Below are 57,671 nucleotides of genomic sequence, written 5' to 3'. Positions count from 1 at the left end.
GTGTTTGAGGAAGAGGCCAAAAAGATTGGCGCAGTTGACTTCCTTGCACAGGGAACAATATATCCTGACGTTGTAGAATCAGGACTTGGCGGTGAGTCAGCCGTTATCAAGTCACATCACAATGTCGGAGGACTTCCTGATTTCGTTGATTTCAAGGAAATCATAGAGCCTCTTAAGACTTTGTTTAAGGACGAGGTTCGTAAGGCAGGACTTGAGCTCGGACTTCCCGAGTATCTTGTTTTCCGTCAGCCCTTCCCGGGACCCGGACTTGGTATCCGCATCATCGGTGAAGTTACTGCCGATAAGGTTCGAATCGTTCAGGATGCTGACTACATCTACAGAGAAGAGATCGCGGCAGCCGGATTATCCAAGCTTCCGGACCAGTACTTCGCAGCTCTTTCAAACATGCGCTCCGTAGGCGTTATGGGCGATGAGAGAACTTACGATTACGCAATCGTTCTCCGCGCCGTTGAGACCGTAGATTTCATGACCGCCGAGGCTTCCGAGATTCCTTTCGAAGTCCTCCAGAAAGTCATGAGCAGGATCATCAATGAGGTTAAGGGCGTTAACCGCGTAATGTATGACCTTACATCTAAGCCGCCGGGAACAGTGGAGCTGGAGTGATACCGGGTGGCTTGCGGGTAAAAACTAAAAAGCAGTGATTATAGGCTTCTGATGGCGTAAACATGCGCTTTCAGAAGCTTTTTTGTTTACACGTGTGATAACATTTTGATAACAGGATATGAAGTGACGGGTACATCATGGGTACGGAAAGATTCGTTTCAAAGCGCATAATAAAGCGCAGTACTATAAAATTGCGCATTATCGTATTTTGCATTTTGAAATCAATATATACGTTGACAACGTACGGTAGTAGCTCTATACTTTATTAAAGTATGAAATTTACGGAGACTATGTTATGGATATTTCAGCTAGAATAAAGGAGTTACGAAAGAAAACGGGATTATCACAAAGTAAGTTTTCTGCAAAATTTGGAATCCCTGTAAGAACTCTTCAACAGTGGGAGCAGGGGATAAGCGCCCCTCCGGAGTATTTGGTAAGAATGATGGCGTATATTATGCTGCTTGAAGAAAAAAACCATATACAAGACGAAGAACCGATAAGGGGGAAAAATGCAGATGGCAAATGATAAAGTTCAATTATTTGAAGACCAGCCGATAAGGACTGCATGGGTTGAGGATGAGGAAGAATGGTATTTTTCGGTTGTGGATGTAGTGCAGGCATTAACAGAAAGCGCGGATGGAAGAAAATATTGGAATAAACTAAAACAGAGACTTAAAGAAGAGGGCAGTCAGTTGGTGACAAATTGTCACCAACTGAAAATGAGATCTCCGAAGGATGGAAAACGATATAATACTGATGTGGCAAACACAGAGCAACTGCTTCGCATTATCCAGTCGATTCCATCAAAGAAAGCGGAGCCGTTTAAAATGTGGCTGGCCCAGGTAGGTCGTGAACGAATAGAGGAGGTAATCGACCCGGAGTTGACTATAGAGAGGGCCCTTGAGACCTATGCAAAAAAAGGTTATTCGCGAGAATGGATAAATCAGCGCCTGCAGGCAATTCAAGTAAGAAAAGAACTTACAGATGAGTGGGATAAGCGTGGCGTCAAGAAAGGCATAGAATATGCAATCCTGACAGATGAAATAACGAAAGCCTGGTCCGGAATGACAACACGACAGTATAAGAATCATAAAGGTTTGAAAAAGGAAAATCTCAGGGATAATATGTCCACATTGGAGCTGGTGCTTAATATGTTGGCTGAGGCCACTACCACAGAGATTTCAAAGCAAAAGAAGCCAGAGACTTTCGAAGAAAATCGAATGGTTGCTATTGAAGGTGGAGAAGCCGCGGGAGAAGCACGATTGGCGGTGGAAAAGAGAACCGGAAAACCTGTAATCACGAATAAAAATGCAGCCCAATTGCAAGATTTAGTTACAGGTCTCATTGAAACTATAAATGACAAAAGCGATGATCAAGAAGTGGAATGAATAAACTAAGAAACTGCACCCTATAATTATAAGAGATGAGGAAAAATGAGTAAATCTTTGAGTGTTTTAGTTTTGCTACCGATGGATGAGTATAATAGTTTTGATACATATCGCGAGGATGATCGGCTTAAACAAATATATAGTGAAGTTCCTAAAGCAGAGAATTATTTCAAAACCCTAAGGATTCGTTCGTTATATAGATAAAATACCGGGAGGATAGCAGTTTTGGAAGATTACAGTAAACAACATAAGAAAGCCTGGGAGGTTGATGCATATGATTTTTGGGTAAGAACCGCCGGGACTCCGGAGGAAAGAGCATCAAAGGATAAAGAAAACCCCAGGAAGATGCTAAAGCAGTATGCGAACTACTTTGATTCTTTTGAAGGCGTCAAGGTAGCTAATATCTGCGGATCCTGCGGCAAGAAAGCAATTCCGCTGGCTCTTTTGGGAGCAGAGGTTACAGTATTTGATATATCCGAAGCCAATAAGAAATATGCCATGGAAACAGCTGAGGCTGCAGGCGTAAACATTGGCTATGAAGTTTGTGATATCATGGAAATCGATATGGACAAGTATGCCGGCTTTTTTGATGTTGTCTTTATGGAGGGTGGAATCCTTCATTATTTCCACGATATAGATGTTTTTATGAATGTTATGAACGGATTGCTTAAACCCGGTGGAAAGATGATCTGCAGTGACTTCCATCCATTTACTAAGATTTCCGATATACTTGGGCTGCAGCAGCCAAACATGAGTTATTTCTCAACAGATATCTTTGAAGGTGAGATGGCGCACGCAAGATTTTACGATGAGGAGATCCGTAAGCAGATCCCTAAATGCCATTACAGGAAGTACACAATCAGCGAGATCATCAATTCTATCATCGGGAGCGGATTTACTTTGGAGCGTTTTGATGAGCATCCTTCATGGGAGAACGAGAAACTTCCGGGAGAGTTTACTGCAATTGCAAAAAAGATATGAAAGGCGCAGATAAATTAACGAGAGTTTTTCTGCGCTTTCCTTACGTTGTGGAATCTCAACTACGCTTTTGATAAAGCGCAAAAAAGCATGCTGACGGATCGAGAGCATATATTGTTGCTTCTTAAAGAAAATCCTTCATTAACGCAAGCAGAACTGTCAGAGATGATGAACAAATCAAGAAGAGCGGTGCAAATGTTAATGAAGGAATTGCTGGACGAGGGCGTGATTGAAAGAATCGGATCTAAGAAGACAGGCTCATGGCTTGTGAAATAGTGGGGGATTTTGATATTTGAAAGTAATTATAATACGACATGGACCAGTTGCTTATGACTGGGAAAGAACGTATAGTTCCTGTGAGTTTGATAAGGCTTGTACTCAGTATGACAAGGCACCAATTATGCGGATGTCTTATGATATTCCTGTTTTTAATCTAAAACGAGTATACGTTAGTACCTTGCCTAGAAGTCGGGACACTGCAATAGAAATATTTGGGAATAAGGATTTTATATGTACTGAACTTGTAAGCGAAGTCCCGCTTGGGTCAAGTTTTGATTGTAGGATGGAGTTACCATTGTGGTTTTGGAATATAACGGGACGAGTTCAATGGTTCCTTAACTCCAATAGGCAAGCAGAAAGCAGAAAAGAGACGAAAGCAAGGGCAAGTAAATTTGTTGAATTGTTAAATAATGACGACTGCGAGAGTGTGGTGGTCACGCACGGTTTTTATATGCATACCTTGGTTAAAGAGATGCAAAAGGCGGGATTTAGAATCAGTAAATCGATGAGAAATTATAAAAATGGTGACTATGTAGTTGCTGAAAAATAGAGGAGCTTAGATAAAGAATTATGGATGAACTCATACTTGTTGAACCAAGTCTGGAATATGCCGAGGATCTATGGGCGTTCAGACAGGAAATAATAGATAAAGATGCTGATAATGAAGATCAATTTGCTGGATGCATGTCACTGGATTCAAGTAGTTCTGCTGACGAATGGATCCGAATATGTTCTCTTAGAAAAGACGAAAAAACATGTGAAGAAGTAGGAACGACAGTTCCTTCACATACTTATCTGGCAATAAGGAAGAAGGATAACAGAATTGTTGGTGTAATAGATCTTCGTCATCATATTGATCATCCCATCCTTGGTACTTGGGGTGGACATTGCGGATATTCGGTTCGTCCTTCCGAGCGTAGAAAAGGCTATGCCAAGGAAATGTTACGCCTGGACAAGTTAAATGCAAAAGAACTTGGGATCAATAAGATGCTTGTGACCTGCGACGAGGGAAATGATGCCAGCGAGAAAACGATTCTTGCTAATGGCGGGGTATACGAGAAGACCATCGATGTTGATGGCGATAAAATAAAAAGGTTTTGGATAAGCATATGAGCGTGGAAATATCAGTTATGACATATGGTCATCCGCTTTGGGACAAAACAATTTCCTTCGCGGAAAACTGTTCCTGGAAGGCCGGACCGTATCTTGCCAAGATGATGCGTAACAAAGAGTTCTCGGAAACAGAGCGCGTGTTCGTTGCTAGTGAGGGCGAAGAAATCATCGGAGTAAAGGAGCAAAGCCCGCAACCTCTAGTATTTATAGGGAATGCGGGCTCTTTGACGCGAGGCCGAAAACTTGTGGTTGCTTTTTTGTATGTGTTGGAGTATATTCTTATTCAGTTTCAGGATTTCTATAATTTTTCTTTGAGTGGTTATATTTGTCTTACCACGAAAATCCTTGATATGTGATGTGTTGTGATTTTAGTGTTGCGTGCTGAGAAGCCGAGATTGAGGGTGCTGTTGGAAAAAGCACATAAGCTTTATATATGGCGGCGGAAAAGCTATTTTTTAATATTCCGCTGTCGGAAATTAAGTAAATAAAACATCTATGACAGCGGAAAAAGTAGGTTTTTATAATCTCGCTGTTAGAAAATGCGAATGATGATTATATACGGCGGCGAAAAAGCAATTTTTTAAAATTTCGATGTTGGAAACTAGGTAGATAAACAATTTATGACAGCGGATAAGCCAGCTTTCATAATCTCGCTGTTATAAAAAGTAAATGATGATTATCTATTGCAACGAAAATTCCATTTTTCACAATTCCGCTGTCCGAGCATGAAAGGCGTGATTGACAAGTGGCAGAAAAAACGAACAACTTAGCTGCATGGTACAAGCTTTTATAATTTTATTTGCAATTTAGACTTTTATAATTCAAGTCTTTTTATATTTTTAAGGAGGAATCATTACGAAGAAGCAACAAAATTTATTAACGACTAAATATACCAATCTATATTCTGAAGCAAAGCGGAGGTACAACGAGCTGCTTTTGATCAAGAATTCAAAAGAGGAAGCATTAGAAAAAGCGCCGCCGGGGAAAATACATGTGAGCAGAACTGCGCATGGAGTCCAGTTTTATTTGCGAAGAGAAAGTTCGGAAAAATCCGGAAAATATATTCATAAATCTGAAATATCTATGATTAAACAATATCTTCAAAAAGCTTATGACGAAAAGATTAATAAGCTTGTCACGGTAGAGGTTCAATGCCTGAAAAAACTCATCGACAAATCGGAAAATACAATAGAAAAGATTCAAAAAGCATATTCATCGTTTCCTACTGAAGTGAAAGAATTAATAACACCTATTGATGTCTCGGACGAGGACTATGTGCAACTCTGGTTAAAAGAGCCATATCAAAGAAAACCTATTCCGGAATATCTTCCTTTTTTTGAAACTAAACGAAAAGAAAGGGTTCGATCAAAGTCAGAACTCAATATAGCCAATGCACTTGCGGACAAGGGGATTCCATATAAATATGAATGTCCATTAAAACTAAGTGGCGGGGGAATAATTCATCCTGACTTCACTGTTTTGGATGTCAAAAGAAGAAAAGTATTATATTGGGAACATCGTGGCATGTTAGACGATAAAGAATATGCGAAGAATTCAGTACAAAGGTTAAAATCTTTGATGAAGGAAGATATTTTTATCGGAGTAAATTTGATAATTACAGAGGAAACATCAATCAGTCCCTTAGGAACTAATGAGATTGATGCTATAATAAAAAAGTTCTTTCACTAAGTATGAATATGCATGAAAATATGGAATAAGCTTGATTAAGGAGCAACGATGGACTTTCAGACGGCATTGAAACAAGAAAAACTTGATGATATCCGCAAATGCCCAAAGGCGGATCTACACAACCACTTTGTACTTGGCGGAAGCAGGCGATTTTTGAAAGAACAGACAGGAAAAGATATACAACCAATCACAGAGCCGCTTAATTCCATGGATGAAATGCATGTTTGGAATGCGCAGAATATAGGAGAATACTTTAATTCATCTGAAGGGCGTAGAATGTTGATACGGGCTACATTTGTGCAGGCAAAGGAGGACGGTGTCAGCGTACTTGAAATAGGAGAAGATGTCTGGGGGCTGGGTGAGTTTTTTCATGAGAATATAGATGAACTTGTTGAAGCGTTTGAATTATCACATAAAGAAATCGCACCGGAAATTGAGCTTAGGCTTCAGATTGGGTTATCCAGGCATTGTGATGTAGCGTATTTGGAAGATTGCCTTTCTCATTTCTGGGGATGTAAAGCGTTTTATTCAATTGATCTGTATGGAGATGATGTGTTGATCTTTGATTCAGATGTATCTAAGGAGTATCTGAGACTATATCAGAGCGGTTGCCTGAATGCAGAGGAATTGGACAACATTAGAAAGAACGGATTGAAAAAAGGTATAAATCAATTGCGGGGGAGTTTATGAAAAAAGCATCAGGAATAGATGGTTCCAGAGATTGGGGATTGGAAAAGGTATATTTACATAGTACAAGGCAGAACCTGTGGAATAATGATTATTTTGAGTTCCTTGTAAAATGCGTATGGAAGATAGATAAGCCGGTGAAAATAATTGATTTTGGCTGCGGATATGGATTCTTGGCGCAGATGCTGTTGCCGTTAGTCCCGAAGAAAAGCTTATATAAGGGTGTTGATATATCTGAAAATCTTATCGATGAAGCGCGTGAAATCTTTTCTGGCAGCAAGGAGGTATGCTTTGAAGTTGCAGACTTAAATGAGTATGAGCCTGATGCTGAATATGATATAGCTATATGCCAGACTGTACTTCGGCATGTTACAAAACCGGAAGATATAATGAAGAAGATGATCGGGGCTGTAAAAGAGAACGGATTGGTAATATGTATCGAACCCAGCAGGCGTATGGAGAATGCAGGGATTTATATAGACAATAGGATATATGATCCGTTTGAAAACGATGATTTTCTAAAACAGAGGTGGCTATCAGAGGAACATTCCGGTGGAAGAGATTATCAAATTGGGATGAAAGCGCCGGTCTTTATGGAGAAACTTGGGCTAAAGAATATTGGAGTCAGAATCAATGATTATGTTGATTTCGTTAGTGCAGGTACTGATGATTTTAAATCAGAGCAAAGAAGATTCATTATTGATCATGGAGTAGATGAAAAATATGCTGATTCAAATGGTTACGTGGCTGCGCGATGTCATGTGATTTCTTATGGTTATAAAAAATGAAATTGTTTTATTTGTGAGGTGACATCCATGAGAACAAAAAATGTAGTAGTGCTTCCGTATGATGAGAAGTGGAAGCAAGATTTTATAGATATAAAGAATGAGCTGTCGGTGGTGCTTGGCGACGTTGCAATTTCTATTGAACATGTTGGAAGCACATCCGTTGAGGGACTGGCAGCGAAGCCGGTTATTGATATTGACGTAGTTGTAAAGCTAAGTGACCTCAAAAAGGCAATCGCAGCGCTTGAGACCATCGGATATACCCACGAAGGAAATCTTGGAATTGAAGGGCGCGAAGCCTTTGCATATGAGGGAAAAGAGCATTTGCAGACACATCATTTATATGTATGTCCGGAAGATTCTGCAGAGCTTAAAAGACATCTTGCGTTCAGGGATTATTTGAGAAGTCATCCGGACGACAAGGAAAAATATGGAAATATAAAACTTGAGGCAGCAACGCTATACCCTGATGATATAGATAAATACATTGAGCATAAATCGCCGGTAATAGAGGAGATTTATGCTGCTATAAATTGATTTTTTTTCCATCCTTATAAATTCCTTATAATTACCATCTATCCTGTATTCAACAGGAGGATGACGGAAATTTTATTCGTTAGATCTTACATCACTGCGACTAAGATACAGGATAGAAATCATGATAAACGCCACAATAAATATCACAGACGAGAGCGTGAATGTTCCTATATTCGCATTTCCCAATTCCCGTTGATTCATGGCAAGGTCGAACAAGGAGAACGGTGTCAGGTAAGGCATATCCTTTGCAATACAGGAAAGACCTGCGAAACCGCCAAGGAATGCGATAATTATGGGAAGGACAAAGTTTCTTATAACAAGCGAAACAAGAACCTGGAAGGCGCAAATAACCCACGAACTAAGGATTCCCAAGCCTATCCATTGAATGATTCCCGAAGGTAGCTCACCGTCTATGTGCATTAGCGAGCCGGCAATAAGGTACAAGACTACGACCCATATCAGCGAAACAGAAGTGATAAAGCAAGTGGCTGCGTATTTGCCGAGTACTATTTTTGCAGGTCTTTGATGAGTCATTAAAAGGTTCATATTTGTTCCGCTGTGTTCAACGCGCCAGATGCAACCTGTAAAGATTCCGATTATGACAGGCATGAAGAAATAGCATAGAAACAGCGTGTGCTGAGTCCACAATGAGTACCAGCCTTCTTTTAAGATGCTCAGATTACTGATGTAGTTTACGCTTCCTATTGCTGCCGAGATTGCAGGAACTATGAAAAAGGCAATCCAAGCAGGTGATCCCTTCAATTTCAGGATCTCAACAGGACGTCTGTGTAGCGCTATCTTCGTTGTCTTTCGCTTGCTTTTTATTTTTTCCGCCTCTTCAACACCGGATTTCTTGAGCAGCATAAGTGTGATACAGGTTAAAAGGACTATCCAGCCGATACAGATAAATACAGAGGTGAGGTCCGGTTTGTCCAGAAAGTACTTTACTTCTCTTGTGTTGCGATTCCAGTCCATTTTAACAAAGCCCGATGTCACGAAAGTTGCCCAGGGAAGGAATTTCTGGATGACCGATTCGGGAAGGACCAATGAGAAAAATGCAGTGAAACTTCCAAGAATTCCCACTGAAATACTAAGAGCCTGATTCCTGTAAAAAAATGACAAAAGCAGGTGTATGCTTAGCAGAGTCATGCAGGTTATATAAGTGATCGCCCCGTGTATAAGCAGATATTTAAGCGGGAAGTTGCTGTCAAAACCTAGAATTCCGCAGCAGAGTATGATCGAGCCGCATTGCATTGCGACCAGGATAAGTGTGCATATCGCTCCATAAAGATATTTTGTGAAAAAGATCTTTTGCGGTGTGGAGAAGGTGTATAGGCATTTCAGCATCTCGCCCTTGTGCTCAATGTCCATTAGCCTGGAAGCAAATCCAGCGATCGCAACCGGGAAAAACACGCAGTTTATGATGGGAATATTATAAAAAAGCATCATCCATCCGTCCGCAGAGCCGTCCTTGCCGTGACAATTTCCGTATAAAAATGCCATCTCCGCAACAATCACCGCAATAAATAACAATAGATTACAGCGGCGTTTATGTTTTTTGAGTTCGATAAAAAGATTTCCTATAATGCCCATTTTTAAGCTCCTTTTGTCATTTCGAGGAAGACTTCTTCAAGAGAAGCATCTCCGATTTCAAGTTCCGATAAGAGTCCCTGGTAGATCATTTTTCCTTTATTTATAATGCCAACATAATCGGCAATCTGCTCAACTTCAGAGAGAAGGTGGCTTGAGATAATGACTGTTGAACCACACTTTTCGGGAATGCTCTTTACAAGATTTCTGATCTCGTTTATTCCTGCGGGGTCAAGCCCGTTTGTCGGCTCGTCCAATATGATAAGCTCGGGTTTCCCCATAAGAGCCATTGCGATGCCAAGTCTTTGCTTCATGCCAAGCGAATAGTTTTTTACTTTGTCATCTTTTCTGTCATAGAGACTGACTGTGTAAAGAGCCTCTTTTATGTCAGCGGTGCCAAGATTCTTATAACGAGCGATTATCTCAAGGTTTTCCTGTCCGGTGAGATGCCCGTAGAATCCGGGACTTTCTATAAGGCTTCCCGTTCGCATATTTATATCGAACCTGTTTCTTGGAGACATCTTTTGACCAAGAATTTCTACAGTTCCGCCATCGGGCTGTATAAGTCCCAGAAGAAGCTTCATTGTTGTGGTTTTACCAGCGCCGTTGGGGCCTAGAAAACCGTAAATGCATCCTTGGGGAACCGCCAGATTTACATCTTTTACCCTGAACTTATTCCCACTCTTTTTGCAAAGATCGTAGGTTTCGATTATATATTTTTTCATGATTCTTCCTCCGCATATTGTTGATAAATACAGTATAAAAAGGCAAGCTTACCTGAACATGACAGCAACATTACATTTACATTACGCAGTGGGCGCGGCTGTTTCATTGCTATAGATATGTGTGTATACTAATTATTGATAAGAAAAAGAGGGTAAAACTATGGTATTAACGGATTGCAGCATCCTTCTCGTAGATGATGAAAGGCAGATACTGGAGATTAACGACAGGCTCCTTACAGAGAATGGATTTAAGAATATATTGCGCGCTTCCAATGGCAAAGAAGCAGATGAGATTATAGGAAAAAATCAGGTGGATCTGGTTGTGCTGGATATAATGATGCCTGATATCAGCGGACTTTCGCTCTACGAGCAGTGGACAAAAAGAGGACTTAATATACCTGTGATTTTTCTTTCCGCAAGAGATGAGGAGACAAGCAGGTTAAAAGGACTCGGACTTGGTGCCGATGATTATGTGACAAAGCCCTATACGCCTGAAGAACTGCTCCTTAGGATAAAAGCAGTTTTGCGAAGGACGTATCACCTGACTGAGAATAAGAGTGTCAATCTCGGGGCTGTGAGAGTGGATCTTTCCTCGGGAATCGTGATAAGACCTGACGGCGAGGCGGAGCTGACCGCAAAAGAGTTTCAGCTCTTTTCCAAATTATATGACAATCAGGGGAAAATTGTGTCGCTGAATGTCCTGATGGATACGCTTTGGCCGGACGGGAGCTATGGGCTTGAGAATTCGCTGATAGTGCACGTCAGAAGACTTAGGGAAAAAATTGAAGAAGACCCGTCGAGTCCCGCGTATCTGCAGACGGTTCGTGGACTTGGATACAGGCTGAATATTAGAGGAAGAAAGTAATGAAAAAAATATCCGGATACATCTTTTCCATGATGCTGGTTCTGGTGTCGCTTATCGTGGTCGACATTTTTGTCATGTTCTTTATATGTGTGCAAAAAGAGAAGGAATATCTTGATACGTATCGAATAGAAAAAGTATCGGAAAAGATTGTGAACGAAGGCGGTGTATATAATGTGGACAGGTCCGTATATGACCGTTTGGACAGAACCGGCTCTTTTGCTATGATAATCGATGATTCGGGGAGCGTGATCTGGAATTATAATAAGCCGAAGGATATTCCGGATTCATATGGGATAAAAGAGGTGGCTTCTTTTTCGCATTGGTATCTGAATGATTATCCTGTGTATAACTGGGCGAGGGACGATGGCATTCTGGTGGTCGGACATCCCAAGGGCAGCATATGGAAGTACATTTTGGAAATAAATATGGAAACCATGGACAGCATGATCAGATTTGGTCCGTATATGTTCATTGCAAATATGCTAATTCTGTTTCTATTGCCCGTTCTGATAACGCGCAAGTGGATGCTTGCAAGAGAGAAAGCAAGGACTGAGTGGATTGCCGGAGTTTCGCATGATATAAGGACTCCGCTCAGCATAGTTATGGGCTCTGTGGAAAAAGGGAGCGTAGAGGAAAAGCAGTGCTTCAAGATCAGAGACCTTATAGGGAATCTTAACACCGAGAACAAGTTGGAAGCGGGAACCGGTAAATGGAGCAATGAAAAGATAAATCTCACATCGCTCTTGAGAGAAATATTGTGCGATTATATAAATACTTATGAAGATTATTCTTTTGACCTGGAAGTGGATGAGCAGCTTGAGAACTACAGTATCCAGGCGGACGTTACGCTGATCAGGCGTATGATTGAGAATCTCATTACCAACTCGATAGTTCATAATGAGAAAGGCTGTGAGATAAATGTTGCGCTATCCGAGCGTGGTAAAGATAAGGCAAAACTTGTCATATGCGATAACGGACAGGGCGCACCTGAGCAGAAGATCAAGGTGCTTAACGAAAGAATAAAGAATGCATATCTTCCAGAGCACGGCCTCGGAATCCGCGTTGTTAAGCAGGTGGCGAGAAAATACAAATACGCTGTGAGGTTTTCGGCAGAGGAAAATGAATACTTTAAATGTGAAATAGATTTGTGATAGTATAGCGGCCTATATTTTTTATGAAAAAATATTGCATAAAAAATATAGGCCGCTATAATATAATATATACCGTACTTTTTGTGGAGGGTTATACGATGATTATAGAGATAAGGGCAAAGAATTGTTTCGCCTTTGATGAACAGATTACATTTTCAATGAAAGCAGATATGCGAAACAAAAAATTCGCTTCAAATGTGCATAAAGAAAACAACTTTAATGTTCTTAAGGCAGTTGGTATTTATGGACCTAATAATGCAGGAAAAACATGCCTAATCAGGTGTATTAAGGCTATAAAAAATGTGCTACTTAATAAAACGAATGGACTTATGTCCAATATTTTTACCGAAAGCGATATATGTGAACTTGGAATCACTTTTTTAAGTGCCGGAAGAAAATTCTCGTATGATTTTAAGTATGATGTAGAAAAAGAAGAATTTGTATATGAGTCTTTTGATGAGATACTAAAAGACCAGTATAACAATGAGAAGGAAATATGCTGGCTCAGACGTGATGCTTTGAAAGATGAATATACGTCTGCCGACACGGAATTACTTGCAATGATACCTGTTGTTGCAAAGAACAACGTTATTTTTCATCTGATTGATACAAGTAAGTTTGAACATACAGATGAAATGAAAAAAATACTAACCGGTTTTGCAGAAAAAATCGACATTATCAACATGAACAATATTCCAATGGAACACACGATTGAGCTTATGAAAAATAAGAATAAGCTTCAGGAAAAAGTTGTTGGTTATATCAAGAATGCAGATCTTTACATGGACAATTTTGAATATGTTGAGATGAGCAATATAAAGTTTAATGGTGGTGATGTGGGTGAAAAGCCTGAGGAAGACGTATTGGATCTTCCTGAAAAGATTATGGATCAGATAAGGTTGGTATCAACATATAAGGGAGTACCGGTTCCCAGTATGCTTTTTGATTCTACAGGAACGAAGAAAATAGCAGCTATGGCAAGTTACGTTATAGAGGCGCTTGAGCAGGGAAGGATACTTGTTATAGATGAACTTGACAGCAGTATACATTTTAAACTGACAAGGGCAACTGTTGCGATGTTCAATAATGAGCTTAATACAGATGCACAGATGATATTTACGGTTCATGATATAAACCTTATGGATTGCAAGCGGTTGTTTAGAAAAGAGCAGATATGGTTCGTGGATAAAGATGATAATGGCGTATATGTATATTCACTTGCTGATTTCACTGCTGAGAATGGAGTTAGAGATACTTCGGATATTATCGAAAAATACAGAAAAGGAGCTTTTGCAGCTTTGCCTGAGCCAGAGTTGATTGATACTCTTTTAGGTATAAAGGGAAATGTTAAGGAGGATGCGTCTGATGGCAAATAGACTTCCAAGCATTTCATATAAGCATAAAGTTTGCATTATCTGTGAGGGAAACGAAGAATACAAGTACCTTGAGAGGCTTAAAGAACTTCATGTTTGGAATGATATTTATGACATTTCTTTGGTAAATGCAGAAGGTAATGGGAATATTCCGGCGCGTTATCAGGACAGATATCAGAATGGATCATATGAAGCAGTCTTGGTGTTTTGCGATACAGAGAAAAAACCATACGAGCAGTATGAAGACATAAAGCGAAAAATCAATGAGTTCCATGGCATAGATAACGCTGCCGAAGAAATCGTAATATTTGCAAATCCTTGTACGATGCAGATTGTATCAAAACATTGGACAGATGAAACTATTAAGTCTCCTGCAAAGAAAGTTAATGCACCGCTTATAGAGAAGTATACCGGTGTAAAAGACTATAAAGGCAAAGCGGCTCAGATTGACGAGCTTATGAAATATGTGACTGATGATAACTATGATGTGATGAGAAAAAATATCAGTAACGCAATAAGTGATGAAAAACTTGTTGGGAGTACAAATTTTAATAAGCTTATAAATTATCTTGATAGTATGGATTCAACGTGGATAGCAACATTGAATCAGGTATTGGAATAACAGATTGAAATAATTCTCTAAAGATTATAGATCAAATGGAGGAAAGGCATATGAAAGAAATCGCGGCAAGACACAGTATCAGGAAGTACAAGGCAGAGGCGGTTAATAAGGATGACATAAACAAAATCCTCGAAGCAGGTATTCTTGCGCCTTCTGCGAAGAACAGGCAACCGTGGAAATTTATAGTGGTTGAAGGGGATAAGAAGGCGGAAGCTCTTGATGTTATGGAGAAAGGGCTTGAAAGGTCTCGCGAAGAGCTTAAAGAAATGCCCGGAATGGATGCGCTCATTTCGGATGCATTTAATACTTTGAGTATAATGCGCGAAGCTCCTGTGGTTATTTTTGTGGAAAACTCCAACGGAAAAATTCCTTTTGTGGATATCAACATTAATGACAGAATTACGGAGATTTGTGATTCGCTTTCCATAGGTGCGGCAATTCAGAATATGCTTCTTACCGCAACGGAGCTTGGATATGGAACACTTTGGATTGCCAATACAGTTTATGCTTATCAGGAACTTGTGCAATGTCTGGGTATCAGCGGACAGCTCATCTGCGCCGTTGCATTGGGAGTTCCCGATGAGACACCGGATCCAAGACCGAGGAAGAGTTTTGATGAGGTGGTGGAATTTAGATGATAGTACATCCGATACCGCCTCTTTTTGACAAGCCCTGCCAATGCGGCTTGGAATGTGGATAAACTTGTCGAGGTGTGGAAAACTATAAAGAGATAAATGATACAGCAGAAAGGATTACTATAATGGAATATAAAATAGCGACACTTGATGATATTGAGCTTTTGACATCTTCTCGAATTGAGGTGTTGCGCGCAGCCAACAAGCTTGATGATTCTGTAGATATGTCAGAGGTGGAATTTTCGTCAAGAGACTATTATAAAAGAGCGATGCTTGACGGAACACACACCGCAATTCTTGTTATGGACGGAGACTCTTTTGTCGGAGCGGGTGGAGTAAGCTACTTTGAAGTCATGCCGACATATCACAATCCAAGCGGCAAGAAAGCCTATATCATGAATATGTACACCAATCCCGCATATCGCAGGAAGGGTATCGCGATTAAAACCTTAGATATGCTTGTACAGGACGCCAAAAAGCGCGGAATTACTCAGATTTCACTCGAAGCAACAGACATGGGCAGACCACTTTATGAAAAGTACGGCTTTGTTCCTATGAATGCGGAGATGGAGCTTATATAAATTATAAATCATCAGGGAGGACACCATGGTACTACTTGTGATCGACACACAAAAAGGGATAACGGACGACAGGCTTTATGAGTTTGACAAGTTAAAAGCCAACATCAAGGAGCTTATTGCTCTTGCAAGAGATAACAACAAAGAAGTAATCTTTGTTCAGCATGATGACGGCCCCGGAACGGGATTTAGCGAAGGCGACGAAGATTATGAGATCTTCGATGAATTTGCACCAAATGACGGAGAAAAGATATTTGCCAAGAGCGTGAACAGCGCACTTCATCCGTCAACGGGACTTTTGGATTATTTGAAGGAAAAAGGCGTAAAGACTGTGATGATGGTAGGTATCATGACCAACTTTTGCATTGATGCGACGATCAGGACAGGATTTGACAACGGTTTTGAGGTTCTGGTTCCCGAATATACCAATTCAACTTCTGACAATGAGTTTATGGACAGAGCAACTTGCTACCGCTACTACAACGAATTCATGTGGCCGGGAAGATATGCCAAATGCATCACGATGGAAGAAGCGAGAAACCGCATAAAGAGTTGATGTAAAATATAAAATATCGATAAAGTATACAGTAATTATTCGTTATAAAGCCTAAAACGTGCTAAAATATTTACGAAAAGTTGACTATTTCTTCTTTATCTTGCGTTTTTAGGGTGACAAAATGAAGCTGTTTTTTCTTAATCGGATTTTGCAGTTTATTCTATAAATTTATGATATGCCAAGAGATGGATAATGTATTCTTAGATTTCATATCTGAGAATATAGATATTTGTACCATCTTTTGGCATTTTGTGTTTTTTGGAGGTACAGGGGTTGAAATTCGCTTTGCATAAAATGGGTCATCGACGGTTGCTTCGAGTGACTGCGACTATGGGCGGAATCTTAATAAATGTGCTATGGGCGCTTCTTACGAATGCGTATGGACTCCCGGTTTATCTGGATACTACAGGAACTATGCTTGTTGCTATGGTTGGTGGTCTGTTTCCGGCCATAACGACAGCGGTTCTGACTAATGTAGTGATTTCGCTGTTTAACGGTGAGGCAATCTACTTTGGTTTTATCAATGCGCTTGTAGCCATTTATACAGCCTGGTTTATAAGAGAAAAAAAGTTTGATCGGATAAAAAAAGTACTGATATATATTTTTTCGTTAGGATTGATCAGCGGTGTAGTTAGCTTTTTTATCCAGTGGGGAGCTATGGGAAAGCCGCATATCCAGTCGGTAAATGCTCTGGTTGAAGCTTTTGCGTTACAATATAACCTCACTGATGCTGTGTCCTTCTTTATCGTAAATATAATACTGACAATACTGGACAGAGGTATTTCTTTTTGCATGGCGCTGCTATGCATGTATTTTATTCCCAATAATGTTTGTGAAAAGATAAGAAACAGCGGATGGAAGCAACGCCCGCTTTCTTTAAGTGAAGTAAAAAGAATCGGTTCCCTCAGTTTTTCTACGGCACATTCCTTGAGAATAAGGATAACGGCCATGCTTCTTGGGTGTTCTACGGCGCTTACGGTGATAATGGGCGTTGTCGGTGTAACACTGTATTTCAAGAATGCCAAAAATGAGAAGGGAGATATTGCCGTAAATGCAGCGCGTTTTGCGTCTCAAGTGATAGATCCCGATATCGTAGATGATTGCGCAACTTATGGACGAAGTACCAAGGTATATGATGATACGGAAGCGGAGCTGACTCAGATCAGGGAAGGTATTAACGGAGTTGACAGGCTCTGTATCTATAAGATAAGCAGTGATGGATGGTTGGTTGCATTTGATATTACTTCGAACGAGGATGACCGGCATGAGCCCGGTGAAAAAATAGAATTCGGAGAAGAGCTAAAACCCTATATCGGTACGCTGTTCAAGGGCGAATCGGTAGAGGCGGTTGAGAGCAACGGTATAAGAGGCTGGGTAATGTCCGCATATTATCCGATCATAGACAACAGCGGAATCTGTACAGGTTATGCGGCAGCAGAAGTATCCCTTAAGTATGTTTCGGATTATATGTGGGATTTTATGTTGCGCGTTTTATTTATAATGCTTTCGTTTTATATCCTTATAAGTGCGTGTGGTCTGTGGGTATCGGGAACCGGAATGGTTTACCCGATCAATAGCATAGAAAGAAGCGTAGAAGCCTTTATTAATGCCGGCGATAATCAGAGGGAACTTGATGAAGCCGTAAGGAATATGAGGGCTATCGATATTCAGACCGGAGATGAGATTGAGAAAATGTACAGGATCATCTGTGATATGGCGCTTAACCAGACCGAGAAGATCCGCAGCGTAAGAAGATTTTCTGAGGAAACGATGAAGATGCAGGACGGTCTTATCATTACAATGGCGGACCTTGTAGAGAACAGAGATTCCGATACCGGCGCGCATATCCAGAAAACTTCGGAATATGTAAAGATTATCGTGGAAGGACTTGAAAAGAAAGGGTATTATCCCGAGAAGATCAGCGCCAAGTTTAAATCTGATGTAGTGCGAAGCGCTCCTCTTCATGACGTCGGCAAGATAAATATATCGGATAAGATTCTCAATAAACCGGGAAAACTGACAGATGAAGAGTTTGAGATAATGAAGACCCATACAATTGCCGGCCGGGAGATTATTGAGAAAGCTATAAATACCGTAAAGGGTGAAGTCTATCTTAAGGAAGCAAGGAATATGGCGGCGTATCACCATGAACGCTGGGACGGAAAGGGATATCCGGAAGGACTTCACGGAGAAGTGATACCATTGTCTGCAAGAATTATGGCTGTTGCAGATGTTTTTGATGCGCTTTCATCAGCACGTGTCTATAAGCCTGCATTTCCGCTTGAGGAGGCTTTGGACATAATCAAAGAGGGCGCGGGAACCCAGTTTGATCCCAAGTGTGTAGAAGTATTTTTGGATGCACTTCCTGAGATAAAGGTAATTCTTAGCAAATATAATCAGAATGTTTAATGGAGGTTGCCTGTGAAAAGAGAATTCAAAAAAATAGCTCTTTTGGCTATAGTAACAGGCTTAATTACGATACTGTTGCATACAACAGCATATGCTGAAGAAGATACAGAGAGCGATGAACGTCAGGTATATGGCGGAGGATATGCAGTTACCGGACAGATCCCCGATGTATCTTATTCAGCAGAGATATATGATGCATCAAACGGGCTTCCGACGTCTGACGCAATGTTTCTTATGGGTGCAAGCAACGGTTATATGTGGGTCGGCGGTTACAGTGGCGTTTTCCGCTATGACGGATCGACTTTTGACAAGGTGGATTCTCCTTCATACCTTACCAGTGCAAGATGTTTTTTTGAGGACAGTAAGGGAAGAATATGGGTGGGTACCAATGATAACGGCGTAGTGGTTCTTGATGGTTCGGAAAACAAGCACTATTCATATAAAGACGGCCTGACATCCTCGTCAATTCGTATCTTTGAGGAAGATATGAACGGCAACATTTTTGTTGGAACAACTTCGGGCGTGGCCTATGTCGATCAGGCCAATATGATGAAAAAACTTCCAAATGAGACGCTTTCCGAAGAACGTGTTCTTAAACTTGACAGAGATGCGGAAGGAAGAATATTCGGGCAGACTTCGAACGGGATTATTTTTGCGATAGATAATTGCAAGGTTACAGAATTGTATGAAAGCTCCGAACTTGGAATGGAAAAGATCACTACTATCATGGCAGATCCCGAGAATCCGGGGAAGGTATATCTCGGAACAGACGGTAGTTTTATTTATTATGGTGATTTTGGGGCAAGTGTCGATGAGATGGAAAGAATCTCAGTGGAGCCCCTAAGTAACGTTCATTGGCTTAATTACGATTGTGACAGAGTGTGGGTGTCTTCGTCCGATATGATCGGTTATATTGATACCGACAGATCTTTTAAGCCGCTCAGAAATACATCTTTTGAAAGCGGAATCGAGATGGTCACGACAGATTATCAGGGAAATCTGTGGGCTGCATCTTCAACGATCGGAGTAATGAAAGTTGTTGCCAACAATTTCATTGATATAACAGATCAGGCAGGAGTGTATGCGGGTGTTACAAACGCAGTGGCTTTGTGTGACGGCGATATATACATCGGAACCGAGAATGGTCTTAAGATCATCAAAAAAAATGGCATGATAATGCAAAATGAACTGACTGAGTACTTAGGTGATGCGAGAATAAGAAATATCGAAGAGGATAATGCCGGGAATATCTGGATTGCCACATATACACATGATCTTGGACTTGTCTGTCAGGGACAAGACGGTACGATAACTTCTTTTACAACTGACAACGGAATGCCGAGTAATCAGATAAGAGAGATCACTACGCTGGAAGACGGACGGGTACTCGTGGGGACAAACGGCGGACTTGCTGTAATAAAGGATGGAATGATCATTCAAACGGTAGGTGCTTCCGATGAAATAAAAAATACTGTTTTCCTTTCGGTTGTAGAGTCAAATGAAGGTGTCATCCTTGTGGGAACTGACGGTGACGGAATATATGCCATAGAAGGGGATCGTGTCAAAAAGATAGGCAGAGATAACGGTCTTACCAGCGATGTTGTCATGAGGATCGTAAATGATGAAAAAAGAGGAATCATGTGGATAGTCACATCGAATTCCATCGAATACATGAAAAACGGACTGGTAACTCAGGTTACCACGTTCCCGTATAACAATAACTACGACATCTATTTTGATGATAATGACAATGCGTGGATATTGTCTTCTTATGGTGTGTATGTAGTAAATGCCAATGAGATGGAAAAAGATGCAATATCGGACTTCAGGATATATACAATAGCAAACGGACTGCCTTATGCGATAACCAGTAATTCATTCGGATGCAGGGATGATGAAGGCAATCTGTACATGGCCGGCAGAAACGGTGTGATAAAGGTTAACATAAATAAATATTTTAACGAAGATGCTGAAGTATTGATGGATATTAAGTCCATCTATTGTGACAATGAAAAAGTTCTTCAGGATGAGAACGGCGTATATCAGATACCGGCGTCGGACGGACGTGTCCAGATAACGGCTTCCATCATGGATTATTCGATGATGAATCCCAATGTACATCTATTTCTGGAAGACGGTCCCGATGACGGAATACTTATGCAGAGAAGCAAGTTGTCTTCTCTTGAGTATACCGGTCTTTCGTACGGCAATTATAAGCTCCATATCCAGATTCTGAACGGTTCGGGAAAAGAAATTCTTCAGGAAGCGGTATTTAACATCAGGAAAGCACCGCGACTTCTGGAACTATTGGTTGTAAGGCTGCTCCTTATGATATTGGTTGCGTCGTTGGCGGGATTTATTGTGTGGCAGGTAATGCGACTTACCATTATCAGAAAACAATATGATGTGATAAAGAAGTCAAAAGAAGAGGCAGAGAATGCCAATACTGCAAAATCAAGATTTCTTGCAAATATTTCCCATGAGATCAGGACGCCCATAAATACCATCATGGGAATGAATGAGATGATAATGAGAGAAGATCCGACAAATGTACCTAAGGGCTACTTTATGTCGGTTATGAATTATGCATTCGATATCAGAAATGCTTCGGAATCACTGCTTGGTCTCATCAATGACCTACTTGATATATCCAAGATAGAGTCGGGTAAAATGCACCTTGTTGAGCAGGAATATGATACGCAGGAGACACTGCGCTCTATTGTTTCGATGATACGTATAAGGAGTACGCAGAAGAATCTTAGTTTTGATGTCGTAGTTGATGAGCTTTTGCCAAAGAGATTGTACGGAGATGCGGAAAAGATTAAACAGGTTGTGCTGAATCTTCTTACAAATGCCGTAAAGTATACCGCAGTCGGAGGCTTTTCACTCAATGTGACGATGGAAGAGCGCAATGACAAAGAGGCTGTTATCCGAATCTCGGTAAAAGATACCGGAATGGGAATAAAAAAAGAAGATATGGACAGGCTCTTTACCGCTTATGAAAGACTGGATGAAGAGCAGAACAGTGCTATACAGGGAACGGGCCTTGGGCTCGATATCTCAAGGAAATTTGCTGAGCTGATGGGAGGAAAGCTCTTTTGCGACAGCGTGTACGGAGAAGGCTCTGAGTTTATCTTTATATTATCGCAGAAGATTGTCGATGCAACGCCCCTTGGCATATTTATCGAGCATGACGAAAGCAAGGCAAGCGGACCGTACGTTCCAAAGTTTATTGCGCCCGATGCGGATATTCTGGTTGTTGATGATAATCCGATGAATCTGAGTGTGATAAAAGGACTTCTTAAAGCGACCAAGGTGTTTGTTACAACAGCAGAAAGCGGAGCGGAAGCGCTGGATAAGATACGGGATAATAATTATGATGTAGTTCTTTTGGATCACATGATGCCGGGACTTGACGGAATAGAGACTCTTGCGATCATAAGGACAATGAAGCCTGAGCTACCGGTATATGCACTTACGGCTAATTCGGTTTCGGGCGAAGATTTTTATTTGGAAAAAGGATTTAACGGATATCTTCCTAAGCCTGTAGATACGGAAACACTTGAAAATACTCTTATTAAGCATATTCCGGAAAACAAGATGGAAAAGGCGAGTGAAGAGGATGCTGTCGAAGAACTCACGGAACTGCCGGAGGATATGCTTTGGATAAAAGAAATAAAAGATATATCGTTTGACGATGGACTTAAGAATTCGGGAGGAGTTGCATCTTACCTGTTCGGTCTTGATCTTTTCTATGACACCATAGATGAGAACTCCAAAATAATTAATAATGCATATGCGGAAGGAAATATAAGGCTGTTTACCATAAAAGTTCACGCGCTTAAAAGCTCTGCCCGTATTATAGGCGCGCTCAAACTTGCAGAACTGTCTGAAAAGATGGAAACTGCGGGAAATAACAACGATATGGATTATATAGCCGGCAATAAAGATACGCTTATGGAAGAATATGCTTCTTTTAAGGAAAAGCTTGGACGGATGAAGAAGGCTAATTCGGAGGATGACTCGAAAGAGATGATACCGGATGACAAATTAAAAGATGCATATGAAGCGCTGAAAGAACTAATTCCGCAGATGGATTATGATTCAGTTGAAATGATCTTGAAAAGTATATCGGAATATTCGCTTCCCGATAAGGATGCAGGATTTTTTGAAGAACTTGGTAAGCTGTTAAAACTTTTTGATTGGGACGGAATGGAAGCATTGATCGCAAAAGCAAAATAAAGGAGCAAGATGGGAAAAATCATATCAGGGAAAAAGATCATATTCACCGGAGAAAAAGAGACTTTTATTCTAAGGGCAATAATTGAGAAAGTGCGGGCAATAGGACTTGAGTGCAGATTTGTGCCGTTTAATGTGGACGAACTTAATAATGCCGTAGAAGATACAGTACTTTTTGTTATCTATATGGATGAAGAAGTTAAGCCCAAGGAAGATGTCCTTCATTTTCTGAACGATAAAATGGAAGAACAGGGGAGCAAACTGATCCTTATAGGAGAACAGAACGATATTATGAATATGGCAAGACATATTAGGAGTGACTTGCTGTATAAAACATTTTCGCGGCCTATCAATAATGATGCGTTTATCTATTCGATAAGAGATTTTTTTGATAAATCCGAATCGGGAGAATACAAAAAAAGCATATTGATAGTTGATGACGATCCGCAGTATCTCTCGATTGTAAGGCTTTGGCTAAAAAACAGTTACAGAGTATTTATGGCAAGCTCCGGTCTTCAGGCAATCAAATATCTCGGAAAGAGCAAAGTGGATCTTATATTGCTTGATCATGAGATGCCGGTAACAAGCGGCCCGCAGGTGCTTGAGATGCTTAGGAGCGATCCCGAGACATCATCGATACCTGTAATATTCCTTACGGGTAAAAGTGATAAGGAAAGTGTCATGGCGGTTGTGGCGCTGAGACCTTAGGGATATTTTTTAAAAGATATTACGAAGGAAGAACTTCTTGAAAAGCTGAAAGAGTTTTTTGTTCTGCATAACGCATAGTGACAAGGAGCAGATGGAAATGTTTGAGATTATAAGAAGATACCAAATGGATATTATGCTGGGACTTTCCTCTGCGTGTATAGCATTTGCTTTTTTGTTGTTTTTCACGCAGTTCTTGGCCAGAAGAAGAAAAGAAATTCTCATTTTTATGGAGTTTGTAGCGACTTTTCTTCTCTATTTTGACCGTATGGCATATCTGTATTCCGGAGATACCGGCCATAAGGGATATGTAATGGTCAGAGTCAGTAACTTCTTTGTGTTTGTATTAACTGCTGCTATCGTGCTTGGGCTTGATATGTACATTGCAGATCTTATCAAGGTTGAGGCTAAGAAAACTACGATTCCCAAAAGGCTGTATTTTGTAGGTGCGGCGGCTATATTTGAGATGTTTCTTGTAGTGCTGTCGCAATTTACGGGAATGTATTATTACTTTGATGAAAACAATGTGTATCACAGGGGACCGCTCTTTTTGGGTTGCTATGTCATTCCGGTTCTCTGTCCGCTAATACAGTATTCCGTTGTCAGAAAGTACAAGTCAGCTATGAGCCGATTGGTCTATTATTCTATAGTAGCTTATATTTTTGTTCCTATCATAGGCGGGATTATACAGATTTTTGCCTATGGGATATCGCTGGTTAATATGATGATGGTAATGGTTTCTATCACCATGTATGTGTCTGTTTACATTGATATGAACAAGACGGTGGTGAGGGCACATAAGATTGAAATCGGTGAACTCAAGGACGGTGAACAGCGCATGAAGCGTTTGTTTGACCAGACGACATCGGCATTTGTAAAGGCGATAGAGAACAAAGATGAATATGCGCAGGGACATTCTAAGCGAGTTGCGGATGTGGCAAAAAAAATCGCAGAGATGTCGGGAAAAGATGAAGCGAAATGCGATGAAGTTTACTATGCAGCTCTTTTGCATGATATAGGAATGGTAGGTATTCCGGACAGTATTATACAGAAGCATTCTGAACTTACAGAAGAGGAGCGGAGAGTATGGCAAAAGAAGCCGATAATAAGCGGAGAGATTCTTTCCGATATTACGGAGTACCCGTATCTGAAAGACGGCGGACTTTACAGCAATGAGAAATATGACGGAAGCGGATATCCGAAAGGTTTAAAAGGAGAAGAGATTCCGGATGTCGCAAGGATTATTGCTATAGCTGATGCGTATGTTTCGATGACATCGAATAAAAGATATCGTGAAGAGTTGCCGTATATCATGATAAGACAGGAATTTGTCGAGATGGCGGGAACGCAGTTTGATCCTGAATATGCCAAGATAATGATCCGTATAATGGATAAAGAAAATGCGAATAAAAAAGATGAGAGAGTCATAGAGACTGAAATTCGCTGTAAAGAATACAAAGAAGCGGTCTCACTTGGCGTTCATGTGACGGAAGCTTTTACAAAGGTGTCTTTTGATGCGGATGAATATGAGATGGCAGCAGGAGATTATTCGTCGCCGTCCATAGTTTTGTTTGATTCATATGACAGACGATTTCACAGGGGGGCCAGATCGATAGATGCATACAGGTATCAGGAGTATGGAGAACTCTGGCCTGACGGACACTATGTTTCCACTGCGGCTCAGAATATGAAAGTCGAAGTGGAAGAAAATGTCGATGAAGCGGGTAATCCTGTAGTCGATAAAAGTAAAAAGGTGCAGTATGAGATCTGTGCGGCAAAATATGACGATCATATCACACTTGAGATGAAGGACGGTGTTCATAAACTCAAAGCTGTGATTGCACTTTCCGATAAGACAAAAGATGCGTATATAGGAATTACAGGTGAACATTGTCATATAAAAAATATTGCTGTTGAAGAGACTGATATAAAGATCGGAGAAGGCGATATAGAGCGAATCTCTGATGTTATCAGCTATACCGACAGAATTGAATCCGATCTTCCAAATCTCCAGATAGACAGGACAAGATCCGCGTCGACGGACGGAATCAAGGTAGAGGAAGAGCTTAGGCTTTATTTCCATTCAATGAGTCTTCCGGTTGCAAATCTTGTCTGGCACTGTCCGTATATTGTCATTTTCTTTTCGGAGGACGGAAAAGTCGGCGGCAAGGGCTATCGTGAATATGCTCTGATAAAGATAAACGGAGAAGTGTCCGGTGATGAAACATATGCCGAGAACAAAGTGTATATGAAGAGAAAGGAAACTTTCACCGGCTGGGAAAAATGGAAAGAAGCGACAAAGAAAGGCATGGAATGCTTTGTATTATTTGAAAGGAGCGGAAATAAGATCACGACTTCAACAGAAAATCTCGGAATCATAATAGAAAACACAACTATTTTCCACGACGAACATCAGGATGTTTACGTTGCGCTCACGGGAGATGAAGTGGCACTCACAGATATTCGTATAATGAAATAAAATGTGATTTGCATGATAAGAGATAAGATGTTCTAAAAATTTAAGATGTACATAAGTGCATGTAGTGTTAAAATGATTTCGCAGATTTTATGAAACAGTGCGGGATTTGGATTTGAAAGAGAAGTTAGAAAAAAACAGATTAAAAGAAATGGATATATTTAAGGCTATAGCGATCGTTGCGGTCGTATATGGCCATGTACTTGCAAATACAGCGGGATTATACACAGGCTTTATCAGTTTTGTTCACATGCCGGTATTTTACTTTGTAAGCGGCTTTTTCCTCTATAAAGAGCTTAAGAAGTATTCGGAAAAAGAACTGATAAAAAAGAAAAGCAGACGTTTGCTGGTTCCGTATTTTGTATGGTCGCTGGTCGCTTTTATGGCAAGCAATGCGCTGATCGTATTGCAAAAGGGATTCGATATCGGAGTAGTCCTGGATGAGGCTGTACAGGTTTTTATTTATTCGAGAAGTGTTTGGTTTTTTATTCAGCTTTTTTTTGCGCATAGTCTTTTTATACTGATACATAGGATTACCGATAAAAAGGAACTCAGGGCAGTGATAAATGTGGGCGTATGGGCGGTCTTGATTGTCTTTTGTGACACAGAGCTGTTTTGCATGTGGAAAATTAAGTGGCTTTACGGATTTTTGCTTCTTGGCTATATTTGCAGTGAATATGAAATCCTTACCAGGCTTAAGAGCTGTAAAAAGTTTGTGCCGGTAGTTATGTTTATTATCTGCGCGGCGTGCTGGATAGCAGTTACATTGCTCACTTCGGGGGCTTATGCGACGGATCTGATCTACGGTTTTGATGACATGGCTTTTTCCGCAGAGACATTTGCGGTTGAGCTGTCGGTCTGGTTATGTGGTCTGACCGGCATGGTGACGATATATTTGGTGAGCCTGTTTATTGCAGAATTCAGCAAACTTGATATACTGTATCGGTTGGGAAGTTATACTTTGGATTTATATGTAGCGCATATGATGATCATATCTTTTATAAAAATGATACCTGTACCTCAGAATCACGCGTTTGAAGTATCTTTTGTCATCGCGGTTTTTGTTATCATTGTGCCTATATATTTATTGGTGAAATATATTCTTAGGAAAATAAAATTATACAGAATGGTCACGTAACTGCCGATATATTTGGGGAGTTAATGATTTTGAAGTAAGAAATACGGTTGGGGAGCCGTTTGTTTTAAAGGAAAGGGTGATATTATGTTTAGGACAGAAAATAAGAAGTATGGTGTCAGTCTGCTTCTTGTATTTATGATGATTATGTTTGCGCTTACGGGTTGCGGAAGTGGAAGCGGTGAGGCGCTTGATATAAGTAAGGTGACTTATGTTAAAAGTCCCGGAAATCAGCAGAATATTGAGATGTATGTTATCTCATCGGATTGCACAGTGAAGCACTATGATATAAAGCAGACTTCCGACAAAAAGATTGTTATAAAAGATCTTTTTGAGGGTAAGTTACCTTCATCGGAAGAATATACTGTGGACAACAGCAAGGTTTCTCCGGAGGGCTGGCAGCAGCTTGAAAACAAGCTTAATGAAACGGAGTTTATTTATCTGTCCGGTGATGTTTCGTATACAGATCAGCTGATGGATGAAGGAAGCTTTTTTGTGGAGATACAGACAGGGATGATAAAGCATCTCGCAGGCGGATACAACGCAGGCCGCGGAAAAGATAGGGACAATAAGAAGTTCAGGAGCGTTACAGATATTTTGGATAATATCCTGGCAGATGCTGGTTGATTGGTGAATTTCTCACAATAATATAATGGATATCAAAGGAGGTTTTGGGTAACAATACCTCCTTTTTTGTTATGTACATTTATGAGATTGTGAAAATATACAATAAAACAAAATATTATGTTTGACTGAATGTGCATGTTTCATATATCATAAATCTATATGCAAGACATAATATACAAGGAGGAGAGCAACTTATGGAGCAAAAAACAATGAAGGGGTTTGCGATGCTTAAGATCGGTGAGGTTGGCTGGATCACCAAAGAGGTACCAAAGTGCGGACCGCTTGATGCAATCTGTAAACCACTTGCTATTGCAATTTGCACATCAGACGTACATACGGTTTGGGAAGGTGCTGTTGGTGATCGTCACAACATGATACTTGGCCATGAAGGTTGTGCGGAAGTTGTGGAAGTTGGCGAACTTGTTAAAGACTTTAAGCCGGGGGACAGGGTTCTGGTACCTGCGATCACACCCGATTGGAGTTCACTTGAAGCTCAGGCCGGCTATTCAATGCATTCCGGCGGAATGCTTGCAGGCTGGAAATTCTCTAATTTCAAAGATGGTTTGGATTCTGAATTTTTCCATGTTAATGATGCAGACGGTAATCTCGCGCATATGCCCGAGAATATCAATATTGTAGATGCATGTATGCTTTCCGACATGGTTCCTACAGGATTCCATGGTGTAGAGCTTGCAGATGTCCAGTTTGGTGATACTGTCCTTGTAATCGGTATCGGCCCCGTAGGACTTATGAGCGTAGCCGGAGCATCTCTGCGCGGTGCATCCAGGATTATTGCGGTAGGTACTCGTCCTAAATGTGTTGAAGCAGCAAAGAAATACGGCGCTACCGATTTCATAAATTATAAAAACGGGTCTATTGAAGATCAGGTTATGGAATTAACTTCAGGAAAGGGTGTGGACAGAGTAGTCATCGCCGGCGGTAATGTTGATACTTTCGAATCAGCAGTTAAATCTGTTAAACCCGGCGGACTTATCGGAAACGTCAACTACCTTGGAAGCGGCGATTATATCAGCATTCCCAGAACTGACTGGGGTGTTGGAATGGGACACAAGCAGATTCGCGGAGGACTTATGCCCGGTGGAAGACTTCGTATGGAGAAACTGGGAGCTCTGGTATCTTCCGGAAGACTCGATGTAAGCCCGCTTTCAACACATATATTTGAGGGATGGGATCACATTCCCGAAGCATTGCAGCTTATGAAAGATAAGCCTGCAGATCTTATCAAACCGGTTGTTAAGCTTGTAAATGAATGATGTTTAGCTTTTATTAAGACAATAGGGCAGTCGCAGATTTTGATATAAAATTTGCGACTGCTATTAAAATACTTGAAGAAGGAGATAACGTCGGCACACCGGCGATAATCATATGAGAGTTCTGATAGTGACAGGCTTTTTGGGAGCAGGTAAGACAACATTTATAAAAGAACTACTAAAACATACAAAGCGCTACACTGCTGTTATGGAGAATGAATTTGGCGATACAAACCTTGACAGCCGTGAAATATCAGGCGCGGCAGATAATAAGGACATGCAGGTCCTTGAGTTCATGGAAGGCTGCGTTTGCTGCAGTAAGAAGGATTCTTTTTTGTATTCAATACTTACTGTATCAACGGGTATAGCACCCGAGTATCTGATTGTAGAGCCTTCGGGTGTTGCAAAATTAAGCAATATCCTTGCCGGGCTTGAGAAAGTACGCTACGAAAAAATAATTCCCGTTAGTCCTATTGTGATTGTGTCCGCGAAGTCTTTTTCTGCAAATATGCATGAATATTGCGAGCTCATGGAAGATCAGATACTAAACGCAGGGCACGTTATCTTTTCCAAGACAGAGGGGATGGATGCTGATGAGCTTGAAGAGGTAAAGAGGCAGATACATGAGATAAATCCTGAAGCTAAGATAACGGAATCTTACCGGGATGGTAAGAGTAAAGAGTGGTGGACAGAGGTCATGTCCGATGAGGAAGTGCATCCAGCTGTTGGAAGAACCGGCTATGGTGCAGCAGGTGGCAACGGTTATGGAGCGGGACTGGAAGATGGAAATGGTTATAGCTCGGGAGGGGGCAATGGCTATGAATTTACCGGTGACAAAGACTATGCCAATGGAGATAGCGACAAGCAGCCTGCTTTTGAGCAAATGACATTTGATCTCATGGAGTTTAATTCTGTCGGCGCACTTACCGTTTTCTGCGATGATCTCCTTAGGAAACAGTACGGCGATATCGCCCGCGCCAAAGGCGTTGTCAAAGTTGGCTCTGATGCGCTCCGCTTCGACATTGCCGACAATTCTTACGTGATCACCGGCGGAGAAGAGCCCTTCCAATCTGTGTTTATCGGGCAAGATATAGATCGCGAGAAATTACTGGTGGGTGTTTGCAAGTATGAGCGCCCTAAAAAGATATCGAGGCGATATGTAGGAAAGGGTGCAGATGGTGGTTGTACAAAGATACGACCGAGGTGATGAAGCGTAGGAAAGAGCATTGATGGAGTGTTGGAGTAAGGTCTATACGCGTTTAAAATCAAAATTCCTTTTATGAAGTCTATACGAGTCTACAAAACATAGCATTTCAATATTGAAGTAGCTTTACGGGCATTAGAATCCGAAAATGATGTGTACACGTAGAAATAAGTGAATGTGGGAATGGCTTTACGGGCATAGAATCTCAGAAATCGATTTGTACACGTAGAAATAAGTGCATATTGGAATGGCTTTACGGGCATAGAATCTCAGAAATCAATTTGTGCACGTAGAAGTAAGTGAATATGGGAATGATTTTACGGGCATAGAATTCCGAAAATTGATTTATACCCGTAGAACTAAGCGAATGAGAGATGGATTTTACGGGTATAAAGTTTGTAATTGAATTTGAGTAACGTAGGGAGAGGACAAAAGAGCTTCGGAAATGATGAATTCCGAAGCTCTTTTAATCATAGGAAATTGCTTTCCTATGATATAAAAACGCTCCGCTATGGATGCGGCCGATGCGCAGATGAATTATGCAAGCTAAAGCTTGCGCGCATCGGCGCGCAAAGAGTTGCAAAGCAACTCTTTGTTATCAGCGCACGTTTCTATAAATAATCTATATAATTGTCAACGAGCCAATATATGGCTATAGTTCCCATAAGTATAAAAAACAGAAATAAATTATAGAGCATGGCATTAATCCTCGCTTTCTGTAATGGCGTCAAATTCAAGAATCACCTTAAAGAAATCTCCGTCTATAAATATATTCATTGTTCCGCCCATAGCCTGAGTGAGACTGTTTGCTATAGACAGGCCGAGTCCGTTTCCGTCTGTATATCGTGACTTATCACCTCTGACAAATCTTTCCATAAGTTCTTCGGGGGAGATGTTTAATTGTTCGCGTGATATATTTCTGAAAGTAAATTTGAGCCTATCGCCATCTTTTTCAAGGTCTACGTAGGCTCTGGTATCTGCCTGGGCATATTTGACGATATTACTCATAATATTATCGAATACTCGCCACAAATACCTATTATCTGCCATGAGGTACATTTCACTGTCACAGCTGTTGACAACGACCTCAATTTTCTTTTCCTTTAGTCGTTCCGAAAATTCTCCTATAGACTGATCCAGAAGCACTTTGGCATTTACTTTCTCCATATTTAGTTCAATATTTCCGCTGGAGATTTTGGATGCTTCAATAATATCTTCAACAAGCTTCTTAAGGCGAAGTGACTGCCTGTTCAGGACTTCAAGATATTCTTTTGCATTCTCATTTTCAAGGTTCTCTTTATTGAGAAGATCAACATAATTTATTATCGATGTGATGGGCGTCTTGATATCATGAGATACATTCGTGATAAGCTCTGTCTTCATGCGTTCACTCTTTGTGCGCTCCGCCAGAGCAATCTCGATTCCCGCCTGAATATCGTTGAGCGCTGTTCCTGTTTCTTCCATAAACTGCGGCATTCCTGTTACGTCAACACGCGCTGTTGTATCACCTGCCGCAAGATTTTCTACAGATTCTTTTATCTTTGAATAACTATGCATTCCCCAAGATAAGAATAGTGCGAGTATGACCATATCCACTATGAAAACAGGAAATACAAGAGTACTGTCTATACTATTTGCAAATAATGCCGGTATCAGCATTATCAGGTATAAGATCCATAGCCTTCTTTTCCATTTTATTTTCAACAGCGTCTTTGCACATAAAGTATTTTTGTGGAGTCTGCGCAGTTTGAAATTAACAGCCAACATTGAACACAAACACAGGCCTGTTATCATTGCAAGTATAAAGATTACACCTATGCCCAATGCTGCTAAATATGATGGTAATTTATATTTCAAGGAAAGTGTCATTGCAAAAAATACACATTCCAAAATTATTGTCACAACAAATGCCAGGTCTATCGGAATCTTATCAAGCGGACTTTCTACGATTTCTTCACTCTGTTTAGTATGGCCGGCAGCTTTTAAGAATAGAACAAAACTAATCCATATCATTACAATAGAAATAATGCCGATTATCGGAATAATATATTTAATCGTATTTACTATTCCGACAAATTTCCTAGCTTTGGCATAATAATCATTTACATGACCTTTGGTTTCAAGTTTTGTTTCATTTGGAAAACAAATGAATGTATAATGCTTGTTTCCGGGATTTTCAATTTCTGCCCGGATTGTTGGCATATCCCCTAAAGAAGTAAACCTGGTTCCAATAGATTGAAAGGGATATATTTCTTTTAATCTATTGTGAATCGGAGATAAATCTGCAACATAATTTCCATTCAATAATCCTCTTTCATTATTGGAAATCAAACATAATTGAAAACCTTCTATTGCAGTTGAGATTGGATCATATCCATTGCCTGCTATATATAGCTTTTCATTTTCTTCAGAATTGTCTTCAATACTTTGTTTATTTGTGTACCAAATCGCATTAAAAATACTATCAACGTTTATGAGTTCGTCGTCGGAATAATAATCATCTTTTACATACCAAAATGCATCCAGCGCATAGAACTGGTCATTGGAATATACATATGCCTTTTTTCCAATGTCATCGTATCCTATTCCTTGTACTTCAATTGATTCTTCGCGTCTACCTTCATCTGTACGGATGTAGTTTAATTTATCTGCTCCGAATATTCCTAAAAATTTATCACTACTCGAAAAGATAGAGTCATTATTGACAACATATGATTCAATAAAATAATCATTGTAGAGGGGAACATTAATACCATCAAAATTTCGATATAAATATATGCTGTTATCGTTCAGATCGGTATCATTCGTTATATCTCCTTCAATAACTCCATAATAGCAGTTCATTTTGTCCAAGAGTTCGGAAGTGAATCCGGAATCATATTTAGAAAGAACCTGTACAGCATATGCATTTCCAGCATCATAGTATGCGTCTAATTCAAATTTGGGCACGTCGCCGTATACACCGTCGCGAGCTGTATAAACAGTATTTTTTAATATATAGGTTGCAGCTGAGCATACGAAAAAACATGCTGTAAAGAAAATACATGCTATTGCCAATAAAATTTTAGCTTTCTTACTGTAAAAACGTTTCATGGTTTCCTTTCCCGAAGGGGCGTCCCTTCCATCTTGTATCCTCGTCCCCAGACAGCTATCAAATATCTGGGATTTGTACTGTCATATTCCAATTTTTCTCTAAGGTGTCTGATATGAACAGCCACCGTACTTTCGGCGCCGATCATGTTTTCTTTCCAGACACTTGTATAAATCTCTTTAGGAGATAAAACTTCACCGGGATGTGTCATCAAAAGCTTTAATATATCGTATTCCAGGGGAGTGAGCGAAACAGGATTTCCGTCCAGAGTTACTTCTTTTGCCTTATCATTTAATTCAATACCGCCGATGGTGATCATATCGGTATTTGCAGGTTTCCCTAAAGTCCCTTTAGCTCCAAGCATCGTATAACGACGAATCTGTGATTTAACCCTTGCCATAAGTTCTACCTGATTAAACGGCTTGGTAACATAATCATCAGCTCCGACCGTCAGCCCCACAACCTTATCTGCATCCTCGCTTTTCGCGGTAAGCATGATTATCGGCACATTCGATATCTTCCTGATCTCCGCCATTGCAGCAATCCCGTCCATCTCCGGCATCATTACATCCATAAGAATAAGATGTATGTCATCCCCAATCGGACTCTGCATTATCTCAACCGCTTCCCTTCCGTTTGAAGCAGCCATAACGCTCATCCCTTCGCATTCAAGATAAATGCGAAGCGCAGACACAATGTCCTGTTCATCGTCACAAATAAGAATCTTGTTCATTTTCTCTCCCGTATATATTCAATGATTAATCATAGATATATTGTATTGAAAAAAATTTTAAGTTCCAATAGGGTAAATCTTTAAGAATTGTTTAAGATGGGGTGTTACGGTATGCTATAAGTGGGAATCGTTTTATAGAGGAGACAGAAAATGGATAATCAGCATATGAGTTTAGAACAAGTTTTGGCAGCACTAAATAGCTGTGGAATAGATCCTGAAAAATACGGATATAATAGCCGCGGGGGCATTTATGACGGTTATTTTATTGAGGATAATAAATATTTCCGGTCATATCCGGATGATTTTGACAGACCAAAAAAAATAATCATAAGAGAAATAGAATCTGAAGAGCAGTTCATTATAAAATTTCTTGTAAATATCAAACTGCACAACGAAAAACTGCATGATTGTGTTTCAACTTTATTATGTTTGTACAAAGGAGCAGATAAGAATACCTTAGAAATAAATCATACAACCCTGTTCGAATTACATGATCCGTTGTGGAGTATATGTAAGCGGGCGGGTTATGAAAGCATGTGGAATTTTTGCATAATAACAGAGCCAAACCAGTTATTTAATCAAGTATATAGTTACGGAATAGGCTTTATTGATGGAAAATATATTGTTGAATGCCAAGATGCGCCGGCTTCGGGTGACAGACCTCACGCGTGGTACGAAGATTACAGCTACGACAATTACAATGATGCCTTTGCAAAAATTAAACAGTACGCTCAACGAGATATCAATGAGCGTCGTAAAAAACTCTCTAGTTGTATTAAGTCTTATATTATGGACAAAGAAGAACATAGTAAGGCCAAGGAACTGTGCGAAATCTTAAATAAGAACTCCGCTAAAAATCCAATATTCGAAATGCTATCAGGCAATACATGCAGCATATTATACGTTCGCGATTGTGGATATTACTCATATCTGCCGGAGAATGATAATTATTCCATAGAATTTCATGGCAATGGCGAAATTATGGACGTTGCAATAAAGAGCTGTGAAGAAATTCAAATTGGCAGAAAGAAACCCCTTTATTTTAAACCGAAGTTCTAAGTGAGAGTAAACTGTTGTAACCATGCCATTTTATCAGAGTGGCTATTTCAGCAGTCTGTTTATTTGCCATTTAAAGTTAGAGAGATAATCGGCTATAGGGCTGGGAGTGTCAGTATTTGAATAAGTTGTAACATTCAAGAGCTTAAAAATATGTAATCGTCCATTCTGTTTTCGCTCCACCTGTTTGAGCGCATTTATGCGCGAGTTTGGAGCGAAGAATGGACGATTACATATTTTTATGCCTTGAATGTCAACGAATTCAACCACTGACACTCCCAGCCCTATAGCCGATTATCCCCTCCCTTAAAGGCACAACCCTACGCTTGAAACACCCCCTGGCCAAGCTTGACATTTCAGCGGCCAATGAACTAAACTTGAGGAAGTTTTAGGAGAAGTTAAGAATGGAGTTTAATGGCGCGGAGAAGAAATATAATAATGAGCGCAGAGTGGTAGCGGTTTTGTTGGCTGTAGTACTCAGCTTTACCATGCTCTTTTCCTCGTACTATATACTTAAAGAGCAGCACCATCAGTGCCACGGCGCAGAATGTCCTATCTGCCGTAACATCGAAAGATGCGAACAGTTCTTAAACCAGATCTCTACAGGTATTATTCATCTTGCTATAAGTGTAATTGCCGTAATGATAGTTGCTGTCATTACGACCAAGACAAATGAGAACATTTCTCATCCCACACTTGTCAGCTTCAAGGTACGTCTCGATAATTGAAGCACCCTCTTTTTGTGTAGCAGAATTCTGCTACATGATCATATTTTTTCCATATTAAATAAAAATGAATAAGAAAAGAGGAATATTATGAAGAAATATATTTCAGTTATAGTTGCAGCCGTAATGGCGAGCAGCATTATTTGTGCATGCGGAAATCAGAGCGCTCAGAGCGCATCTGCAGCAGGAACTCCGGAAGGAAGCGCATCAGAGGCAGTATCTGAGGCAGCAGGCGACAGTGATATCAGTATCGTGACAACTATTTTCCCTGAATATGATTGGGTAAAGAATATCGCAGGAGAGAATCCTGCAAATGCAGAGATAACAATGCTTCTTGACAGCGGTGTTGATCTTCACAGCTATCAGCCTACAGCAGAAGATATCGCTAAGATCGCAAACTGCGACATGTTCATCTATGTTGGCGGAGAGTCTGATGAGTGGGTAGATGATGCACTCAAGGAAGCAACCAATAAAGATATGGTAGTTATCAATCTTCTTGACACACTTGGCGATGACATCAAGGAAGAAGAGGTTGTCGAAGGTATGGAGGCCGAAGAAGAGGAAGGCGAAGAAAGCGAAGAGGGTGAAGAAGTAGAGTACGACGAGCACGTATGGCTTTCACTCAAAAATGCAGCCAAGCTTTGCAGCGCCATCAAAGACGGAATGATCGCTATCGATGAAGCTGACAAAGATGTTTATGAGAAGAATGCAACAGATTACATTTCAAAGCTTGAGGCTCTTGATGCGGAATATGATAATGCAGTTAAGTCAGGCAGCAAAAAGACAGTTCTTTTCGCAGACCGTTTCCCGTTCCGTTACCTTGTTGATGATTACGGACTTGATTATTATGCAGCATTTGTAGGTTGCTCAGCAGAGACTGAGGCAAGTTTTGAAACAATAACATTCCTTTCAAAGAAGGTAGATGAGCTCGGACTTAGCTCTATCCTTACTATCGAAGGACAGGATAAGAAGATCGCCGATACTGTAAAACAGAATACATCAAAGAAGGATCAGGAAATCCTTACAATGGATTCTTTACAGTCAACTACATCTAAGGATGTTGAAGGTGGTGTGACTTATCTTTCGGTAATGGAAGGAAATCTTGAAGTACTTAAAGAAGCGCTTAAATAAGGCAGGGGGTGTTATCATGTCGTTCATTTCCGCGCAGAATCTGTCGCTTGGATACGATAGGACTGTGGTTGTTGAGAATTTGAATTTTGTAGTTGAAAAAGGAAATTATCTGTGCATTGTGGGAGAAAACGGTTCGGGAAAGACAACTCTTATGAGGACAATGCTCGGATTACAGTCACCTATTGATGGACAGATTCTGTTCGGTGATGGGCTAAAAAAGAATGAGATAGGCTATTTACCTCAGCAGACGGTTGTTCAAAGGGATTTCCCGGCATCCGTATATGAGATCGTGCTTTCAGGATGCCAGTCTCACATGGGGCTCAGACCTTTTTATACAGAAAAAGAAAAAGCCCTTGCTCGCAAGAACATGGAGAGAATGGATATTGCAGATCTAAAAAATAGGTGCTACAGAGAGCTATCGGGTGGACAGCAGCAAAGAGTTCTTCTGGCAAGAGCTCTTTGTGCAACTACAAAGGTTCTTCTTCTGGATGAGCCTGTTTCAGGTCTTGATCCCAAAGTTACATATGAGATGTATGAACTTATAAAAGAGCTTAATGACAGCGATGTAACAATAATCATGGTATCGCATGATATAACCGCAGCCGTTAAGTATGCAAGCCACATACTTCATGTCGGAAAAACTTTGTATTTTGGGACCAAAGATGAGTATATATCCAGTAATGTGGGAAAGTTCTTTATGAATATGGAAGGAGGTGAGCCGGCATGATAGAAAAGCTTATAGAATACTTCCAATATCCGTTTGTTGTCTACGCATTTATTGTAGGAACGCTTATTGCATTATCATCGTCGCTTCTCGGGGTGACGCTTGTTCTAAAGAGATATTCGTTTATCGGAGACGGACTTTCGCACGTAGCTTTTGGGGCTATGGCGATCGCGAGTGTATTAAAGATCGCAAACCAGACCGCCGTTATTTTGCCTATAACCGTTGTCTGCGCTGTTTTCCTCTTAAGGAGCGGAAATAACGCAAAGATAAAGGGCGATGCCGCGATAGCGATGATTTCTGTAGGAGCGTTGGCATTTGGCTATCTTATCATTAATAAGTTTTCAACTTCTGCCAATCTTTCGGGAGATGTATGCAGCACGTTGTTTGGCTCAATGTCGATACTTACGCTCACAATGTCGGAAGTTATGGTATGCGTGGTATTGTCGGTTATTGTTGTGGCATTGTTTCTTTTTATGTACAACAAGATATTTGCGGTTACTTTTGATGAGGACTTTGCGAAGGCCACCGGTGTAAAAGCGGATACTTATAATTTCATCATTGCGGTAATGATCGCGGTGATAATAGTACTTTCAATGAATCTTGTGGGATCCCTTCTTATATCGGCGCTTGTGATATTCCCTGCGCTTTCTGCCATGAGCATATTAAAGAATTTCAGGAGTGTGACGATATTTTCGGCTGTTTCATCGGTTGTATGTGCAATATCCGGAATGCTTATATCATTGCTTGCCGGGACGCCTGTCGGATCTACCATTGTTGCGGTTGATGTTTTTGTATTTGCGGTGGCATATTTCATCGGAAAAGCTACAGGAGGAAAAGCATAATGAAAAAAATGAGATATATAGCAGTGTTGATGCTGGTTGTGCTTATTACTTCGGGATGTGCGGATGATTCAAGCGGAGCCAGATCAAAGCCCGGAAGCGGAGCAAAAAGTGTTGATGACGTGATCGCTGAGCAGATTGCTGCAAGCGAGGCTTCGTCACTTGCTGATGATTACGATGATTCTGAAGATGATTCTTCGGAAGACATGACTTCATCAGATATAGATCCGTCGGAATCATTCGGGGCGCCTATTGAAGAGGAAGTCGATGTTGAGGGTGATTATATCGATCTTACAAAGCTTTCGACGACTATGATCTACACAACTGTTTACAATATGATGTACTATCCGGAAAATTTTGTCGGAAAGACTATCAAGATGACCGGTAATTATTCCGAGTATGTAGATGAGGCAACAGGGAAAAGATATTATGCGTGCATTATAAAAGATGCAACGGCTTGTTGTTCTCAGGGAGTTGAGTTTGAACTTACAGATAATTACAAGTATCCTGACGATTATCCCAAAGAAGGGGATGACATAACGGTTGAGGGAGTCTTCGATCTGTATAAAGAAGGCGAGTATCAGTACTGCACTCTTAGGAAATCTACAATGGTAGGGAAAAGCTGACAATACATCAGCTTTTCCCTATTAAATTACATTCTTACTTCAATTCCGAGTTTTTCATGCATTATCTTTTTGTTTTCATACATACGTCTGTCAGCCAGGAGATAGACTTCGTGAGAACTTTTTCCCGGGCGCTCGTGGCGGTATGCGTATCCTGTCGCAACACTCCTTACATATGTAGGATAGAGAGCGTTCAAGACGTCAAGGGCGCTGCTCATTTTGGTTATCAGTTCATCAATGTTCAGTGAATCTGCATCTCTTATTATTACAATGAATTCGTCTCCGCCTATTCTGGCGCACATTCCGTGTTCCGCGAAAGTGCTTGTCAGTATCTTTGAGAAATCCAAGATGTATTTGTCACCTTCTGCGTGGCCCAATTTATCGTTTACAGGTTTGAGACCGTTTAAATCGATACTTATTATGCAATAGTCATAGTTGCTTTTTTCAAGTTTTTTTAGCTCTCTGTCAGCGTTTGCTCTGTTGGGAAGATCTGTAAGACCGTCTGCATATGCAAGGTGGATTAGTGATTCATGCTCTTTTCGCTGGGCGTAGGTCTTGGTAATGTAGAGCAGGTAATAGGTAAGCTGCGTCATTGCATAGAAGATTGCACCAAATCCTATGATTGGGAATGTTGCTGTTTCGACCGATATGATATGGTAAGTTGTCAGGGTATATCCTACGAGGTGGATGAATCCTGAAGTTGAAAGAATAAACATGCCGACCATCTGCAGGTTCTCCAAAAAGATGTTTTTTTTCTGCCTGACTGTCCGAACAAAGCAATAGACGATTATGCTGAAAATTATTATTGCGTTGATATCAAACAGCAAAAGTGTGCGCTTGAGGTGAATTGAAAATGTATAGTACAGAAATTGCTGGAATATAGGAATTATTACACTTGCGATGAACAAGCCCATCATTAGCTTTTTTCTTTCGAGTTCGTTCATGAAGTACAGGATTATGTAGCAGAGAGGAACAAAAAGAAACAGTGTAAAATATTCTATTTCGGTTTCGGCATCTGTATCTACAAAAATTGACATCATATTTGAGTAGCACACGAGATATAAGCCTATGTTTATACATAGGAGTGATGCAAAGAGCTGTATTTTTAACTCGGGCACATATGATACAAACAATAGACTTAGCGTGAGCAGGAACATACCAAAAACAAACAGGAACATTCCTATAAGGATGACAAATTGGTTTTTGCTTATAAGAAATGTCAGAAGGTCGGGGTGGTTTCCCAGATAAATTGGGTCAAAATAAGAGAAAGCACCCTTTTCGCATGCCGTTATTTTAAAAGTTATATGTGACCAGCGGTATTTTCGCGGGAGTGTTATAAAGTGATATTTTTTGCCGACGAATTTATTTACTATATATTTGTTCAGTCCGTACTCATATATGAGTTTATCGTCGAGATAGCACTCAAAGGCGGAATAGTTGCTTCTGAAAATAATCGCGGGAATCGGGATGTCACCTATGTAGGGAATTTCTCTTGTCATTATAAGAGTATCGCCGCGTTTTGTTTTTGTTTTAAAAAGAGTATGTATCTCTGAGAGGTTTACGTGTGGATATTCTTCATTTCCGATTGTTACCGTCCAGTCTTTGTTTACCTGTACGGACGGATAGTCGTGAGTCATGTTAAGAAACCAGGAACAGAGCAGTAGTATTGCAACGGCAGTAGAGGTGCTGAGCGCTATGATCGTAAAAAGTCGTTTATTCATTAGCTTTGCTCACCTCCTTGCTCTTATTTTCATTTAGAAGATCTTCGTACAGTCTTCGCATTGATTCATTATGATGCTTCTTTTTCATGGAATACATACGTTTATCGGCCAGAAGATATACCTGCTGGGCAGTTGGATGGTATAAAGAAGAATCTATACTTTCTGCGTATCCCCAAGAAGCGGAGTAGTGGATCTTTTTACCTTTTGTATTTCTGTATTCCATGAGCTCGGAGAGTATTGAGAGGTCGGTATCTCTTCTTTCGGCATCAATATAAGGGAGCACGACTATGAATTCGTCGCCGCCCATTCTTCCAACGAGGGAAGCATCTATAAAACTGCTTTTCAGCATGGTCGCAAAGCCGCTGATCAGGGTATCACCGGAAGAGTGGCCGTAGTTATCGTTTGTATATTTGAGGAAATCAAGGTCAATGCTTATTATTGTGAATCTGCCTCTGGTGTTTGCAAGAGTGAGCTCACATTTTGCTCTGTTTGAAAGTCTGGTAAGGGCATCTGTATAGGCAAGACCTTCAAGCTGATTCTGTACGGTGGCTTCACTTATATATTCGATGCAGTGATAGAAATAGTTTACAAGTAGGCACAACATGAAGAAAAAAGAGCCTATGGTAATAAAGCTGATTGAAGCATTAACATCGCCCATCTTGAGGTATTTGAGTATATTGAATTTGATTATGTCTATCATTGAGCATCCAAGTAAAAGAATAAGGCCTACAATGAGCAGGTTGGTAGAATAGACTCTTGAGTCAAGTTCATTTCTTTTTTTGTTTCTTATTATTACTGAGGATACTACGGAAATTATTATGTATATGCCTTCCAGTATTGCAAGTATATGGAGCGCCATGGTGAAGCGGCAAATGTGGACAATATTGAGTATGTGCATGGTTGAAGTTACTAAAAGGAAAACAAGGTCGATTATCATAAAGGTTGTGCTGAATAAGCTCTTTTTGATCTGGTGAGATGACATGACAAATCCCAGTGTCAATGCAGGCACGGAGAAAAGGGTAAAGTATTCCAGGAAATTGCTCAGACTTGAATGGTCTGTAAAGAACCAGAGTATGTCGTTGTAGCACAAGATATAGATTCCCATGGCAAGAGATATCATGCCGCTTACGATGATACTGTAATCGTGGAAGTCTGAGAATATAAGAATCGGTGAAAGTATTGCCAAAGTAAAGCCGAACAGGCATAGGAAAGAGCCTATTATGAGAGAGAGCCTGTTCTTTTGAAGCAGATAGGTCGATATGTCATGAAATGTTCCGAAATATATGTGAGAAAGACTTGAGAAGGCATCATCTTCACAAGCGACCATAACAATTTTTACGTGTTTACCCTGATAACCTTCCGGAAGAGATATGAAGTTCTGGTTTTTGGGAACCATTCTTTTTTTGTCGGCAAGCAGATGCCCATAGGTGTATACAAGTTGATTTTCGACAAAAACATCAACCGTAGCAAGGATAGAACGGAAGTGCAGTGATGCGGGATAAAGGTCTGAGTCGGGAAGGGTGTTTTCCAAAATGACACGTTCCTTGTAGTTGATCGTGCCAAGGTGGGCATTGTCAAGAGAGTCAACGATAAATGTATTATTTTCATGAGAAACAGTCCAACCGGAATCCAGTTGAACCATATTATTTATGGATGAGGTGTTTAGTTTTTGTGATCCAAGAAATAAGATTGCGGCAGTCATTATGGAGATAGCGACTATACCCAAAATTGCTGCACGCATTCTGGCAATTGTACTCAAAAACAGCCTCCTTTGACCTAATAATAGTATAGCTCAAAAAAGGCTGTTTTGAACAGAAAACAGATAATAAAGAAATGATAAAAAATAAATTGGCAATCGTGTCAGAAGTGTCCGTGGCTTCCGCCGTGAGAATGCCCCGAGCTTGAGCGGTGAACAGAACTTCCGCCGCTGTGGTGACTGCCACCGCTGCGACTACTGCCGCCGTAGTGGCTTCCGGAGCTGCTCTCTCTTCTTGTTTTCGATACATAAGTCCTTACGAGTGTATCATTATTAACGCTCATATGTATTCCGTCGGTTCTATATCCCGCAGCATTTTTGTTCTTGCGGACTGTTTTTAAATTGGCTGCCATGGCAGCTATAGGTATAGTTGCGGTGACAAGTCCGATTATAATGCTGAGCAAAAAGTGGAAAGAAGAATTTCGGTCGGAATGATCGACAAAAATATCACCTATATCAAACGGAGTGCCTGCGTGGTACAGGTTAAGGTAATTATCGGAGGTATCTATATAGACATCAAAAGCCTTGTAATAATTACCGTTTTTAAGATACGGGAGCATTGTGTCTGTCATCTTTTCCTGACCGTAGTCGGTAAATGCGTTTATTCCCTCACCGGACGTGCTGATTGCCCACTCTCTTGTATTCATGGAAAGGACAAAAAGAACTCCGCTGTCGTTGTAATCTGCGCCAAAACCGTTGTAGTCAAAATAATCGTCGGCAAAAGCTTCAATACTTCCGGAGTGAGAGTTTACGGTTAGTATAGTTACGTTACAGCGCTGTTTCTCACTGAGAGTGTTGAGTCTTTCAAGAATCTTTGCTTCTTCGGAAGATGACAATAAGTCTGCTTCGTCAAGGAGCCTTTCTTTTTGCCTTGTTGACGGAACGGTGTAATCATCCCAAAGATTGTTTGTGTAGGCATAAGCTGTAAGACTCGTGCTGAAGCAAAGAACAAGAGCTGCCAGAAGCACCGGTATTTTTATATGTTTTTTGATTTCAATTATTTTTTTCATATTTTTCTGAATATATAACTCTTCTAAAGTGAGGTGCTCAGAGGACGAAGTATAAAACAATATAAGCAAGTAAGCTGAATCCCAGAGCAAAAGGTATGTAGTATTTTAAGGCCTGCTTGAGGCTGAACGGCAGATTTCCGACAAATTTTCCGGACTGTCCGTTCATGGCAAACAGGTAGTTCTTGCCTCTCCAGGTGGTATTTAGTATGTATACCGGGTAGAGGGCATATTTGTTGGTTGCTTTTACCGTATGAAGGTCGACATGTAGCGGCGAAATGCTGTCATATCCTGAGATAGTCTGCTGGAAATCCGCAGAGGTTGTCAGTTCCATACGGGATAAAGCTCTGGAAATTGATTCTTCCGAGCTTACATTGTATTTATTCGCCAAAAATCCTGCAAGATAGCCCATGTTGAAAGGAACCATCGCATTTCTGTCGAAAGGTTCCAAAGAATCCATGAGATCATCAGGCATTTCTTTGGAGGCATCTACCGGAACATATTTAAAGCTCTCGGTTCCTTCGCGGGTAAGATTGTAGTATTTGGTCTCTCTGTAATGGTATGTTGAATCTGACCAGGTTCTGTGCCTTGTGGCTTCATATTCACCGTTGAAATGCTCTGTTGCATCATAGAGCCAGAAAGGAACGTAGATTCCTTTGATCTCGTCTATGTGGTTCTGTTCGGCAAAAACAGGAGGGATGAGTTTTCTTGCTTTTACATAGCTTTTATATGTTTCGATCGCATCCTCTTTTGTTTTGCTGAATGGGATTACATAGTCAGGTTTGAATTCGCCGGTAAATTTCTCTTTTACAACAACGTTATTGCTGCAGAAGGGGCACTTTGTGGATCCGAGTGAGTCTGTTGTGATGATCTCACCGCCACATGAACCGCACGTGTAAATAAATAGCGGTTCGCTTCCTTCGCTGTATGCGGATGTGTTTTCCGCAGCGGTTCCGGCGCTGTTTGAATTGTGGTTGGCTACGTAATCTTTTACATCAAATTCTGAATCACAGTAGAGACATTTCAGCTTCTGTGTTGTGGGATTAAATTCCATTGCCCCGCCACAGGCGGGGCATTCATATTCTTGTAAAGACATATTATCCTCAAAAAATCATTTATTTTCTGGGTGAACCGCAACTTGTGCAGAAGTTTCCGTCGTTTACCGCACCGCAAGAACATGTCCATGTTGTTGCAGGCTTTTTTGCTCCGCAATTGGGGCAGAAGTTGCCGGTATTTACAGAACCGCATGAGCAGGTCCAGGATCCTGCGGCTGCCTGGTTCTGTGCGGGCTGAGGCTGAGCAGGCTGCCCCTGCATGGGCTGAGCTTGTTGTTGCTGTGATCCCATTGCAAAGAGCTGGTTGGCATTCATTCCGCCTGCCTGCTGTGCCATATTCATTCCGGCAAATGCCATCATGGGGCCTGTAGCAGTGTTTTTTGCTGCATCCTGCATTGCCTGCGCCTGTGCATTTGCCAGAGTTGCGGCAGCCATGCTGGGATTTCTGAGTGCGCCTGTGCGCTGAAGCTCTTTGATTGTCTTTTCATCCTCTTCGTTTGCTGTAACGGAACTGATTCCGAAGCTTGTGAGAGTGATTCCGTAGAAGCCTGACCATTTATTTGAGAGAACTTCGTTTAAGGCATCTGCAATCTCAGTTGTATGTCCGGGGAGTGAGCTGTATCTGATGCCCATCTCGGAAATCTTTGCAAATGCGGGCTGAAGAGCTGTGAGAAGCTCGCTCTTAAGCTGTGATTCTATCTTGTCTTTTCTGAATACACCTTCAATATTTCCGCAGATGTTCTTGTAGAAAAGAATCGGATCTACAATTCTGTAACTAAACTCGCCGTGACATTTGATGCTTACGTCCATATCAAGACCGATATTTGTGTCAACTACGCGGAAAGGAACAGGGTTGATCGTTCCGTACTTGTTTCCGAGTATTTCTTTTATGTTTACAAAATATACGCGCTGATCCTTTGCGGCAATTCCTCCGAATCCGACTCTTTTGCCGAATTCCTTGAAACTGTTAAGGACCGACTCGCTGAGACTTCCGTAAAAAATTGAAGAATCGGTTGAAGAGTCATATACATATTCACCTGCATCGGCAGAGATGTGAGTGATCTGTCCCTGATCTACAAGGATCATGCACTGACCTTCGTTTATTGCGATTATGGATCCGTCGGAAATTACGTTGTCGGATCCTTTTTTATTTGCACCGTTACCGACTTTTTTTTCACCCTTTGTAATCAATACATCATTAGTTAATGAAGGGCAGTAGAAGTACTCTCTCCACTGATCTGCAAGTACATTGCTGCCTGCTATTGTTGCTGCTTGAATAAGCCCCATAATTATCTCCTTTCGAAAACGAAAAAATTACAAAAATATTTTCGCACATTTAACATCAAAAAACCATAATATGAAAAATAAAATAGCGGTGTGATACAATAGGAAAAAAACAGTTTGGCATGGTGGCAGAGTGAAGAGGATAAAAGTCCGCATTGAGCATAAAAAAAATATTGTTACGCTCGAAGCTTTTAAGGGGAAACAGCTTAAAGGTGTGCTTTCGGATGCCGGTTTCAATGTGTCATATCCATGCGGCGGAGCCGGAAGATGTGGAAAGTGCAGGGTTAGATTTATTGAGGGAGCGCCGATCCCCAATACGCTCGATAAGACTTTTTTGAGCGAAAAAGATATTGCGTGCGGCGTGCGGCTCTTGTGCAGATGCAGTCTGGAAACGGATTGCAGTGTCTGCATTGATGATTCGGGGCTTGTTGAAGAAGATATTGTTGCAGAGACTGCAAGGAGTGTCGCGGGATCCGGAGATTATGATAAGTACGGGATTGCTGTCGATATCGGTACAACGACGATAGCCGCGGCGCTTGTCGGAGTATCGGATGAGGGCGGAAAAGAGATTCTTCATACTGCAAGCTGCGTAAATCATCAGAGACGTTTCGGCGCGGATGTAATATCAAGGATAGCGTATGCTTCGGGTGCCGGGCAGGATGTAAATGCGAATAAGCTGGAAGAGCTTAAAGATATCGTGCGAAAAGATATATCTGGTCTGATAACGGATCTGACAGCCGGGATTGAAGAAATGGGCGGCGGCGATATTTCACAAATTGTTGTTACCGGAAATACCACGATGCTGCATATTTTTAGAGGGCTTGATGTTGAAGACTTGGGGAAATATCCCTATACGCCTGTTGATAATAATGTATATGAAACTGAGATGTTTGGCTCGGATCTTGTGACAATGCCCGGGATATCCGCGTTTGTCGGGGCGGATATTGTCGCGGGAATTTATTATTCTGAGATTATAAACAAAGATAATAAAAAAGAACTTCTTTTGGACCTTGGAACTAACGGGGAGATGGCTTTTTTTGACGGAAAGGACCTTAAGGTGACATCAACTGCGGCGGGACCTGTGTTTGAGGGCGGGGCTATATCCTGCGGAGTAGCATCTGTGCCGGGAGCTGTGTGTCATGTTGATATAACGGGGGATTTTGAAAAAGGTTTTTTAACAAATGCCACGACTATAGCCGGCAAGGCTCCCATAGGACTTTGCGGAACGGGAGTCATGGAGGCGGTTTCGGAACTTGTACGAAACGGGATTGTCGATAAGAGCGGACTTCTTTCAGATGATTTTTTTGACAAAGGCTTTGCCCTTACGGATGACGGACGCATAACGGTTACGCAGCAGGATATAAGGAATATTCAGCTTGCGAAGGGGGCTGTATATACGGGACTTAAAGAGCTTGTCGGAAGAGATGCGCCTGATAAGGTGTATATCGCCGGAGGTTTCGGATCGAATCTTGATTACGAGAGGATAAGGAGCATAAAGCTTTTTCCGGGCGGCTTCTCAGGTGAAACCGTGAGCATCGGAAACAGTTCGCTGAAGGGGGCTGTCAAACTGCTCTCTGCAATTCTTTTGGGGAGAAAAGAAGAAGCTCTTTTTGATATAAATAAGATAAAAGAATGTGCGACTGAAATTATACTTGCGAATAATGAAGACTTTGACGATTCATTTGTTGATGCCATGAATTTTTGATAATATGACCTTGTCTATAATATGGAGGTTTTGAATATGTTAAATGATAGATGGGTATTTTATGATGATGTTAAACCGGAGGATCAGGGAAACGGCGTGGTAAGAAGAGTGCTTGCGTACAGCAAAGACCTTATGTGCGTCGAGAACACTTTTGAAAAGGGAGCTGTCGGTGCGCTCCACCATCATCCGCACACGCAGATAACTTATGTTGTGAGTGGCAAATTTGAGTTTGAGATCGATGGGGTAAAAAAAGTTGTTAAAGCCGGAGACAGCATGCTTAAGACGGACAGCGTCGAGCACGGCTGCGTTTGTCTTGAAGAGGGCGTTCTTCTTGATATCTTTAATCCAATGAGAGAGGATTTCGTATGATCTGTGATACTTGTGCCAATTATGTTTATGATGAAGACTGGGAATGTTACACTTGCATGGTAAATATGGACGAAGATGATTATTACAGGCTTATGTCCGGAACTAACAAGGACTGCCCGTATTATCAGGACAATGATGAATATAAAGTCGTAAGACATCAGATGTGAGGAATGATTATGGAAGGACCAAAGATTACAAAAGAAAAAGTTAAGACTGTAATGGATGAAAAATTTTTGAGAGTTTTTGATCTGCAGTATGATGAGGGAAGACATTATTTTGATGCGACGAGAAGAGGCTTTGACGATATCGTTGCCGTCAAGAGCGATGAAGAGTTCAAAAAAATGATTCCCGATGCGGTGAGCTGTCTTGTTGTTTTCGAGGACGGCGATGATTCGAAACTTTTGCTTTCCTATGAGTACAGATATCCTACGGGAAGATTTTTGCTCGGTGTTCCCGCGGGGCTTGTCGATCCTGATGATAAGGACGCCAAATCTCCGGCAGAGTCTACCGCTATCAGAGAGATTCGCGAGGAGACGGGAATAATCTTTGATGAAAATAAGGATGAGATTTTTGTTATAAATCCTCTTTTGTTCAGTACGCCCGGAATGACGGATGAGAGCAATGCGCTTGTAGGAGTTGTTCTTAAAGGTCATGACATTTCGCAGCTTACGCAGGAAGGCGCTGAGGGACAGGAGTGCTTTGACGGCTTTGTTCTTGTTGATAAGGCTAAGGCAAAAGAGCTTTTGAAAAACGGAGTTGATGACAGAGGGCATTATTATTCGGTTTATACATGGGCTGTTCTGATGTACTTCGTGAATGATATGTGGAAATAATCCGAGATATGGTTTTGGGATAATTCTTTTTTAACAGAATATGACAGAATTATAATCCGGCTGCAGGGGTATTTGCTTGCAGTCGGTTTTTCTTTTATATAAGAAAAAAACTGTAAGTGGCTTGAAATAGCAGCATTATAGGTACTGAACACCCCCAAAAAATAGCTAATAGATTATTGCAAATACATATTGACGTAATGGTAACAAAAATGGTAACATGATAATACTTGGAATGTTAAATTACAAGTAAAATATAATTATCAATTTAGAAACAAGGCTATCAGGCACTTTATTCAAAGCATGCAATAGGGGATTGGATAGCTCGGAGGTAATTCAGATGGGTGTATGCGAATACTGTGGAAAAGAACTTGCTGACGGAGAACTCTGTAAGTGTGAGCAAGCGCAGAATAAACGTGAAGCCAATGAGATTAGAAAAGTTTTTGATATGATAGATAAGGGAGAATTCGGAGAGGAAGAGCGTAAGGCTAAACCTAAGAAAAAGACAACCCGTGCAAAAAAGCGTAGCACATTCGCTGAAGAGGCGGAGGAAGCTATAGCTGAAGAATCATCTGAGGAAAAACTTGAAGAGAAGGTTGTAAAAAAGACCAGAGCAAAGGCTAAAACAAAAGTTGAAAAAGAAAATGAAGTAAAAACTGAAGCTGAAAAGGAAGAAAAAGCTGAAGTAAAGACAGAAGAGGCGGCAGAAAAGACAGAGGAAGAAAAGCCTGCCGAGAAAGTTGAAGAAAAAGCAGAGGAAAAAGTTGAGGAAGTAAAGACAGAGGCAGCAGAAAAGGCAGAGGAAGTAAAAGCTGAAGAAGCGGTTGAACTTAAACCTGACCCTAAGCCTGTTTTTGATATGGCTTCTTTGACAGATGCTAAGGAAGAAAAAGTACAGAAGGTACAGGAGAAGAAAGCTGAGCCTGTTAAGAAAATCAAGGAAGAGCCTCAAAAGCCCGTTAAGCAGGTTAAGAAGGCTTCCGCAAAGGTTCCTGAGATTGACCTTGCGGCAATTAAAGAGGATGCATCCGAAGCGTTTGCAAGATTTGTGGATCTTTTCAGCAAGCCTGTAACAAACGGAGCAAGCTTCGCGGCAGGAAGGAATTTTACATCGGCACTCATTTTTATGGTTGCCCAGGTACTGTTCTCATCCATCTTCGTTGCGGTTCTTATATGCAAGATCAACAATGAAATGACTGAGCAGGTATTTCCTTTCATGGATCTGTCGGGATATAAATTCTCTGCAGGAGGATCGTTTGTACTCGCAATGCTGTTTTCGGCGTTGCTCGCAGTAGTATTTGCACTTCTTATGTACGCTGCGGGAAGAGCAATGAACATCGATGTGGAATTCAAGGAAGCGGTTGCAATTGCCGGAATTAAGTCGGCATTCATGATTCCTTGCATTATACTTGCAATATTCTTTACAATGATAAGCGCTATGCTTGGAGCTGCGATCTATTTGATCTTTGGAATAGTAGTGCTCTGCATGGTATTTGGAATAGTATTTGAGAAATATAAGACGAATAAGAACGCTATGCTTTATCTGTATTCAGCAGTAATACTGTTGTTTTTAATCATTCTTTTCGTTGTTTATTCAAATTCAGTTAAATTGTACATTCCCGATGCATTTCTTAAGTAGTCCGCGTAAATGCAATATGGGAAAAGTGCTTTTGCCATTATACAAAATAAGAGGTCTCATAACCGAGACCTCTTATTTTGTGTATAAAAGCGGAGTCGGAGGGATTCGAACCCTCGTGCCCAAAAAGGACAAACGCATTTCGAGTGCGCCTCATTACGACCACTTTGATACGACTCCAGAACGTTTTACATTATACTGATTAAACAGGGCTTCGTCAATCGGTATTAGCTTGGCATAGGTGATATTATTTTGTATAATTAACGGTAGTATGCGATAAAAATTCAAGGAGGCCTATTCATTATGATGAGAATCGGAATGTTGACCAGCGGTGGTGATTGTCAGGCTTTGAATGCTGCTATGCGCGGCGTTGTAAAATGCATCGCCAACAGCGGAGAAGAAGTTGAATTCTACGGCTTTTTGAATGGCTATAAGGGACTTATATACAGCGATTTTCGAATGCTTACTTCCAAGGATTTTTCGGGCATTCTTACAAAAGGAGGAACTATTCTCGGAAGTTCGAGAACTCCTTTTAAGACTATCAGAGAACCTGACGAGAACGGTTTGGACAAAGTAGAGGCTATGAAGCAGAACTACTACAAGTTAAAGCTGGACTGCCTTGTTGTTCTCGGAGGAAACGGTTCGCAGAAGACAGCTAATCTTCTGAGTGAGGAAGGGCTTAATATTGTTTCGCTTCCTAAGACTATCGACAACGACCTGTGGGGAACGGATATGACTTTCGGTTTCCAGAGTGCGGTTGATATAGCGACCGGAGTTATTGACAATATTCACACGACGGCTGATTCTCACGGAAGAGTTTTTATAATTGAAGTAATGGGACATAAGGTTGGATGGCTCACTCTTAATGCTGGAATTGCAGGCGGAGCCGATGTTGTCCTCATACCTGAGATTCCTTATGACATAGACAAGGTATGCAATGCGATAAGAGCACGTGATGAGAGAGGCAGCAGGTTCACTATCATTGCGGTGGCTGAAGGAGCGATATCCAAGAAGGACGCCAAACTTTCCAAGAAGGAATATAAAGAGAAAATCTCAAAGCGCAAATATCCTTCTGTTTCATATGAGATCGCGGAGGAAATTCAGAAGAAGACCGGACATGAAGTAAGAGTTACGGTTCCCGGTCATATGCAGAGGGGCGGAGTTCCCGATCCTTACGACAGAGTATTTGCATCGAGACTCGGAGCGGAAGCGGGATGGCTCGTTCTTAAGAAGCAGTATGGATACATGGTTGCTTACAAGAACAGAGAGATAGTAAAGGTTCCGCTTAAGGATATTGCGGGCAAGCTCAAATCCGTGGCACCGGATGCCGGAATAATCAAAGAGGCCAAGGCTCTCGGTGTTTGCTTCGGGGATTAAGGCACAAAAAGTTTTGTTTGGAGCATTTTTTTAATGAGTTACGTTGCATTATACAGAAAATTCAGACCTCCTGTTTTTGAAGATGTAAAAGGACAGGATCATATAGTAACCACGCTGAAAAATCAGATAAAATCTGACAGAGTCGGACACGCTTACCTGTTTTGCGGAACACGCGGAACAGGTAAGACTTCTGTTGCCAAGATTCTGGCAAAAGCAGTAAACTGTGAAAATCCGATAGACGGAAGTCCGTGCGGCGAATGCGAGATGTGCAAGGAAATCGCTGCAGGAAACAGCATGAATGTGATTGAGATCGATGCCGCATCAAATAACGGTGTTGATAACGTAAGAGAGATCATAGATGAAGTTTCTTACTCTCCCACGAAGGGAAAGCGCAAAGTGTACATCATTGACGAGGTGCATATGTTGTCAACGGGAGCTTTTAACGCGCTCCTTAAGACGCTTGAAGAGCCGCCGTCATATGTGATGTTTATTTTGGCTACAACGGAAGTTCATAAGATTCCCATTACGATACTTTCAAGATGTCAGAGATATGATTTCCACAGGATCACAGTGGACAGAATTGAGGAGCGCCTCAGAGAGGTAGTTGATTCGGAAGGAATAACCGTTGAGGAGCGCGCGCTTAGATATATTGCCAAGACGGCTGACGGATCAATGAGAGATTCACTGAGTCTTCTTGATCAGTGCGTTGCGTTCAACTACGGCGAGGAACTTACTTACGATAAGGTTCTTAATGTGCTGGGAGCTGTGGATACAGAGGTGTTTAGCAGGCTCTTTTCCGCAATATATAGTCAGAATGCGGATGATGCACTCAAGATATTGGCAGATGTGGTCGTTCAGGGCCGTGAGCTTTCGCAGTTTGTAAACGATTTTGTCTGGTATCTGAGAAATCTCATGCTTATTCAGGCTTCGGATCAGATGGAAGATGTTGTGGATATTTCCACGGACAATCTGAAAGTGCTGAAAGAGCAGGCTGAGGGCGTAAATGTAGATACGCTTCTTAGATATATCAGGATTTTTTCGGAGCTTTCTTCTCAGCTTAGATATGCTACGCAGAAGAGAGTGCTTATAGAGATAACACTTATAAAAATGTGTAAACCTCAGATGGAACCCGGAGAGGATTCGGTTGAGGACAGGCTTAGGATTCTTGAGAAACATGATGAAGAGAATTCAAAGCTTTTAAAGGGAATTCAAGGCGGACAGATTGCGGTGGCGACCGGTTCGGCGGTTAATACCGGAAACGATAATGATGTAAAAGAAAAGAAGGTGCTTGACCGTGCTGTCCCTGAGGATATAAAGCGCATAGTCGCAAATTGGTCCAGAGTGATCGCAGGAATGGAAAATCCCATGAAGACATATTTGCAGAGAGCAAAGCTCAGTCTCGGAAACAATGACACTTTGCAGATTGTCTTTGATAATAAGCAGCTCGCCGATAAGTATAATTCGGGACAATCGGCTGACGATCTTCAAAATGTTCTTGATAATGCCATAGGCAAACATGTGTCGTTTGAGACGCGTTATATTGAGCCGCAGCAGACTTTTGAAGAGAATTATGTAAACCTGCAAGCTATAAATTTTGATATAGTAACAGAAGATGATGAAAAGGAGAATTAGAAATGGCTAAAAGAGGCGGTTTTCCCGGAGGCGGAATGCCCGGAAACATGAGCAATCTTATGAAACAGGCGCAGAGAATGCAGCGTCAGATGGAGGAAAGTCAGAAGGAACTTGAGGTAAAAGAGTTCACTGCAAAAGCCGGTGGCGGTGCTGTAGAGGCTACGGTATTCGGAAATAAGACTTTGAAGAACGTTGTTATTTCACCTGATGCAGTTGATCCTGATGATGTTGAGATGCTTCAGGATATGATAGTTGCTGCAGTTAATGAGGCTATGAAGCAGGCAGAAGAAGCGAGCGGAGCTATGCTTGGCAAGATGACCGGCGGATTGGGCGGAGGATTTCCTTTCTGATGGATCTTTACAGCGGACATATCAATCGTCTGATAGATGAACTGGCTTCCCTGCCGGGAATAGGTGGTAAATCGGCGCAGAGGCTTGCTTTTTATATTATAAATCTGCCCAAAGACAGGGTGAAAAAGCTTGCCGACACAATAACAAGTGCAAGAGAAAACGTGCACTATTGTAAGGTGTGTTGTACTCTTACCGATGAAGACATCTGTCCCATATGCGGTAACTCAAACAGAAACCATAAGACTATCATGGTTGTTGAGAATGCCAGAGATCTGGCGGCATATGAGAAGACCGGCAAGTATGACGGGGTATACCATGTTCTTCATGGGGCTATTTCTCCTATGTTGGGAATAGGTCCCGGAGATATACGGCTCTCAGAGCTGATGCAGCGACTTCAGACGGAAGAGGTTGATGAAGTGATAGTAGCGACCAATTCCAGTCTCGAAGGTGAAACGACTGCGATGTATATAAGCAAACTTATCAAGCCTACGGGCATAAAAGTCACCAGAATAGCCAGCGGAGTTCCTGTCGGGGGCGACCTGGAATATATTGACGAAGTTACTTTGCTCAGAGCTTTGGAAGGTAGAACAGAATTATAATGTTCATAAATATGGAGGTAATGTAAAATGGCAGTAAAAAAAGTGTTATTTGGGGAAACTCCCGCTAAGGAGCAGGTGTACGAGTATCACATCTCTAACAAGAACAATGTAGAGGTTGTTGTGATCAACTTTGGTGTTACGATCAAAAATATTTTTGTACCCGGCAAGGATGGAAAACTTGTTGATGTGGTTCTTGGTTATGATAATCTCGAAGGATATCTTCAGAATTCATGCTTCCTCGGATCGACGGTAGGACCTACAGCCAACAGAATCTGCGAAGCTAAGTACAAGATTGACGGAAAAGAATTCACACTTCCCGTAAATGACGGGCCTAACAATCTTCACACAGATATGGATAACGGATTCCATAAGAGAGTATGGGATGCCGTAGAAGGTGATGACAGCGTTAAATTCACTCTTAAGGCGGCGGACGGAGATCTCGGATTTGCCGGAAACCGAGTGTTTGAAGTTACATATTCTCTTTCAGAGGACAATTCATTATCTATCCACTATAGTGCGACAAGTGATGCAAATACACTTATCAATATGACAAACCATGCATATTTCAACTTGAACGGTCATGGTTCTATTCTTGATCATGTGCTTAAACTCAATGCATCCAATTACACACCTGTTATTGATTCAGCTGCGATTCCTACAGGTGAGATTGAAAGTGTTAAGGGAACTCCTTTTGATTTCCTTGCGGAAAAAACTATCGGAAAAGATATTGAAGCCGATAACTATCAGCTTAAAGCTGTTGGCGGATACGACCATAACTATGTTGTTGACAATGCAGATGGATCTATCAACGAGATAGCTGTTCTTTCTTCACCTGAAACAGGAATCACAATGAAGTGCTTCACGGATCTTCCGGGAGTTCAGCTCTATGCCGGCAACTTCCTTAGCGGTGAGAACTGTAAAGGCGGAGTTTCATATAAGAACAGAGAAGGTGTATGCCTTGAAACACAGTTTTATCCCAACTCGATCAATCAGGAAGGATTCCCTAAACCTGTATTTGGTCCTGATAAGGCTTATGATACAACAACAATCTATCAGTTCGTATAATTAACGAAGCTGATATAACGGAGGTTTGTCTTGGCAGAAGTACGTGATTTTAGTACATATGCTGGTAAATTAAATAGCAGAAAAAAGAGCGGTGCTTCCGACAGGCAGACCTCTTACAGGGAAAAGATAAGAAGCCACAAGCTGAAAGTTTTTATAAGAGCAGTGGCTATTATTGTAGGTGTTACTGTTCTGACTTCGGTTATATACATCAGCTGGCGTGATAAGCAATATTCTCAGGCTTCTACTTCACAGGGAGTACCTGTTAATAACGGAACCGGTACGCAGGTAGTCAGTCTTAACGGCCATATCATTCAGTACAGTAATGATGGCGTGAGTTGCCTGGATGCAACGGGGAAGGCTCTTTGGAATCAGACGTATGAAATGCAGAATCCCAAAGCAAGAACCTGCATGGATACTATAGCCATAGGTGAGAATAACGGACATGAGATCTATGTGAACAGCATCAGCGGGCCGATGGGAGAAGTGAAGACAGAATTTCCCATAAGAGATTTCTGTGTATCTTCACAGGGAGTTGTTGCGGCAATTCTTGATGATGAGGATGTAACACATATTTTTCTTTATGATGCTCAGGGAAACAAGCTTGCAAATTTGCGCTCCACAATGAAGGAAACGGGATATCCGGCCAGTATAAGCATTTCTCCTAACGGAGAGCTTTTGTGTGTTGCATATCAGAATCCCAAAGATGGAGCGGTAAAGACAAGCATCGGTTTTTATAACTTTGGCGATGTCGGTCAAAATATGCAGGGACACTTGGCAAGTGGGTATGATTACAGCGAAGAAGTTGTTCCTTTCGTACGTTTCATGAGTGCGGATAAGGCGTTTGCTGTTTCCAACAGTGAGATCATGTTTTATTCGGGTAAGGAAAAACCCAAAGAGCGCGCGAAAAACCCGATCGGAGAGGATGAAATACGATCAGTTTTTTTCAGCGATTCATATGTGGGACTTGTGTTTGCGGAATCTTCCGAAGAGGGAGAATATAGGCTGCAAGTATATAATTCAACCGGAGAATCGGTGCTTACCACTTATTTTGATATGGATTACTCGGAAATTATTTTCAGCAATAAGCAGATTGTCATATACAATGAAAAAGAGTTCATGCTAAAAGATATGAACGGAAAAGTGAAGTACCAGGGAGAGTTTGAGGAACCTGTAAGAAATATGATACCTACAAACACCATGAGCAGCTTTGCTTTGGTGACAAGCAGCAGAATCGATACATTGTCGCTTAAGTAGTCAAACAGAGGAAATTTATGAGTTTGGACATATCACAGATTGTTATAACTATTGCAGTGGTCTGCATTATCTTATGGAGAATATCATATGGAGCAAATAGTGGCCTGATTGCGGAAGCGGCAGGCTTAATTGCTGTTTTGGCGGCATTTGCTTCTGTATATTTTGTGATGGGAATTACGGAAAATGTCACACAGAAAAGCTTTGGAGGAATAATTCCAAAGATTGGTTATCTGATAGTGGCGTTTTGTGTTTACAGACTTATGACGGGAATAGGAGAGAGCCTCAGGAAGATGAAAGAAATTCCGGTTCTTGGAAGGTTTGATAAAATTCTTGGAGCGGTTCTTGGACTTTTTGAAGCTTTGGCGATACTTTACCTCGTAGAATACGTTACGGACATAAAACTCTTGACAAGCCTCCAAGGCGCATGGACACTGCTTTCTGGGAAAATCAGAAATGATTTTTGGAAAAGTTTTATAAAATAATAAAAAAAATTCAAAAAAGTTATTGACACGGCATAGGGCCTATGATATTCTAAGTAAGCTGTCGCTGAGGACAGCGGCAACAAAGCACTTTGACAAATAAACAGTAATGCAACCCTGAAAGATTCCAAGAGAATAATTCAGAAAAATGTAAATTAACGGACAGAACGAAAAGCCAAGCTTAAGTTCTTAGCCGGATTAAACTTTTAAACGTGAGAGTTCGATCCTGGCTCAGGATGAACGCTGGCGGCGTGCCTAACACATGCAAGTCGAACGGAGATTTAACGCTGATGAAGCTTCGGCAGATTCTTGTTAAATCTTAGTGGCGGACGGGTGAGTAACGCGTGGGCAACCTGCCTCATACTGGGGGATAACAGCTGGAAACGACT

Annotated in this window: 54 protein-coding genes, 1 tRNA gene and 1 rRNA gene (1 of these 56 running past the window's edge); 46 read left to right on the top strand and 10 right to left on the bottom strand. The window is 41.1% G+C overall.

Annotation, left to right across the window (positions count from 1 at the left end):
• The 12 genes from guaA to T356_RS0107420 form a co-directional block, all read left to right on the top strand.
• A protein-coding gene (guaA, locus tag T356_RS0107475) for a glutamine-hydrolyzing GMP synthase (RefSeq protein ID WP_026513965.1) crosses the window boundary here: on the top strand, positions 1–624 show its 3' portion. The gene continues 927 nt to the left of window position 1, outside the view; only the last 624 of its 1,551 coding nucleotides appear in the window; its start codon lies beyond the left edge, outside the window; it ends in the stop codon at positions 622–624.
• Positions 625–919: 295 nt separating this feature from the next.
• A complete protein-coding gene (locus T356_RS0107470; protein ID WP_026513964.1) occupies positions 920–1,150 on the top strand; it encodes a helix-turn-helix domain-containing protein in 231 nt (76 codons plus the stop codon).
• Positions 1,140–2,012, top strand: coding sequence for a BRO-N domain-containing protein (locus T356_RS0107465; protein ID WP_155838993.1), 873 nt, complete (start codon positions 1,140–1,142; stop codon positions 2,010–2,012). Before T356_RS0107470 ends, T356_RS0107465 begins: the two co-directional genes overlap by 11 nt.
• Before the next feature lie 225 nt (positions 2,013–2,237).
• Positions 2,238–2,993, top strand: coding sequence for a class I SAM-dependent methyltransferase (locus T356_RS0107460; protein ID WP_026513962.1), 756 nt, complete (start codon positions 2,238–2,240; stop codon positions 2,991–2,993).
• A gap of 87 nt (positions 2,994–3,080) precedes the next feature.
• A complete protein-coding gene (locus T356_RS21830; protein ID WP_155838992.1) occupies positions 3,081–3,266 on the top strand; it encodes a winged helix-turn-helix domain-containing protein in 186 nt (61 codons plus the stop codon).
• A gap of 16 nt (positions 3,267–3,282) precedes the next feature.
• On the top strand, positions 3,283–3,819 hold the full coding sequence (locus T356_RS0107450) for a histidine phosphatase family protein (RefSeq protein WP_026513961.1): 537 nt from the start codon (positions 3,283–3,285) through the stop codon (positions 3,817–3,819).
• Between the two features lie 20 nt (positions 3,820–3,839).
• The gene (locus T356_RS0107445; protein WP_026513960.1) at positions 3,840–4,382 is read left to right on the top strand and encodes a GNAT family N-acetyltransferase; all 543 of its coding nucleotides are present in this window, start codon (positions 3,840–3,842) and stop codon (positions 4,380–4,382) included.
• The gene (locus T356_RS0107440) at positions 4,379–4,738 is read left to right on the top strand and encodes a hypothetical protein (protein ID WP_035780666.1); all 360 of its coding nucleotides are present in this window, start codon (positions 4,379–4,381) and stop codon (positions 4,736–4,738) included. The genes T356_RS0107445 and T356_RS0107440 overlap by 4 nt, the downstream gene beginning before the upstream one ends.
• Before the next feature lie 580 nt (positions 4,739–5,318).
• Positions 5,319–6,071: a hypothetical protein gene (locus tag T356_RS18735; RefSeq protein ID WP_051563252.1), complete on the top strand. Its 753-nt coding sequence runs from the start codon at positions 5,319–5,321 to the stop codon at positions 6,069–6,071.
• A gap of 48 nt (positions 6,072–6,119) precedes the next feature.
• The gene (locus T356_RS0107430; protein ID WP_026513958.1) at positions 6,120–6,761 is read left to right on the top strand and encodes a hypothetical protein; all 642 of its coding nucleotides are present in this window, start codon (positions 6,120–6,122) and stop codon (positions 6,759–6,761) included.
• Complete coding sequence (locus T356_RS18730) at positions 6,758–7,546, top strand: class I SAM-dependent methyltransferase (RefSeq protein ID WP_051563250.1); 789 nt, start codon at positions 6,758–6,760, stop codon at positions 7,544–7,546. Before T356_RS0107430 ends, T356_RS18730 begins: the two co-directional genes overlap by 4 nt.
• A 27-nt stretch (positions 7,547–7,573) precedes the next feature.
• Positions 7,574–8,080, top strand: coding sequence for a GrpB family protein (locus tag T356_RS0107420; RefSeq protein WP_026513957.1), 507 nt, complete (start codon positions 7,574–7,576; stop codon positions 8,078–8,080).
• Between the two features lie 72 nt (positions 8,081–8,152).
• Here the strand turns inward: T356_RS0107420 and T356_RS20280 are convergent, their stop codons facing one another.
• Both T356_RS20280 and T356_RS0107410 read right to left on the bottom strand, forming a co-directional pair.
• Positions 8,153–9,673 carry an ABC transporter permease gene (locus tag T356_RS20280; RefSeq protein ID WP_051563249.1) on the bottom strand — a complete coding sequence of 507 codons (1,521 nt, stop codon included), beginning with the start codon at positions 9,671–9,673 and terminating at the stop codon, positions 8,153–8,155.
• A gap of 2 nt (positions 9,674–9,675) precedes the next feature.
• Positions 9,676–10,395: an ABC transporter ATP-binding protein gene (locus T356_RS0107410; RefSeq protein ID WP_026513955.1), complete on the bottom strand. Its 720-nt coding sequence runs from the start codon at positions 10,393–10,395 to the stop codon at positions 9,676–9,678.
• Between the two features lie 160 nt (positions 10,396–10,555).
• Here T356_RS0107410 and T356_RS0107405 point away from each other — a divergent pair, with 160 nt between their 5' ends.
• From T356_RS0107405 to T356_RS0107335, 15 genes are all read left to right on the top strand, one after another.
• Positions 10,556–11,260: a response regulator transcription factor gene (locus T356_RS0107405; RefSeq protein WP_026513954.1), complete on the top strand. Its 705-nt coding sequence runs from the start codon at positions 10,556–10,558 to the stop codon at positions 11,258–11,260.
• Entirely contained in the window at positions 11,260–12,411 is a 1,152-nt protein-coding gene (locus tag T356_RS0107400; protein ID WP_026513953.1) for a sensor histidine kinase, read from the top strand. Before T356_RS0107405 ends, T356_RS0107400 begins: the two co-directional genes overlap by 1 nt.
• Positions 12,412–12,509: 98 nt before the next feature.
• Positions 12,510–13,787 (top strand): AAA family ATPase, encoded by a 1,278-nt coding sequence (locus T356_RS0107395; protein WP_026513952.1) that lies wholly within the window; start codon positions 12,510–12,512, stop codon positions 13,785–13,787.
• The gene (locus tag T356_RS0107390) at positions 13,777–14,406 is read left to right on the top strand and encodes a hypothetical protein (RefSeq protein WP_026513951.1); all 630 of its coding nucleotides are present in this window, start codon (positions 13,777–13,779) and stop codon (positions 14,404–14,406) included. The genes T356_RS0107395 and T356_RS0107390 overlap by 11 nt, the downstream gene beginning before the upstream one ends.
• A gap of 50 nt (positions 14,407–14,456) precedes the next feature.
• Positions 14,457–15,044: a nitroreductase family protein gene (locus T356_RS0107385; RefSeq protein ID WP_026513950.1), complete on the top strand. Its 588-nt coding sequence runs from the start codon at positions 14,457–14,459 to the stop codon at positions 15,042–15,044.
• Between the two features lie 122 nt (positions 15,045–15,166).
• Positions 15,167–15,622 (top strand): GNAT family N-acetyltransferase, encoded by a 456-nt coding sequence (locus T356_RS0107380; RefSeq protein ID WP_035780690.1) that lies wholly within the window; start codon positions 15,167–15,169, stop codon positions 15,620–15,622.
• 25 nt (positions 15,623–15,647) lie between these two features.
• A complete protein-coding gene (locus tag T356_RS0107375; RefSeq protein ID WP_026513948.1) occupies positions 15,648–16,175 on the top strand; it encodes a cysteine hydrolase family protein in 528 nt (175 codons plus the stop codon).
• A gap of 330 nt (positions 16,176–16,505) precedes the next feature.
• Positions 16,506–18,584, top strand: coding sequence for an HD-GYP domain-containing protein (locus T356_RS0107370; RefSeq protein ID WP_197020892.1), 2,079 nt, complete (start codon positions 16,506–16,508; stop codon positions 18,582–18,584).
• Positions 18,585–18,596: 12 nt separating this feature from the next.
• On the top strand, positions 18,597–22,826 hold the full coding sequence (locus tag T356_RS18725) for a hybrid sensor histidine kinase/response regulator (RefSeq protein WP_081777774.1): 4,230 nt from the start codon (positions 18,597–18,599) through the stop codon (positions 22,824–22,826).
• Between the two features lie 9 nt (positions 22,827–22,835).
• Positions 22,836–23,531, top strand: coding sequence for a response regulator (locus tag T356_RS18720; RefSeq protein ID WP_051563247.1), 696 nt, complete (start codon positions 22,836–22,838; stop codon positions 23,529–23,531).
• Positions 23,532–23,628: 97 nt separating this feature from the next.
• Entirely contained in the window at positions 23,629–26,007 is a 2,379-nt protein-coding gene (locus T356_RS0107355) for an HD domain-containing phosphohydrolase (protein ID WP_026513946.1), read from the top strand.
• 112 nt (positions 26,008–26,119) lie between these two features.
• A complete protein-coding gene (locus T356_RS0107350; protein ID WP_155838990.1) occupies positions 26,120–27,142 on the top strand; it encodes an acyltransferase family protein in 1,023 nt (340 codons plus the stop codon).
• Positions 27,143–27,226: 84 nt separating this feature from the next.
• The gene (locus T356_RS0107345; RefSeq protein WP_026513944.1) at positions 27,227–27,766 is read left to right on the top strand and encodes a hypothetical protein; all 540 of its coding nucleotides are present in this window, start codon (positions 27,227–27,229) and stop codon (positions 27,764–27,766) included.
• A 209-nt stretch (positions 27,767–27,975) separates the two neighbouring features.
• Positions 27,976–29,040 (top strand): NAD(P)-dependent alcohol dehydrogenase, encoded by a 1,065-nt coding sequence (locus tag T356_RS0107340; protein ID WP_026513943.1) that lies wholly within the window; start codon positions 27,976–27,978, stop codon positions 29,038–29,040.
• Between the two features lie 112 nt (positions 29,041–29,152).
• Entirely contained in the window at positions 29,153–30,244 is a 1,092-nt protein-coding gene (locus tag T356_RS0107335; protein WP_026513942.1) for a GTP-binding protein, read from the top strand.
• A 699-nt stretch (positions 30,245–30,943) separates the two neighbouring features.
• On the opposite strand, the gene T356_RS20275 is transcribed toward T356_RS0107335, so the two are convergent.
• Together T356_RS20275 and T356_RS0107325 are read right to left on the bottom strand one after the other, a co-directional pair.
• On the bottom strand, positions 30,944–33,334 hold the full coding sequence (locus tag T356_RS20275; RefSeq protein WP_051563245.1) for a sensor histidine kinase: 2,391 nt from the start codon (positions 33,332–33,334) through the stop codon (positions 30,944–30,946).
• A complete protein-coding gene (locus T356_RS0107325; RefSeq protein ID WP_026513941.1) occupies positions 33,331–34,065 on the bottom strand; it encodes a response regulator transcription factor in 735 nt (244 codons plus the stop codon). The genes T356_RS20275 and T356_RS0107325 overlap by 4 nt, the downstream gene beginning before the upstream one ends.
• A gap of 150 nt (positions 34,066–34,215) precedes the next feature.
• Between T356_RS0107325 and T356_RS0107320 the strand changes: the two genes are divergently transcribed.
• The 6 genes from T356_RS0107320 to T356_RS20270 all read left to right on the top strand — a co-directional run bounded on the left by T356_RS0107320 (position 34,216) and on the right by T356_RS20270 (position 39,166).
• Positions 34,216–35,124, top strand: coding sequence for a hypothetical protein (locus tag T356_RS0107320; protein ID WP_026513940.1), 909 nt, complete (start codon positions 34,216–34,218; stop codon positions 35,122–35,124).
• Positions 35,125–35,525: 401 nt separating this feature from the next.
• Positions 35,526–35,849, top strand: a complete 324-nt coding sequence (locus T356_RS0107310; protein ID WP_026513938.1) for a hypothetical protein — start codon at positions 35,526–35,528, stop codon at positions 35,847–35,849.
• Positions 35,850–35,936: 87 nt separating this feature from the next.
• Positions 35,937–36,977, top strand: a complete 1,041-nt coding sequence (locus T356_RS0107305; RefSeq protein ID WP_026513937.1) for a metal ABC transporter substrate-binding protein — start codon at positions 35,937–35,939, stop codon at positions 36,975–36,977.
• 16 nt (positions 36,978–36,993) lie between these two features.
• Positions 36,994–37,704, top strand: coding sequence for a metal ABC transporter ATP-binding protein (locus tag T356_RS0107300; RefSeq protein WP_035780664.1), 711 nt, complete (start codon positions 36,994–36,996; stop codon positions 37,702–37,704).
• Complete coding sequence (locus T356_RS0107295; RefSeq protein ID WP_026513935.1) at positions 37,701–38,543, top strand: metal ABC transporter permease; 843 nt, start codon at positions 37,701–37,703, stop codon at positions 38,541–38,543. Before T356_RS0107300 ends, T356_RS0107295 begins: the two co-directional genes overlap by 4 nt.
• Complete coding sequence (locus T356_RS20270; protein WP_051563242.1) at positions 38,543–39,166, top strand: hypothetical protein; 624 nt, start codon at positions 38,543–38,545, stop codon at positions 39,164–39,166. Before T356_RS0107295 ends, T356_RS20270 begins: the two co-directional genes overlap by 1 nt.
• A gap of 26 nt (positions 39,167–39,192) precedes the next feature.
• On the opposite strand, the gene T356_RS0107285 is transcribed toward T356_RS20270, so the two are convergent.
• The 5 genes from T356_RS0107285 to T356_RS0107265 all read right to left on the bottom strand — a co-directional run bounded on the left by T356_RS0107285 (position 39,193) and on the right by T356_RS0107265 (position 45,989).
• A complete protein-coding gene (locus T356_RS0107285) occupies positions 39,193–40,884 on the bottom strand; it encodes a GGDEF domain-containing protein (RefSeq protein ID WP_026513934.1) in 1,692 nt (563 codons plus the stop codon).
• Positions 40,877–42,643: a GGDEF domain-containing protein gene (locus T356_RS20265; protein WP_026513933.1), complete on the bottom strand. Its 1,767-nt coding sequence runs from the start codon at positions 42,641–42,643 to the stop codon at positions 40,877–40,879. Before T356_RS20265 ends, T356_RS0107285 begins: the two co-directional genes overlap by 8 nt.
• A gap of 101 nt (positions 42,644–42,744) precedes the next feature.
• Complete coding sequence (locus tag T356_RS18700) at positions 42,745–43,650, bottom strand: TPM domain-containing protein (protein ID WP_051563240.1); 906 nt, start codon at positions 43,648–43,650, stop codon at positions 42,745–42,747.
• Positions 43,651–43,687: 37 nt separating this feature from the next.
• On the bottom strand, positions 43,688–44,743 hold the full coding sequence (locus T356_RS0107270) for a hypothetical protein (protein WP_026513932.1): 1,056 nt from the start codon (positions 44,741–44,743) through the stop codon (positions 43,688–43,690).
• Positions 44,744–44,762: 19 nt separating this feature from the next.
• Positions 44,763–45,989, bottom strand: coding sequence for an SPFH domain-containing protein (locus T356_RS0107265; protein WP_026513931.1), 1,227 nt, complete (start codon positions 45,987–45,989; stop codon positions 44,763–44,765).
• 130 nt (positions 45,990–46,119) lie between these two features.
• Here T356_RS0107265 and T356_RS20260 point away from each other — a divergent pair, with 130 nt between their 5' ends.
• The 5 genes from T356_RS20260 to T356_RS0107240 all read left to right on the top strand — a co-directional run bounded on the left by T356_RS20260 (position 46,120) and on the right by T356_RS0107240 (position 50,529).
• Positions 46,120–47,691: an ASKHA domain-containing protein gene (locus T356_RS20260; RefSeq protein WP_026513930.1), complete on the top strand. Its 1,572-nt coding sequence runs from the start codon at positions 46,120–46,122 to the stop codon at positions 47,689–47,691.
• Between the two features lie 36 nt (positions 47,692–47,727).
• Positions 47,728–48,060 carry a cupin domain-containing protein gene (locus T356_RS0107255; protein ID WP_026513929.1) on the top strand — a complete coding sequence of 111 codons (333 nt, stop codon included), beginning with the start codon at positions 47,728–47,730 and terminating at the stop codon, positions 48,058–48,060.
• Positions 48,057–48,227 carry a DUF6472 family protein gene (locus T356_RS21275; RefSeq protein ID WP_197020891.1) on the top strand — a complete coding sequence of 57 codons (171 nt, stop codon included), beginning with the start codon at positions 48,057–48,059 and terminating at the stop codon, positions 48,225–48,227. Before T356_RS0107255 ends, T356_RS21275 begins: the two co-directional genes overlap by 4 nt.
• A gap of 9 nt (positions 48,228–48,236) precedes the next feature.
• Positions 48,237–48,893, top strand: coding sequence for an NUDIX hydrolase (locus tag T356_RS0107245; RefSeq protein WP_026513928.1), 657 nt, complete (start codon positions 48,237–48,239; stop codon positions 48,891–48,893).
• 337 nt (positions 48,894–49,230) lie between these two features.
• Entirely contained in the window at positions 49,231–50,529 is a 1,299-nt protein-coding gene (locus T356_RS0107240; RefSeq protein WP_026513927.1) for a Yip1 family protein, read from the top strand.
• A gap of 90 nt (positions 50,530–50,619) precedes the next feature.
• Here the strand turns inward: T356_RS0107240 and T356_RS0107235 are convergent.
• A tRNA-Ser gene (locus T356_RS0107235) sits at positions 50,620–50,706 on the bottom strand.
• 123 nt (positions 50,707–50,829) lie between these two features.
• Between T356_RS0107235 and T356_RS0107230 the strand changes: the two genes are divergently transcribed.
• From T356_RS0107230 to T356_RS0107195, 8 genes are all read left to right on the top strand, one after another.
• Positions 50,830–51,903 carry a 6-phosphofructokinase gene (locus T356_RS0107230; RefSeq protein ID WP_026513926.1) on the top strand — a complete coding sequence of 358 codons (1,074 nt, stop codon included), beginning with the start codon at positions 50,830–50,832 and terminating at the stop codon, positions 51,901–51,903.
• 33 nt (positions 51,904–51,936) lie between these two features.
• Positions 51,937–53,535 carry a DNA polymerase III subunit gamma/tau gene (gene dnaX / locus T356_RS0107225; RefSeq protein ID WP_026513925.1) on the top strand — a complete coding sequence of 533 codons (1,599 nt, stop codon included), beginning with the start codon at positions 51,937–51,939 and terminating at the stop codon, positions 53,533–53,535.
• Positions 53,536–53,537: 2 nt separating this feature from the next.
• Entirely contained in the window at positions 53,538–53,885 is a 348-nt protein-coding gene (locus T356_RS0107220) for a YbaB/EbfC family nucleoid-associated protein (protein WP_026513924.1), read from the top strand.
• Entirely contained in the window at positions 53,885–54,484 is a 600-nt protein-coding gene (gene recR / locus T356_RS0107215) for a recombination mediator RecR (RefSeq protein ID WP_026513923.1), read from the top strand. The genes T356_RS0107220 and recR overlap by 1 nt, the downstream gene beginning before the upstream one ends.
• A 27-nt stretch (positions 54,485–54,511) precedes the next feature.
• Complete coding sequence (locus T356_RS0107210; protein WP_026513922.1) at positions 54,512–55,549, top strand: aldose epimerase family protein; 1,038 nt, start codon at positions 54,512–54,514, stop codon at positions 55,547–55,549.
• Between the two features lie 30 nt (positions 55,550–55,579).
• A complete protein-coding gene (locus tag T356_RS0107205; RefSeq protein WP_026513921.1) occupies positions 55,580–56,803 on the top strand; it encodes a DUF5711 family protein in 1,224 nt (407 codons plus the stop codon).
• A 17-nt stretch (positions 56,804–56,820) separates the two neighbouring features.
• Complete coding sequence (locus T356_RS0107200; protein WP_026513920.1) at positions 56,821–57,285, top strand: CvpA family protein; 465 nt, start codon at positions 56,821–56,823, stop codon at positions 57,283–57,285.
• A gap of 205 nt (positions 57,286–57,490) precedes the next feature.
• A 16S ribosomal RNA gene (locus tag T356_RS0107195) occupies positions 57,491–57,671 on the top strand; the annotation flags it as partial.

This window comes from Butyrivibrio sp. LB2008 (genome assembly GCF_000621565.1).
Lineage (GTDB): Bacteria > Bacillota > Clostridia > Lachnospirales > Lachnospiraceae > Butyrivibrio.
Note: the sequence above shows the minus strand (reverse complement) of the source record. Positions and strands in the feature narration are given on the sequence as shown.

What these genes read in the sequence shown, in the direction of transcription:
- T356_RS20280 (WP_051563249.1), bottom strand. Translation starts at nt 9,673, where the DNA reads ATGGGCATTATAGGAAATCTTTTTATCGAACTCAAAAAACATAAACGC.
- T356_RS0107220 (WP_026513924.1), top strand. Translation starts at nt 53,538, where the DNA reads ATGGCTAAAAGAGGCGGTTTTCCCGGAGGCGGAATGCCCGGAAACATG.
- T356_RS0107445 (WP_026513960.1), top strand. Translation starts at nt 3,840, where the DNA reads ATGGATGAACTCATACTTGTTGAACCAAGTCTGGAATATGCCGAGGAT.
- T356_RS0107320 (WP_026513940.1), top strand. Translation starts at nt 34,216, where the DNA reads ATGGATAATCAGCATATGAGTTTAGAACAAGTTTTGGCAGCACTAAAT.
- T356_RS0107355 (WP_026513946.1), top strand. Translation starts at nt 23,629, where the DNA reads ATGTTTGAGATTATAAGAAGATACCAAATGGATATTATGCTGGGACTT.
- T356_RS0107255 (WP_026513929.1), top strand. Translation starts at nt 47,728, where the DNA reads ATGTTAAATGATAGATGGGTATTTTATGATGATGTTAAACCGGAGGAT.
- T356_RS0107400 (WP_026513953.1), top strand. Translation starts at nt 11,260, where the DNA reads ATGAAAAAAATATCCGGATACATCTTTTCCATGATGCTGGTTCTGGTG.
- T356_RS21830 (WP_155838992.1), top strand. Translation starts at nt 3,081, where the DNA reads ATGCTGACGGATCGAGAGCATATATTGTTGCTTCTTAAAGAAAATCCT.
- T356_RS0107295 (WP_026513935.1), top strand. Translation starts at nt 37,701, where the DNA reads ATGATAGAAAAGCTTATAGAATACTTCCAATATCCGTTTGTTGTCTAC.
- T356_RS0107210 (WP_026513922.1), top strand. Translation starts at nt 54,512, where the DNA reads ATGGCAGTAAAAAAAGTGTTATTTGGGGAAACTCCCGCTAAGGAGCAG.
- T356_RS0107305 (WP_026513937.1), top strand. Translation starts at nt 35,937, where the DNA reads ATGAAGAAATATATTTCAGTTATAGTTGCAGCCGTAATGGCGAGCAGC.
- recR (WP_026513923.1), top strand. Translation starts at nt 53,885, where the DNA reads ATGGATCTTTACAGCGGACATATCAATCGTCTGATAGATGAACTGGCT.
- T356_RS0107345 (WP_026513944.1), top strand. Translation starts at nt 27,227, where the DNA reads ATGTTTAGGACAGAAAATAAGAAGTATGGTGTCAGTCTGCTTCTTGTA.
- T356_RS0107375 (WP_026513948.1), top strand. Translation starts at nt 15,648, where the DNA reads ATGGTACTACTTGTGATCGACACACAAAAAGGGATAACGGACGACAGG.
- T356_RS0107405 (WP_026513954.1), top strand. Translation starts at nt 10,556, where the DNA reads ATGGTATTAACGGATTGCAGCATCCTTCTCGTAGATGATGAAAGGCAG.
- T356_RS18730 (WP_051563250.1), top strand. Translation starts at nt 6,758, where the DNA reads ATGAAAAAAGCATCAGGAATAGATGGTTCCAGAGATTGGGGATTGGAA.
- T356_RS18700 (WP_051563240.1), bottom strand. Translation starts at nt 43,650, where the DNA reads ATGAAAAAAATAATTGAAATCAAAAAACATATAAAAATACCGGTGCTT.
- T356_RS0107325 (WP_026513941.1), bottom strand. Translation starts at nt 34,065, where the DNA reads ATGAACAAGATTCTTATTTGTGACGATGAACAGGACATTGTGTCTGCG.
- T356_RS0107240 (WP_026513927.1), top strand. Translation starts at nt 49,231, where the DNA reads ATGGGTGTATGCGAATACTGTGGAAAAGAACTTGCTGACGGAGAACTC.
- T356_RS0107265 (WP_026513931.1), bottom strand. Translation starts at nt 45,989, where the DNA reads ATGGGGCTTATTCAAGCAGCAACAATAGCAGGCAGCAATGTACTTGCA.
- T356_RS20275 (WP_051563245.1), bottom strand. Translation starts at nt 33,334, where the DNA reads ATGAAACGTTTTTACAGTAAGAAAGCTAAAATTTTATTGGCAATAGCA.
- T356_RS0107200 (WP_026513920.1), top strand. Translation starts at nt 56,821, where the DNA reads ATGAGTTTGGACATATCACAGATTGTTATAACTATTGCAGTGGTCTGC.
- T356_RS20270 (WP_051563242.1), top strand. Translation starts at nt 38,543, where the DNA reads ATGAAAAAAATGAGATATATAGCAGTGTTGATGCTGGTTGTGCTTATT.
- T356_RS0107420 (WP_026513957.1), top strand. Translation starts at nt 7,574, where the DNA reads ATGAGAACAAAAAATGTAGTAGTGCTTCCGTATGATGAGAAGTGGAAG.
- T356_RS0107380 (WP_035780690.1), top strand. Translation starts at nt 15,167, where the DNA reads ATGGAATATAAAATAGCGACACTTGATGATATTGAGCTTTTGACATCT.
- T356_RS0107430 (WP_026513958.1), top strand. Translation starts at nt 6,120, where the DNA reads ATGGACTTTCAGACGGCATTGAAACAAGAAAAACTTGATGATATCCGC.
- T356_RS0107395 (WP_026513952.1), top strand. Translation starts at nt 12,510, where the DNA reads ATGATTATAGAGATAAGGGCAAAGAATTGTTTCGCCTTTGATGAACAG.
- T356_RS0107230 (WP_026513926.1), top strand. Translation starts at nt 50,830, where the DNA reads ATGATGAGAATCGGAATGTTGACCAGCGGTGGTGATTGTCAGGCTTTG.
- T356_RS0107270 (WP_026513932.1), bottom strand. Translation starts at nt 44,743, where the DNA reads ATGTCTTTACAAGAATATGAATGCCCCGCCTGTGGCGGGGCAATGGAA.
- T356_RS0107245 (WP_026513928.1), top strand. Translation starts at nt 48,237, where the DNA reads ATGGAAGGACCAAAGATTACAAAAGAAAAAGTTAAGACTGTAATGGAT.
- T356_RS0107470 (WP_026513964.1), top strand. Translation starts at nt 920, where the DNA reads ATGGATATTTCAGCTAGAATAAAGGAGTTACGAAAGAAAACGGGATTA.
- T356_RS0107370 (WP_197020892.1), top strand. Translation starts at nt 16,506, where the DNA reads ATGGGCGGAATCTTAATAAATGTGCTATGGGCGCTTCTTACGAATGCG.
- T356_RS0107335 (WP_026513942.1), top strand. Translation starts at nt 29,153, where the DNA reads ATGAGAGTTCTGATAGTGACAGGCTTTTTGGGAGCAGGTAAGACAACA.
- T356_RS0107300 (WP_035780664.1), top strand. Translation starts at nt 36,994, where the DNA reads ATGTCGTTCATTTCCGCGCAGAATCTGTCGCTTGGATACGATAGGACT.
- T356_RS0107410 (WP_026513955.1), bottom strand. Translation starts at nt 10,395, where the DNA reads ATGAAAAAATATATAATCGAAACCTACGATCTTTGCAAAAAGAGTGGG.
- T356_RS0107310 (WP_026513938.1), top strand. Translation starts at nt 35,526, where the DNA reads ATGGAGTTTAATGGCGCGGAGAAGAAATATAATAATGAGCGCAGAGTG.
- T356_RS0107385 (WP_026513950.1), top strand. Translation starts at nt 14,457, where the DNA reads ATGAAAGAAATCGCGGCAAGACACAGTATCAGGAAGTACAAGGCAGAG.
- T356_RS0107340 (WP_026513943.1), top strand. Translation starts at nt 27,976, where the DNA reads ATGAAGGGGTTTGCGATGCTTAAGATCGGTGAGGTTGGCTGGATCACC.
- T356_RS0107465 (WP_155838993.1), top strand. Translation starts at nt 1,140, where the DNA reads ATGGCAAATGATAAAGTTCAATTATTTGAAGACCAGCCGATAAGGACT.
- T356_RS21275 (WP_197020891.1), top strand. Translation starts at nt 48,057, where the DNA reads ATGATCTGTGATACTTGTGCCAATTATGTTTATGATGAAGACTGGGAA.
- T356_RS18720 (WP_051563247.1), top strand. Translation starts at nt 22,836, where the DNA reads ATGGGAAAAATCATATCAGGGAAAAAGATCATATTCACCGGAGAAAAA.
- T356_RS0107390 (WP_026513951.1), top strand. Translation starts at nt 13,777, where the DNA reads ATGGCAAATAGACTTCCAAGCATTTCATATAAGCATAAAGTTTGCATT.
- T356_RS0107285 (WP_026513934.1), bottom strand. Translation starts at nt 40,884, where the DNA reads ATGAATAAACGACTTTTTACGATCATAGCGCTCAGCACCTCTACTGCC.
- dnaX (WP_026513925.1), top strand. Translation starts at nt 51,937, where the DNA reads ATGAGTTACGTTGCATTATACAGAAAATTCAGACCTCCTGTTTTTGAA.
- T356_RS0107440 (WP_035780666.1), top strand. Translation starts at nt 4,379, where the DNA reads ATGAGCGTGGAAATATCAGTTATGACATATGGTCATCCGCTTTGGGAC.